49 protein-coding genes, 2 pseudogenes and 1 other annotated feature (2 of these 52 only partly in view) are annotated in these 57,671 nt (G+C 51.5%); of the genes and pseudogenes, 46 read left to right on the top strand and 5 right to left on the bottom strand.

The genetic code is table 11. The features are described from left to right. From rsmH to ileS, 29 genes and pseudogenes are all read left to right on the top strand, one after another. Positions 1–690 carry the 3' portion of a 16S rRNA (cytosine(1402)-N(4))-methyltransferase RsmH gene (gene rsmH, locus C8J48_RS08945; RefSeq protein WP_107726044.1) on the top strand. 258 nt of this gene lie to the left of the window's left edge, so only the last 690 of its 948 coding nucleotides appear in the window; its start codon lies off the left edge, out of view; its stop codon occupies positions 688–690. Beyond that, entirely contained in the window at positions 691–1,092 is a 402-nt protein-coding gene (locus C8J48_RS08940; protein ID WP_107726042.1) for a hypothetical protein, read from the top strand. It abuts the gene before it with no gap. Positions 1,093–1,104: 12 nt separating this feature from the next. Continuing rightward, positions 1,105–3,237: a penicillin-binding transpeptidase domain-containing protein gene (locus tag C8J48_RS08935; RefSeq protein WP_146160467.1), complete on the top strand. Its 2,133-nt coding sequence runs from the start codon at positions 1,105–1,107 to the stop codon at positions 3,235–3,237. Positions 3,238–3,243: 6 nt separating this feature from the next. Further along, positions 3,244–3,669: a VOC family protein gene (locus tag C8J48_RS08930; RefSeq protein ID WP_245891102.1), complete on the top strand. Its 426-nt coding sequence runs from the start codon at positions 3,244–3,246 to the stop codon at positions 3,667–3,669. Positions 3,670–4,102: 433 nt separating this feature from the next. Then, complete coding sequence (locus C8J48_RS08925) at positions 4,103–6,034, top strand: stage V sporulation protein D (protein WP_107726036.1); 1,932 nt, start codon at positions 4,103–4,105, stop codon at positions 6,032–6,034. A 179-nt stretch (positions 6,035–6,213) separates the two neighbouring features. Next, positions 6,214–7,692 (top strand): UDP-N-acetylmuramoyl-L-alanyl-D-glutamate--2,6-diaminopimelate ligase, encoded by a 1,479-nt coding sequence (locus tag C8J48_RS08920; protein WP_107726034.1) that lies wholly within the window; start codon positions 6,214–6,216, stop codon positions 7,690–7,692. Positions 7,693–7,703: 11 nt separating this feature from the next. After that, positions 7,704–9,104, top strand: a complete 1,401-nt coding sequence (locus C8J48_RS08915; RefSeq protein ID WP_107726032.1) for a UDP-N-acetylmuramoyl-tripeptide--D-alanyl-D-alanine ligase — start codon at positions 7,704–7,706, stop codon at positions 9,102–9,104. Next, positions 9,094–10,098 (top strand): phospho-N-acetylmuramoyl-pentapeptide-transferase, encoded by a 1,005-nt coding sequence (mraY, locus tag C8J48_RS08910; RefSeq protein WP_107726030.1) that lies wholly within the window; start codon positions 9,094–9,096, stop codon positions 10,096–10,098. The genes C8J48_RS08915 and mraY overlap by 11 nt, the downstream gene beginning before the upstream one ends. A gap of 2 nt (positions 10,099–10,100) precedes the next feature. Further along, positions 10,101–11,465 (top strand): UDP-N-acetylmuramoyl-L-alanine--D-glutamate ligase, encoded by a 1,365-nt coding sequence (murD, locus tag C8J48_RS08905; RefSeq protein ID WP_425430477.1) that lies wholly within the window; start codon positions 10,101–10,103, stop codon positions 11,463–11,465. 48 nt (positions 11,466–11,513) lie between these two features. Next, positions 11,514–12,614, top strand: coding sequence for a stage V sporulation protein E (spoVE, locus tag C8J48_RS08900; protein WP_107726026.1), 1,101 nt, complete (start codon positions 11,514–11,516; stop codon positions 12,612–12,614). Positions 12,615–12,646: 32 nt separating this feature from the next. Next, a complete protein-coding gene (gene murG, locus C8J48_RS08895) occupies positions 12,647–13,759 on the top strand; it encodes an undecaprenyldiphospho-muramoylpentapeptide beta-N-acetylglucosaminyltransferase (protein ID WP_107726023.1) in 1,113 nt (370 codons plus the stop codon). A gap of 120 nt (positions 13,760–13,879) precedes the next feature. Beyond that, a complete protein-coding gene (murB, locus tag C8J48_RS08890; RefSeq protein ID WP_107726021.1) occupies positions 13,880–14,788 on the top strand; it encodes a UDP-N-acetylmuramate dehydrogenase in 909 nt (302 codons plus the stop codon). A gap of 14 nt (positions 14,789–14,802) precedes the next feature. Further along, positions 14,803–16,074 (top strand): UDP-N-acetylglucosamine 1-carboxyvinyltransferase, encoded by a 1,272-nt coding sequence (murA, locus tag C8J48_RS08885; protein ID WP_107726019.1) that lies wholly within the window; start codon positions 14,803–14,805, stop codon positions 16,072–16,074. A 120-nt stretch (positions 16,075–16,194) separates the two neighbouring features. Continuing rightward, positions 16,195–16,914 (top strand): cell division protein FtsQ/DivIB, encoded by a 720-nt coding sequence (locus C8J48_RS08880; protein WP_107726016.1) that lies wholly within the window; start codon positions 16,195–16,197, stop codon positions 16,912–16,914. A gap of 171 nt (positions 16,915–17,085) precedes the next feature. Next, positions 17,086–18,321 (top strand): cell division protein FtsA, encoded by a 1,236-nt coding sequence (gene ftsA / locus C8J48_RS08875; protein ID WP_107726014.1) that lies wholly within the window; start codon positions 17,086–17,088, stop codon positions 18,319–18,321. Positions 18,322–18,359: 38 nt separating this feature from the next. Then, complete coding sequence (gene ftsZ, locus C8J48_RS08870) at positions 18,360–19,469, top strand: cell division protein FtsZ (RefSeq protein WP_107726012.1); 1,110 nt, start codon at positions 18,360–18,362, stop codon at positions 19,467–19,469. Positions 19,470–19,640: 171 nt separating this feature from the next. Beyond that, a pseudogene (locus C8J48_RS08865) lies at positions 19,641–20,479 on the top strand (aldehyde dehydrogenase family protein); the annotation flags it as partial. 227 nt (positions 20,480–20,706) lie between these two features. Beyond that, a complete protein-coding gene (gene spoIIGA / locus C8J48_RS08860) occupies positions 20,707–21,615 on the top strand; it encodes a sigma-E processing peptidase SpoIIGA (RefSeq protein ID WP_107726010.1) in 909 nt (302 codons plus the stop codon). Between the two features lie 31 nt (positions 21,616–21,646). Beyond that, entirely contained in the window at positions 21,647–22,369 is a 723-nt protein-coding gene (gene sigE, locus C8J48_RS08855; protein WP_107726008.1) for an RNA polymerase sporulation sigma factor SigE, read from the top strand. 105 nt (positions 22,370–22,474) lie between these two features. After that, entirely contained in the window at positions 22,475–23,248 is a 774-nt protein-coding gene (gene sigG / locus C8J48_RS08850; protein WP_107726006.1) for an RNA polymerase sporulation sigma factor SigG, read from the top strand. A gap of 139 nt (positions 23,249–23,387) precedes the next feature. Next, a complete protein-coding gene (locus C8J48_RS08845; RefSeq protein ID WP_107726003.1) occupies positions 23,388–23,693 on the top strand; it encodes a YlmC/YmxH family sporulation protein in 306 nt (101 codons plus the stop codon). 60 nt (positions 23,694–23,753) lie between these two features. Further along, entirely contained in the window at positions 23,754–24,590 is an 837-nt protein-coding gene (gene pgeF, locus C8J48_RS08840; RefSeq protein WP_107726001.1) for a peptidoglycan editing factor PgeF, read from the top strand. Further along, positions 24,587–25,276: a YggS family pyridoxal phosphate-dependent enzyme gene (locus C8J48_RS08835; protein ID WP_342748235.1), complete on the top strand. Its 690-nt coding sequence runs from the start codon at positions 24,587–24,589 to the stop codon at positions 25,274–25,276. Before pgeF ends, C8J48_RS08835 begins: the two co-directional genes overlap by 4 nt. 74 nt (positions 25,277–25,350) lie before the next feature. After that, complete coding sequence (locus C8J48_RS08830; RefSeq protein WP_342748250.1) at positions 25,351–25,758, top strand: cell division protein SepF; 408 nt, start codon at positions 25,351–25,353, stop codon at positions 25,756–25,758. A gap of 4 nt (positions 25,759–25,762) precedes the next feature. After that, positions 25,763–26,038, top strand: a complete 276-nt coding sequence (locus tag C8J48_RS08825; protein WP_107725996.1) for a YggT family protein — start codon at positions 25,763–25,765, stop codon at positions 26,036–26,038. A 1-nt stretch (position 26,039) separates the two neighbouring features. After that, positions 26,040–26,816: a YlmH family RNA-binding protein gene (locus tag C8J48_RS08820; RefSeq protein ID WP_107725994.1), complete on the top strand. Its 777-nt coding sequence runs from the start codon at positions 26,040–26,042 to the stop codon at positions 26,814–26,816. A 144-nt stretch (positions 26,817–26,960) separates the two neighbouring features. Continuing rightward, positions 26,961–27,131 (top strand): annotated as a pseudogene (locus C8J48_RS08815) (DivIVA domain-containing protein); the annotation flags it as partial. A gap of 24 nt (positions 27,132–27,155) precedes the next feature. Further along, complete coding sequence (locus tag C8J48_RS08810; RefSeq protein WP_107727666.1) at positions 27,156–27,821, top strand: DivIVA domain-containing protein; 666 nt, start codon at positions 27,156–27,158, stop codon at positions 27,819–27,821. A gap of 218 nt (positions 27,822–28,039) precedes the next feature. Continuing rightward, positions 28,040–28,269 (top strand) — a binding site (T-box leader). Positions 28,270–28,308: 39 nt separating this feature from the next. Beyond that, on the top strand, positions 28,309–31,065 hold the full coding sequence (gene ileS / locus C8J48_RS08800; RefSeq protein WP_107727665.1) for an isoleucine--tRNA ligase: 2,757 nt from the start codon (positions 28,309–28,311) through the stop codon (positions 31,063–31,065). A 237-nt stretch (positions 31,066–31,302) separates the two neighbouring features. Here ileS and C8J48_RS08795 read toward each other — a convergent pair whose 3' ends face one another. Both C8J48_RS08795 and C8J48_RS18730 read right to left on the bottom strand, forming a co-directional pair. Next, positions 31,303–32,697: an MATE family efflux transporter gene (locus tag C8J48_RS08795; RefSeq protein ID WP_107725990.1), complete on the bottom strand. Its 1,395-nt coding sequence runs from the start codon at positions 32,695–32,697 to the stop codon at positions 31,303–31,305. 459 nt (positions 32,698–33,156) lie between these two features. Further along, positions 33,157–33,324, bottom strand: coding sequence for a hypothetical protein (locus C8J48_RS18730; RefSeq protein ID WP_170105313.1), 168 nt, complete (start codon positions 33,322–33,324; stop codon positions 33,157–33,159). A 387-nt stretch (positions 33,325–33,711) separates the two neighbouring features. Between C8J48_RS18730 and C8J48_RS08785 the strand changes: the two genes are divergently transcribed. The 11 genes from C8J48_RS08785 (at position 33,712) to pyrE (ending at position 46,477) form a co-directional block, all read left to right on the top strand. Next, positions 33,712–34,428 (top strand): TraR/DksA C4-type zinc finger protein, encoded by a 717-nt coding sequence (locus C8J48_RS08785; RefSeq protein ID WP_107725985.1) that lies wholly within the window; start codon positions 33,712–33,714, stop codon positions 34,426–34,428. A gap of 86 nt (positions 34,429–34,514) precedes the next feature. After that, positions 34,515–35,006, top strand: coding sequence for a signal peptidase II (gene lspA / locus C8J48_RS08780; protein WP_107725983.1), 492 nt, complete (start codon positions 34,515–34,517; stop codon positions 35,004–35,006). Between the two features lie 5 nt (positions 35,007–35,011). Then, on the top strand, positions 35,012–35,926 hold the full coding sequence (locus C8J48_RS08775; RefSeq protein ID WP_107727664.1) for an RluA family pseudouridine synthase: 915 nt from the start codon (positions 35,012–35,014) through the stop codon (positions 35,924–35,926). A gap of 176 nt (positions 35,927–36,102) precedes the next feature. Beyond that, the gene (pyrR, locus tag C8J48_RS08770) at positions 36,103–36,633 is read left to right on the top strand and encodes a bifunctional pyr operon transcriptional regulator/uracil phosphoribosyltransferase PyrR (RefSeq protein ID WP_107725981.1); all 531 of its coding nucleotides are present in this window, start codon (positions 36,103–36,105) and stop codon (positions 36,631–36,633) included. A gap of 135 nt (positions 36,634–36,768) precedes the next feature. Next, positions 36,769–38,133, top strand: coding sequence for a uracil permease (gene uraA / locus C8J48_RS08765; protein ID WP_107725979.1), 1,365 nt, complete (start codon positions 36,769–36,771; stop codon positions 38,131–38,133). 456 nt (positions 38,134–38,589) lie between these two features. Further along, positions 38,590–39,516 carry an aspartate carbamoyltransferase catalytic subunit gene (locus C8J48_RS08760; RefSeq protein WP_107725977.1) on the top strand — a complete coding sequence of 309 codons (927 nt, stop codon included), beginning with the start codon at positions 38,590–38,592 and terminating at the stop codon, positions 39,514–39,516. Beyond that, positions 39,513–40,799 (top strand): dihydroorotase, encoded by a 1,287-nt coding sequence (locus C8J48_RS08755; protein WP_425430453.1) that lies wholly within the window; start codon positions 39,513–39,515, stop codon positions 40,797–40,799. The genes C8J48_RS08760 and C8J48_RS08755 overlap by 4 nt, the downstream gene beginning before the upstream one ends. A gap of 40 nt (positions 40,800–40,839) precedes the next feature. After that, on the top strand, positions 40,840–41,940 hold the full coding sequence (gene carA / locus C8J48_RS08750; RefSeq protein WP_107725972.1) for a glutamine-hydrolyzing carbamoyl-phosphate synthase small subunit: 1,101 nt from the start codon (positions 40,840–40,842) through the stop codon (positions 41,938–41,940). Further along, positions 41,933–45,154: a carbamoyl-phosphate synthase large subunit gene (gene carB, locus C8J48_RS08745; protein ID WP_107725970.1), complete on the top strand. Its 3,222-nt coding sequence runs from the start codon at positions 41,933–41,935 to the stop codon at positions 45,152–45,154. The genes carA and carB overlap by 8 nt, the downstream gene beginning before the upstream one ends. Then, the gene (gene pyrF / locus C8J48_RS08740) at positions 45,151–45,894 is read left to right on the top strand and encodes an orotidine-5'-phosphate decarboxylase (protein WP_107725967.1); all 744 of its coding nucleotides are present in this window, start codon (positions 45,151–45,153) and stop codon (positions 45,892–45,894) included. Before carB ends, pyrF begins: the two co-directional genes overlap by 4 nt. 1 nt (position 45,895) lies before the next feature. Next, entirely contained in the window at positions 45,896–46,477 is a 582-nt protein-coding gene (gene pyrE / locus C8J48_RS08735) for an orotate phosphoribosyltransferase (protein ID WP_107725965.1), read from the top strand. A 311-nt stretch (positions 46,478–46,788) separates the two neighbouring features. On the opposite strand, the gene C8J48_RS08730 is transcribed toward pyrE, so the two are convergent. The 3 genes from C8J48_RS08730 to amyS all read right to left on the bottom strand — a co-directional run bounded on the left by C8J48_RS08730 (position 46,789) and on the right by amyS (position 50,281). Beyond that, positions 46,789–47,412 carry a LysE/ArgO family amino acid transporter gene (locus C8J48_RS08730; RefSeq protein ID WP_107725963.1) on the bottom strand — a complete coding sequence of 208 codons (624 nt, stop codon included), beginning with the start codon at positions 47,410–47,412 and terminating at the stop codon, positions 46,789–46,791. Positions 47,413–47,505: 93 nt separating this feature from the next. After that, complete coding sequence (locus C8J48_RS08725; protein WP_170105311.1) at positions 47,506–48,348, bottom strand: SDR family NAD(P)-dependent oxidoreductase; 843 nt, start codon at positions 48,346–48,348, stop codon at positions 47,506–47,508. A gap of 412 nt (positions 48,349–48,760) precedes the next feature. After that, positions 48,761–50,281, bottom strand: a complete 1,521-nt coding sequence (gene amyS / locus C8J48_RS08720) for an alpha-amylase (RefSeq protein ID WP_245891199.1) — start codon at positions 50,279–50,281, stop codon at positions 48,761–48,763. Positions 50,282–50,727: 446 nt separating this feature from the next. Between amyS and C8J48_RS08715 the strand changes: the two genes are divergently transcribed. From C8J48_RS08715 to C8J48_RS08690, 6 genes are all read left to right on the top strand, one after another. Beyond that, positions 50,728–51,753, top strand: a complete 1,026-nt coding sequence (locus C8J48_RS08715; RefSeq protein ID WP_107727663.1) for a LacI family DNA-binding transcriptional regulator — start codon at positions 50,728–50,730, stop codon at positions 51,751–51,753. A gap of 145 nt (positions 51,754–51,898) precedes the next feature. Further along, positions 51,899–53,980, top strand: coding sequence for an amylo-alpha-1,6-glucosidase (locus tag C8J48_RS08710; protein ID WP_245891198.1), 2,082 nt, complete (start codon positions 51,899–51,901; stop codon positions 53,978–53,980). Positions 53,981–54,231: 251 nt separating this feature from the next. Further along, a complete protein-coding gene (locus tag C8J48_RS08705) occupies positions 54,232–55,461 on the top strand; it encodes an ABC transporter substrate-binding protein (protein ID WP_107725957.1) in 1,230 nt (409 codons plus the stop codon). 57 nt (positions 55,462–55,518) lie between these two features. Beyond that, on the top strand, positions 55,519–56,460 hold the full coding sequence (locus C8J48_RS08700; RefSeq protein ID WP_107725955.1) for a carbohydrate ABC transporter permease: 942 nt from the start codon (positions 55,519–55,521) through the stop codon (positions 56,458–56,460). Positions 56,461–56,473: 13 nt separating this feature from the next. Next, positions 56,474–57,292, top strand: a complete 819-nt coding sequence (locus tag C8J48_RS08695) for a carbohydrate ABC transporter permease (protein WP_107725953.1) — start codon at positions 56,474–56,476, stop codon at positions 57,290–57,292. 203 nt (positions 57,293–57,495) lie between these two features. Then, a protein-coding gene (locus C8J48_RS08690; protein ID WP_107725951.1) for a helix-turn-helix domain-containing protein crosses the window boundary here: on the top strand, positions 57,496–57,671 show its beginning. The gene runs 1,147 nt beyond the window's last position; 176 of the gene's 1,323 nt are visible here — the first part of the coding sequence; it begins with the start codon at positions 57,496–57,498; the stop codon falls past the right edge of the window.

The raw sequence follows: 57,671 nt of genomic DNA, 5'->3' as shown, positions 1-57,671 counted from the left end.
GATGAATTGGGCCTGGAGCGGGTGGACGGTATCTTGTTTGACCTGGGGGTTTCCTCTCCGCAGCTGGATGAAGGGGAGCGAGGATTTAGCTACCATTATGACGCCCCTCTGGATATGCGAATGGATCAAGAGGCACCCCTGACGGCCCAGGAGATCGTCAATGAGTGGACAGCGCAGGAAATCGCACATATTCTCTCCCGTTACGGGGAGGAACGGTTTGCGAGACGAATTGCCCAACGGATCGTAGAAGCTCGCAGCCAGCAGGAGATACAAACGACCCGGGAATTGGCTGAAATTATTAAGGAGGCCATTCCAGCCGCTGCAAGGCGGACCGGTCCCCATCCGGCCAGAAGAAGTTTTCAGGGGATTCGGATTGCGGTCAACGATGAATTAAATGCTTTTGAAGAGGCGCTGGCTCAGTCATTGGAACGATTGCGTCCAGGTGGACGGGTGAGTGTGATCACCTTCCACTCCCTGGAGGACCGAATCGCCAAGCGCATGTTCCAGGAGCAAGCGCGCGGGTGTATTTGCCCGCCGGACTTCCCCGTTTGCACTTGCGGGCATAAGCCGCTCATCCGCATTATTACAAAGAAACCTGTGCAACCGTCACCCATGGAAGTGGAACGGAATCCTCGTGCCCGGTCGGCGAAGTTGCGCGTTGCGGAAAAGTGTGAGGAGGGTCAAGAATAAATGAGAGAATACCGGGGAAACACTTCGGTCGCTTATCACTTGGAACAACCCCATATCCCCCAAATCGAACGAAAACCCCAACAACAGGGGTTTCCAGCAGGTGAGAAACTGTTATACCTCAGCAGTGTCATCGTTTGCGTTGTGATCGCTTCCTTCGTTTTATCCAGTCACGTCATGTTGACCGAGATCAACTTGGATGTTCAGAAGCTGGAGCGGGAGGCGGCAGAATTGGCTGAATCCAATCGGCAGCTATCCAATGAGAAGATGGACCTGGAGAGCGGGGAACGGATCCGTCAATTTGCCGAGGAACGGGGAATGATGTTTACACCGAAGCACCAAGGCCCTTCCAGTGACAACAGAGAAGCTTCAACCCGTTCATCCCGGGATGACGATCGTGGTTGAGGAGGGAATGGCTTGACTAGTAATAGACAAAACCGATTGCGATCACTGCTGGTGGGGATGGTAGCTGTTCTCCTCCTGTTGGCGGTGATCGTTCGTTTATTTTGGATTCAGGCCGTGGACGCATCCTTCTTAAGAGAGCGAGCGGAGATGACCTGGGAAAAACAAGCGATGATTCAACCACATCGGGGTACGGTGCTGGATCGAAACGGAGAGGTGATGGTGAATGAGCGGGATGCGTACATCATCGCTGTCGATTTAAGCCGGTTACAAAATCCCAAAAAGGCGGCTAAACAACTTTCTCCCATCTTGGACATCTCTGAGGAGCGATTGCTCCAACGCCTCACCAAGAAAGATGTGAAGCATGTGGAGCTTCGTCATACCGGCAACTACAAGGTGTCGAGAGAGGTTCGCGATCAGGTGATGAAGCTTGGGTTGGATGGAGTTTACCCCATTCAGACCACCACTCGCCAGTATCTGGAGAATTCGCTAGCCGCACATGTATTGGGCTTTGTCAATGTGGAAGGGGAAGCCACCAGTGGTGTAGAACAGCGCTATGACAATGTGTTATCGGGGAAAATGGGCTCCATCCGCTTTCAAAAGGACGCAAACGGCAATAAAACGCCTCATTCCGCTGAATCGTTTCAGCCGCCGGAACATGGAAAAGACTTAGTACTCACTCTGGACAGCCAAGTGCAATATCACATGGAGAAGATTTTGGAGCAAACGGTAAACCGTTACCAGGCAAAAGGAGCGACAGCGATCGCTGCCGATCCGCAGACGGGGGAAATCTTGGCCATGGCCAGTCTGCCCCGGTTTAATCCGGCTCAATACGATTCCACTTGGAAGTCGGGTGAGAACGATGTAAATATGGCGGTAAGCGCCCAGTATGAACCGGGTTCCACCTTTAAAATCGTGACATTGGCCGCTACCATTGAAGAAGGCTTGTTCGATTCCGGCGAGACGTTTCAGTCTGGTACAGTTGAAGTAGGAAACCGAACCATTCGCGATTGGAACGGACAAGGATGGGGAGAGATCTCCTTTGCGGAAGGGGTGCAGCTGTCCAGCAATGTTGCCTTTGTACGGCTGGGAGAGCGGTTAGGCCAAGATCGACTGGTTCGTTATATCGATCGCTTCGGCTTCGGTAAAATCACGGAGCGAAGCGGCCAAGCTACCGGGATTGATTTACCGGCGGAAGCGAAAGGAATCTTTTACGGTCATGAGCCTTTACACCCCACTGAACTGGCCACCAGCGCTTTTGGCCAAGGGATTGCGGTCACCCCGATTCAGCAGGTGATGGCGGTGTCAGCCGTCGCCAATGATGGCAAGTTGATCCGTCCGCATGTGGTAAAAGAGATTCGCGATCCCAATACGCAAAAAACGGTGAAAAAAATGGATCCGGACGTGATCCGCGAACAAGTGATTTCGCCTAAAACAGCGAAAGAAGTACGGTTGCTACTGCAGGGAGTCGTCACGGATGGAACGGGGAAAGAGGCGCAGATGGAGGGGTATACCGTTGCCGGAAAAACCGGTACCGCTCAAAAACCTCGTGAGGATGGCAAAGGATACATACCAGGTCGCTATATTGTTTCTTTTATTGGATTTGCGCCGGTAGACAACCCGCGTGTTGTCGTCTATGTGGCGGTAGATGAACCGAAAGAGGGGCAAGGGGGGACGGTTGCCGCCCCCGCCGCCCGTGACATGATGAAAGAAGCGCTACAGGAGATGGGGGTTGCACCAAACGGTGAGGAAGTAGATCCCGCCGACACCAAAAAGCCGAATACTCCTGCGGCTAAAACCATGGACGACTGGAGCGGTCGTCCAGTGGATGAAGCATTGACGAAACTGCGGGAAGAAGGGTGGACTCCCCGGATGTTGGGTGGAGGCAAGCAAGTATTGCGACAATATCCGGTTCCCGGTCAGCGGGGAGTGGAAGGGGATGTGTTTCTGATTACCGAAGATCCCCCGGCTTTAGGCATGCCTGATCTAACCGGGATGCCGCTACGAGAAGCGCTGGAACTGTGCCGGGTGTTGGACTTGGAAGCGAAGACTGAAGGAGAGGGATATGTTCGCTCCCAATCCATCCCCGCAGGGGAACGGATCATGGATCACGTGCATGTTGAGCTAAAGCTGCAACCCTCGGAGTGACCTCCGGTGGTTTCAAAACTGTATAGTAAAGACAAAGGAATGGGATCAATGAAAGTGGATCGTCTCGATCATTTGGTTTTAACTGTGAAAGAGATTACTGCAACATGTGAATTTTATAACCGTGTTTTGGGGATGGAAGTGATTACCTTTGGCGAGGGGAGAAAAGCGCTACAATTTGGGAAGCAAAAAATCAATCTGCATGAAGCGGGAAAAGAATTTGAACCAAAAGCCAAACACCCGATCCCCGGCTCTGCCGATCTTTGTTTGATCACAGAGGTAAGTTTGGATGATGTCATCGGTCACTTGGTGAGCTGTCAGATTCCGATTGAAGATGGTCCCGTCAGCCGCACAGGTGCAATGGGTCCGATTACGTCCATCTATATCAGAGATCCTGATGAAAATCTCATTGAGATTGCAAACGAGATAAAATGAAAAAAGTGGGTTGATGACGCGTGTACGGTTTCTTCCTCATGCTCTAGAAATCAAGAGCAGGCTCGCGGAGGTGCCCCCTCGTTGGCTTCTCAATTTTCTCTTTAGCACCGATCTCTCCGGTGCTGATTTTTTTTATATGAAAGTGACCCAAGATGAGATTGTGCTTTAATGCAAAGCGAGACTTGGGAACGAAGTGGAGACTTGAAGCGAGACCCGTGCTGAGAAGTGCGTGGGATCAAGACTCTCATGGGATGATCCGTCTTATTGAGACATACCTCCCATGACATGCCACATGAGGTTGGTGACAAACTCTGTGATGGAAGTCGGGATTCGGGCCGTTTTGTTATCAATCTGCCCTCGTTCTATCCTTTTTTCCATATGAATAGGGTTGTCTATAGGAGTGGAAAAGAAGGAGTACGGGAGGGAGAAGGGTGTGCGCTCATCCAGTCATCTAGTGCGAAAGCGATTGTTTATCGCATTGTTGGTCGGGGTTGTACTGTTTGGGGGATTGCTGTTTCGGTTGGGGTATGTACAATTGGTGCAGGGAAAATGGTTGAGTAGCCAAGCGGAAGACCTGTGGAATCGAGATATCCCGTTTGAAGGGAAGCGGGGAAGGATTCTGGATCGCGACGGGGAAGCGCTGGCTTACAATGTAAGCGCCCCTTCGGTTTTGGCCATTCCCGCCCAAATCAAAGATCCGGCGGAGACAGCACGGCAGTTGGCCCGTATTTTGTTGGCGCCGGAGAAGAAAATCTATGAACAGATTACCAAGCGCCAGTTGATTGCCCGCATCACACCGGAAGGGAGAAAGATTTCGGAAGAGCGGGCCCAAGCCATTCAGGGGTTACGCCTGCCGGGAATTGTAGTGGCGGAGGACAACAAGCGCCATTATCCCATGGGAAACATGGCTGCGCATCTATTGGGATTTGCCGGGATCGACAATCAGGGGTTGGCGGGATTGGAATTGGTGTATGACCAACAGTTGAAAGGATCCCGTGGACATGTCTCCTTTAGTGCCAACGCCAAAGGGGAGCGTCTTCCCGGAAGCAAAGAGCAATTTACTCCTCCCCAGGATGGATTGGATTTACAATTAACTTTAGATCGAGAGGTTCAAGCCGTCATTGAGCGGGAGATGGATCAGGCGATGGTCCAGCATCAACCAGAGAGAATCTTGGCGATCGCCATGAATCCTAAGACGGGCGAAATATTAGGCATGGGCAGCCGTCCCACTTATCGGCCTGATCAATACCAAGACGCTGATCCCGAAGTATACAACCGCAACCTGCCGATCTGGCGAACCTATGAACCGGGATCTACCTTTAAAATCATTACCTTGGCGGCTGCATTGGAAGAACAGAAAGTGAATCTGAATGAAGGCTTTCATGATCCCGGCTATGTGAAAGTAGCGGGGGCTCGTCTTCGTTGTTGGAAACACGGGGGGCATGGTTCACAAACCTATTTGGAAGTGGTGGAAAACTCGTGCAACCCCGGTTTTGTCAATCTGGGACAGCGGCTGGGGGAAGAGAAACTCTTTTCTTATATAAAAAAATTTGGTTTCGGTGAAAAGACGGGGATTGATTTAAACGGGGAGGCCAAGGGGATTCTGTTTACACCGGAGCAAGCGGGGCCGGTGGAGGTAGCGACAACGGCGTTTGGCCAAGGGGTATCCGTTACGCCGATTCAACAGGTAACAGCAGTAGCGGCTGCGGTCAATGGCGGAAAGCTGATGACGCCTCATCTGCAAAAAGCGTGGGTGGATCCGGAAACCGGGGAAACCATCGAGGAGACGAAGCCTGAGGTGAAACGCCAGGTGATCTCGGAAGAGGCATCGAAAGAAGTGCGCCGCTCCTTGGAAAGCGTTGTAGCCAAGGGAACCGGCCGCAAAGCGTTTATCGACGGTTATCGGGTTGGGGGAAAAACCGGTACGGCGCAAAAAGTGGGACCGGATGGACGGTACCTGCAAAACAATCATATCGTTTCCTTCATCGGTTTTGCCCCTGCTGACGATCCTGAATTGGTGGTATATGTAGCGGTGGATAATCCTAAAGGGGTTCAGTTTGGCGGAGTGGTTGCGGCCCCTATCGTTCGCGGTATTTTATATGACAGTCTACGGCATCTGGGTGTGGAAAAGCGGGATGATCAAATTCCCCAGGAAAAAACACCGTTAACCACTAAGATTGTCGACGTTCCTGATCTAATCGGGGAGAGGATTGCGGATATTCGCAACAGTTTACACGATATGCCCCTGGAAGTGAGAGGGGAAGGAAGCGTCGTCATCAACCAGGTGCCAAAGCCGGGGGATCGGGTGAAAGAGGGAACATCGATCCGTCTCTATCTGGGTGATAAAATTACAAAAGCAGAATGAACCTCCCTCAAGCAATTTGTCATTCCTTCTCCACTATAGAAGTGGAAGACTTCTGATGCAAAAAAGGTTAAAATAAGGATTGATAATCCCATCAATGCCAGGCATAAATCCTGGCATTTCTCGTGTCATCCTACATTTTTGCTAGTGTATGGATGAGACGGATTTGAAGGAGTGGCTCTATGGATCTGGAGACATTGACCCGTCCATTGGTAGTAAAAAAAGTGAGTGGGAATCTGAATACCAAAATTGTCGGGTTGACTGCTGATTCGCGCGAAGTGAAACCTGGCACTTGTTTTATCGCCTTGCGCGGGCATACCGTGGATGGCCATCGTTTTATTCCGCAGGCGTTGGAACGGGGAGCCGTGGCGATTGTGACGGAAGAGGACATTGATGTGGATGCGGCTGTCATCCGTGTTCCCGATACTCGCCGTGCATCGGCGGTATTGGCGGCAACTTTTTTTCGTCATCCGTCGAAGGAGTTAAAGGTGATCGGGATTACCGGTACCAACGGCAAAACGACCACTGCCCATCTGATCCGGCGCATTTTGCAGGATGCCGGTAAAATGACAGGGTTGATTGGAACGATCGATATGAAGATCGGGGAAGAGCGCTTCCCCGTCAAAAATACGACACCGGATGTTCTGGAGTTGCAACGAAGCTTTCGTCGCATGCTGGATGCGGGGTGCAGCCATGCGGTAATTGAGGTTTCCTCCCATGCACTGCATCAGGGACGCACATGGGGCGTTCGCTTCAAGACAGGGGCGTTTACCAACCTCACCCAGGATCACCTTGATTATCATCCGGATATGGATCATTATCGAGCGGCGAAAGGGCTGCTGTTTACCCAATTGGGCAATCACATCGCCGACCGCTGGGAAGAGCAGCCCTTAGCGATGCTCAATGTGGATGATGAAGCGAGCGGCTACTATAAGGAGATTACACCGGCGCAAGTGCTTACATATGGCATCGAGCGTCCGGCAGATGTACAGGCACGCGATATCGAGATGGATGCTGGCGGTACCCGTTTTATCTTGGATACGCCTGTAGGGGAGACCGCTGTCCAGCTGAAACTGATGGGCAAGTTTAGTGTTTACAACGCCTTGGCGGCGGCTGCGGTCAGCTTAGGAGAAGGCGTTTCCCTGGAAACGATTCGTCGTTCGCTGGAGAGCATTGAGGGAGTAGATGGTCGCCTGGAGCCTGTTGATGCTGGTCAAGGGTTTACGGTGTTGGTCGATTATGCCCACACACCGGACAGTTTGCAAAATGTATTGACGACTGTAAGGGAGTTTGCACAAGGCTCTGTGATCTGTGTTGTTGGTTGCGGTGGTGATCGCGATCGCAGCAAGCGGCCCATTATGGCTGAGATTGCTGCCCGTTTAAGTGACCGGGTGGTGATCACCAGTGACAACCCGCGCACAGAAGATCCCGATCGGATTATTGCCGATATGTTGGTAGGTGTAAAGGCGTTTCCACAAGAGCGGGTAGATGTGGTGCGTGACCGGAAAGAGGCGATCGACCGTGCTGTAGAAGCGGCACAACCGGGAGATGTAGTCCTAATCGCGGGCAAAGGGCATGAAACGTATCAGGAAATCGACGGAGTCCGTTATGATTTTGACGATCGCCTGGTGGCAATAGACGCGATACAACGAAAGCGATAAAGGAGCGTACGATGCGGCGAACACTTTCCGAACTCACAAAGATGTCCCAAGGTGAATGGGTAGGATCCATTGATAACGGTACAATGGTAACAGGTGTATCTACCGATACTCGTACATTGAAACCGGGTCAGCTCTATGTCCCGCTCAGTGGAGAGCAGTTTGACGGCCATGATTTCTTGGCGCAAGCGGTCGCAAACGGAGCGGTTGCTTCCCTGTGGGAGCGTTCGCGCCCGCTGCCGGAGACCACGATTCCGTTGATTCAGGTGGATGATCCATTACAGACGTTGCAGCGATTGGCCTCAGCTTATCGACAGCAGTTGGATGTGACGGTGGTGGCAGTCACCGGCAGCAACGGAAAAACAACGACCAAAGATTTATTGGGATCGGTCCTGGAAACGCGTTATCGCGTGCACCGGACTCGCGGTAATCTAAACAATCATATCGGGGTACCGCTGACGTTATTGTCAATGGCGGAGGAGACTGAAGTCGCCGTGGTGGAGATGGGGATGAATCATGCGGGGGAGATTGCACTCCTCTCACAGATTGCACGCCCCGATATCGCGGTGGTGACCAATGTGGGCGATGCTCATTTGGAATTTTTGGGAAGTCGCGCCGGGATTGCCGACGCCAAGCTGGAAATTCGGGAAGGGTTGAGCGAAGACGGCATTCTTGTCTATGACGGAGATGAACCGCTTTTGCAAGCGCGCTTACGTCAGGAGCAGCACCTGCGATTGGTTTCAATCGGTTTTGATGAAGGCAATGCAGTTCAAATCCAAGCGCTGAAGTTACATGGAGACGAAGGGATACGGTTTCAATCTTCCAGCAGCGATTATCACTTTCATCTGTCTCTGCCAGGGCGCCATAATGCGATGAATGGGATGATGGCCATCACTGTTGGAAAGCTGTTAAATCTCTCCGATGCGGAGATTCAACGGGGCCTGGAGCAGGCGAAAGTTTCCGGAATGAGATTAGAACGGCTCGTTGCCTCTAATGGTATGGCGATCATCAATGATGCGTACAATGCCAGCCCACGGGCGATGAAGGCAGCGATCGACCTGTTGGTGGCGCTGCCCAACCAGCGTAAGAAATGGGTGCTCCTGGCCGATATGTTAGAGTTGGGGGCGGAAGAAGAAGTGTATCATCGGCAAATTGGAGCCTACGCTGTAGAAAAAGGGGTAGACAAAATCTTCACGATGGGACAGCGAGGCCGCTGGATTGCGGCGGGAGCTGCGGCGGTAGCGACGGAAACGAGGGTGATCCACTGTGAAACGGCAGCAGAGGTTGCCGCAACGTTGTTGCAGGAGGGAGATGCATCGGTCACCCTGTTGGTAAAAGCTTCTCGCGGTGCCCGCTTGGAAGCGGTTGTACAGCAACTTGTCGAAGGGGAGAAGGCAAAAAGCGATGGATATTAGAATGATCATGGTTCCGCTTGGCGTGGCGTTCGGGTTGGGCGTGCTGTTGGGGCCGTTGGTAATTCCCGTCTTGCGGCGCTTGAAGTTTGGTCAGGCCATTCGTGAAGAGGGGCCGAAAGCGCACCAAAAAAAGGCGGGAACACCGACGATGGGCGGTTCCATCTTTATGGTGGTGCTGGTGTTGACGGCGATTCCCGTAAGCAATATCTTTGATCAAGATGGCCATCTGTCTGATCTGTTTTTTCTGCTGTTTGCCACCCTCGGCTACGGGATCCTGGGCTTTATGGATGATTACATTAAAGTCGTCATGAAACGCAATCTGGGATTGACCGCTAAGCAAAAGTTGTTAGGACAGTTGTTTATCGGCTTGGTACTTTTCTGGGTGCTGATGGAGGTGCGGGTGGTTCGCGGTTTGTATGAATCGATCTCCACCATCACAATTCCCGGCACGCAATTTAGTATTGAGTTAAACTGGTTATACCTGCCGCTATTGGTTTTAATCATGATCGCCACTTCCAACGCCGTCAACCTGACGGACGGATTGGATGGTTTGGTGGCGGGAACTGCAGCCATCGCTTATGGTGCGTATGCCATTATTGGATTAGTGCAGAGTAACTATATGGTGGTAATTTTTTCTGCATCTATGGTGGGGGCATTGCTTGGATTTTTGGTGTTTAATGCTCATCCAGCCAAAGTGTTTATGGGCGATACCGGCTCATTGGCGCTGGGCGGCGGGCTGGCGGCGTTGGCGGTGATTACGAAAACCGAGCTGTTGCTGCTGATTATCGGAATCGTCTTTGTGATTGAAACCTTGTCCGTGATGATTCAAGTCAGCTCTTTTAAGTTAAGAGGAAAACGCATCTTTCGGATGAGTCCACTTCACCATCATTTTGAACTGGTGGGCTGGTCGGAATGGCGCGTGGTGACTACTTTCTGGTTGATTGGATTCCTCGCTGCCGCATTGGGAATCTACCTGGAGGTGTTCCTACGGTGAAGCTGAGGGATCAAACGAGTTGGGAAGATCGGCATGTGGTGGTGCTGGGTTTAGCCAGGAGTGGGGTGGCGGTGGCGAAGCTGTTGCATCGCTTAGGAGCACAGGTGACGGTAAACGATCGCAAGCCTCGTTCTGAAAGTCCGGAAGCGGCGGAATTGGAGGCATTGGGCATTCCCGTTATCTGTGGCGGCCATCCTGCTGACCTGATTGGAGCGGAAGTGGATATGCTGGTGAAAAACCCCGGCATCCCCTATCATGCACCACCGATTGTACAGGCCATGGAAATCGGTGTTCCAGTGGTGACCGAAGTGGAGGTAGCCTCTCTTGTAACCGCGGCCCCCATCATCGGTATCACCGGCTCCAACGGAAAGACGACGACCACGTCCCTGGTGGGGCGGATGCTGGTTGCAGGGGAGATCCCTGCCCGAGTGGCAGGCAATATTGGACAAGCCTTAGCCGAGGTCGCCCCCGATATGAAAGCGGATCAGTGGCTGGTGGCGGAATTGAGCAGTTTTCAACTAAAAGGGACCAACGTATTCCGCCCCCGCATTGGCGTATTGCTCAATATCACCCCTGCACACCTCGATTATCATAGGGGAATGGAGGATTATATCGCTTCCAAGCAAAAGCTGTTCACCAACCAGCAGGAACGTGATATAGCCGTGCTCAATTGGGATTCAGCTGTCTGCCGTACCCTCGGGGAGCGTTTGCAGCAGCAGGTGCTTTGGTTTAGCCGCTTTGAGCCGGTGCCTGTCGGCTGGTATATTCGAGACGGAATGATCATCCATCGCGATACGGATGGAAATGAAAACAAAGTTCTGCCAATATCACAGGTAAAGTTACCCGGTGTCCATTTGGAGAATGGATTAGCCGCTGCCGCGACTGCTTTTGCCGCAGGCTGCCCGCTTACCGCGATTGTCCATGAACTGACAACCTTTACCGGTGTAGAACATCGCTTAGAGTTTGTAGCAGAGAAAAACGGGGTCCGTTGGTATAACGATTCTAAAGCGACCAATCCCCAGGCGGCGACGGCGGCATTGGAATCCTTTGAGTCTCCTGTGGTTCTAATCGCCGGCGGTTTGGATCGCGGCATCGACTTTCAGGAGTTGATACCCATTTTTCGGAAGCGGATCACCGGCCTTGTCTCTTTTGGACAAACCGCCACCATCTTGACGGAGCGGGCGCGAGAGGCGGGAGTCGCCCATCTGCGGCAGGCAGCCGATGTGACGGAAGCAGTCCGGTTGGCGGCGGAGATGGCAGTGCCGGGAGATGTCGCTCTCTTATCGCCGGCCTGTGCCAGTTGGGATCAATATCCCTCCTTTGAGGAACGGGGACGCATGTTCAAAGAAGCCGTGCATACTCTTTAAACAGGGCTTGCCAGGCTCGCCCCAATCCTTTGCTCGAGGTGAGGGTATATGCCTCAAACGCGGAACGCACCGGATCTGGTCATAATCGTGGTCATTTTTCTGTTGCTCACTCTAGGCGTGGTGATGGTGTACAGTGCGAGTGCCGCTTACTCCCTCCATAAATTTGGGGACAGCTTTTTCTATGCAAAGCGGCAGATGCTGTTTGCCGCGTTAGGCGTCTTTTTGATGTTGGTTGTTTCCCGACTGGATCCACAATTGTTTCAACGTTGGGCCAAACCGGGATTGTTGATCTGTTTTATACTGTTGGTAGCGGTGTTGATTCCCGGAGTCGGAATGACGCGTAACGGTGCTCAGAGCTGGTTGGGCATCGGCGCTTTCAGTATACAGCCATCGGAATTTTCCAAGATGGGCATTATTCTATTTTTATCCTGGTATCTTACACAGAATGCACACCGTGTCTCCTCTTTTAGCAAGGGTCTTTTAACCCCTCTCGCCATTGCCGGTACAGTGTTTGCCTTGATCATGATGCAACCGGATTTAGGCACCGGTACGGTGATGATGGGAACGGCCGTCGTTATGATCTATGCGGCGGGGGCGCGCTTAAAGCATTTACTGGGTCTTTCACTGGTGGGCGTGCTCGGTTTTGTGGGGCTGGTGTTGGCGGCTCCATACCGCATTCAACGGATTACTGCTTTTTTAAATCCGTGGCAAGATCCTTTAGGTGCCGGCTATCAACTGATTCAATCGCTGTATGCGATCGGACCCGGGGGATTGATGGGGTTGGGCTTGGGCATGAGCCGACAAAAACATCTATATCTGCCGGAGCCACATACCGATTTTATCTTTTCTATCCTGGCGGAAGAGTTGGGTTTTATCGGAGCCGGGACGGCTATCATTTTGTTCGGTATACTGGCATGGAGGGGGCTGCGGGTAGCGATCACCGCACCGGATCTGTTTTCCAGCTTGGTGGCCGCCGGTGTCACTGGGATGATTGTCATTCAGGCGGTGATCAATATCGGAGTGGTGACGGGAGCATTTCCGGTAACGGGGATCACCCTTCCCTTTCTCAGTTATGGTGGTTCTTCTCTAACCTTAACCTTGGTGGCTGTAGGACTGTTGTTAAATCTGTCCCGCTTCAGCCGACAATAAAAATCGAAAAATATATGGAAACGGGTGGTACCATGAAAAAGATACTTCTTTCCGGCGGAGGGACGGGGGGGCACATTTACCCGGCCCTGGCAATCGTAGAGGCAGTCCGTCGCCGTTTTCCCGATATTGAAGTGGGCTATGTCGGTACCAAGAACGGATTGGAAGCGAAAATCGTGCCCAAGGCGGGCGAGATCCGGTTTTTTGATGTGGAGATCCAAGGGTTTAAACGAAAGATCAGTCTCGATAATTTGCATACGATGACCAAATTTATAAAAGCCGTTCGGGATTGCAAGGAGACAATCCGCTCATTCCAACCGGATGTGGTGGTGGGTACCGGCGGTTATGTAGCGGGGCCGACGTTGTATGCAGCAGCCAAATTGGAGGTTCCCACTTTCATTCTGGAACCGGATGTGTTGCCGGGGTTGACCACCCGCTTCCTCACGCGTTATGTCGATCGAGTAGCGGTCAGCCTGAGTGGGGCGGAAAAATATCTCCCCAAGGCGAAACAGTTGATCCATACCGGAAATCCTCGTGGTACGGAAGCGGTTTACGCCGATGCTGCAAAAGGACGAGCTTCTCTCGGTTTGGAAGGATCGGACAAGCCAATTGTGCTGATCGCCGGTGGGAGCCGTGGTGCTCAGCCGATCAATGAAGCGGTTGTAGCGATGCTTTCGCAGGTGCGAGCCGCACAGGAGCTTCAGTTTGTGTTTGTCACCGGGGAAGTGCATTATGATACAGTAGCTGCTAAAGTAAACGAAGAGCCGGTGGATAATCTGATCGTCAAACCGTTTATCTATAACATGCCGGAAGTATTGGCAGCTGCCTCCTTGATGGTGGGACGATCGGGGGCTTCTTTCCTGGCGGAATTGACCGCTTTGGGGATCCCGGCGATTCTCGTTCCTTCCCCTTATGTTACCAATAACCACCAAGAGGTAAATGCCCGCTGGTTGGAAGAGCAGGGAGCCGCTCGTATGATTTTGGAGCGGGAACTGACGGGAGAGAGCCTGTGGGCAGCGATTGAATCGATTATGAAAGACTCGGAATGCCACCGTAATATGAGTGAAGCGTCAAAGCAACAGGGGCGGCCCGATGCGGCGGAGGTGATTGTCGATGAACTGGTTCAGCTGTCAGCGCAAAAGGTGTGAGGTTGCCCTTGATCACCATATTGGATCCGCGTCACACAATCAGGGCATAGGCATAGGATATCGTATGCCGCGCCTGGATGCCATCCGTGTGCTGAGTGTTTGTGAAAGGAGGTCCCGCCCGTGAAAGCGATCACCCAAGAATTGATAGATGCTCAAATAGAAGATGTTCGACTCCATGAACCACTTTCGCGCCATACGACTTGGAAAGTGGGCGGACCCGCCGATATCCTGGTGATTCCCCGAGACAAAGATGAGCTAAAACGGACGATAGAGGTTTTGCACCGCCGAAATATTCCTTGGCGGGCGATCGGCCGCGGCTCCAATCTGTTGGTTCGGGATGGCGGCATTCGCGGTGTCGTCATCAAACTGGGGAACGGATTGGATTATTATCGGGTGGATGGAGATCGGGTGATTGCGGGTGGTGGACTCTCTTTCGTCAAATTGTCGGTCCTCATCGCTAAACGGGGTTTAACAGGTCTTGAGTTTGCCGGAGGAATTCCAGGAACTGTGGGTGGTGCTGTTTTTATGAATGCCGGTGCCCACGGATCGGAAATTTCTCGGGTATTGGAGTCGGCTGAGGTATTGCTGGAAGAGGGACGATGGATTCGCCTGACCAATCGGGAACTCAATTTTTCCTATCGGCATTCCATCTTGCAGTCTTCTGTACGCGGCATCGTCACGGAAGCGGTCTTTCAGTTAAAAGAGGGCAACCGCGAACAGGTAGCTGCATCCATGGCTCAGTTTAAGGATCGGCGCCGTCAAACACAGCCCCTTCAGCACCCTTGTGCGGGAAGTGTTTTTCGCAATCCCGGAGGTGATCATTCCGGTCGCCTTATCGAAGCCGCTGGTCTAAAAGGTTATCGGATCGGTGATGCTGAAGTCTCCACTCAACACGCGAACTTTATCATTAATCGCGGGCAAGCGACGGCAAACGATGTTCTCACCCTGATAGAGCACATCATCCGAACGATTGAGAAAGAATACGGCGTCACCCTGGTGCCGGAAGTTCAGGTGGTGGGCGAAGGGTAGACGGAGGTGGAACATTGGAGCAGTTTGTCATCAAGGGCGGAAAATCTCTGTACGGAACCGTTCGTGTCCAGGGTGCGAAAAACTCGGCCCTTCCCATCCTGGCGGCTACGCTGTTGGTGGAAGGGATCCATGAGATCCGGGATGTGCCGCACCTGTCGGACATCGCCGTAATGAATGAAATCCTGAAATCCCTCGGTGTCAAGATGCGATGGGATGGGAACACCGTCAAGCTGGAAACCTCCACGCTGAAATCTTCCCGGATTCCCGAAATCCTGATGCGTCAGATGCGTTCGTCCATTTTCTTGATGGGACCACTGTTATCCCGGCTAGGGGAGGTCTCCATTACGCGCCCGGGTGGCTGTGCTATCGGAGCGCGACCGATTGACCTTCATCTTCAGGGGTTGGAAGCGCTTGGAGCTATGGTGGAGGATGACGGTGAGTCGATCCGCTGCACGGCACCCCAGTTGAGGGGAGCGCGAATCCACTTAGCTCTTCCCAGTGTGGGAGCGACTGAAAACATCATGATGGCGGCGGTATGTGCGCAAGGGGAGACCGTGATTCAAAACGCTGCTCGTGAACCTGAAATCATGGATCTGCAACGCTTTCTCAATTTGATGGGAGCCGACGTGAATGGGGCGGGTTCGGATACCATCACGATCCGAGGTGTAGACAGGCTGCATTCCGTTTCCTACGAAGTGATACCGGATCGGATCGTAGCGGGTACGTTGGCCGTGGCAGCGGCTGTGACGGGTGGAGAGGTCCTGCTGACTCATGTTATGCCTGATCACATGACATCCACTATCAAGCTGTTGCGGCGGGCAGGCGTTCAACTGAAATTAGAGGGAGACGCTCTCTGGGTTCGCGGAAACGGACGGTTATCCGGGGTGGGGGAAGTCATGACGGAACCGTATCCCGGCTTTCCCACCGATATGCAGCCGCAAATGATGACACTTCTATCGATGACGAGCGGGAAGAGTATGATTCAGGAAGGAATTTTTGACGGTCGTTTTAAACATGTGCATGAATTGAGACGCATGGGTGCTCAGTTAACGGTCAAGGAGAATCGGGTTGAGATCGAAGGGGTGCCCCACCTCCAAGGGACGGTTGTGGAAGCGACGGATCTAAGAGCGGGTGCTGCCCTGGTGATCGCCGGTTTGGCGGCGGATGGAACGACTCATGTTCGTGGTCTTACCCATATCGACCGCGGCTATGAACGGTTAGAACAAATCCTGCTCCAACTGGGCGGTCAAATTCAGCGTCACCCGGGAAAACGAGCGTTTGCGTGAAAAAACAGCGACACATTGGTGCGCTGTTTTTTATTGACAGGGTGGACCCGAGAACCCTATGTTTGTGGTAACATAAAAAAAGGTTCATTTCATGGTGTTTCGACCGAAAGGAGTGTCGCCATGGAAGAGCGGATGCGTCCCTTACCTTCATCCACCCGTTCCCGTAAGCCTCCTTCAGTGACGGCGATTCTGTCCATTCTGCTCTTTTTTACAGGGGTATTGATTCTGCTGTTTTTAAAATCCCCCTTGGGAGAGATCCGGGATGTACAGATCAAGGGGAACCATATGGTAACGGAAGAAGAGCTCTTACAACTGGCCCGACTAAACGAGGGGAGCTCTTATTTTCATTGGGATGGTGAGGAGGCGGAAGAACGGATAGCCGCTCTGTCCGAGGTAAAGGAGGCGGCGATAACCAAGGTCTTTCCTGGAACAGTGGTGATCGAGGTGAAGGAATCGGAGCGGGTTGCGTTTTGGATGGATGGTTCCGACGCTTATCCAGTTTTGGCAAATGGAAAAGTGTTGACCAACCGTACTTGGTCCGATTCGCTGGACAAGCCCCTTTTGAAAGGATGGAAAAAAGGGGAGGAGATCGATCCCGCCCTTGCCCGCGGATTGGCCGATCTTCCAAAGCGAATCCAAATGGACCTGTCCGAGATTCGCCCAGGTGAAGACGCTACATATCCGGATCTGGTCCAAGTCTATACGCGCAACAATCATACCGTGCGCGTGCGCATCCAAGATTTTACCGAGAAAATCCCCTATTATTCCATGTTTCGCGATCGCCCACCGGGTACGTTAAATCTGTTGGAAAGCACATGGTTTGATCCGGAAAAAAAGTAAAAAAACACCGTTTTCTCACCATAGAAAAAGTTGAGTGGGAAAAAGGGGAAATCTCCCTTCATGTTGAATAGTTGTGATACAAGCGGAATCTCCCTTCGCTTCTCCCCTCTTTTAAAAAATGAAGATTTCCACCACCGTTGAACGATTCTCGGGCAAGGAGGTGCCCAGGATTTGAGCAGTGGAGAGTTCATTGTCAGCTTAGACATCGGAACATCCAAGGTACGAGTGATCGTCGCCGAGGTGACAAAAGAGAGTACGCAAATTGTCGGCGTCGGATCGGCGGTCGCCAAGGGGACGAAGAAAGGGGCCATCATTGACATCGACCAAGCCGTTCAATCGATCCGGGAAGCAATTGACCATGCGGAACGAATGGTTGGCATAGAAATTTCCAAAGTGTTTGTCGGTATTACCGGTAACCATGTTTCGCTCCAGCCCAGTCACGGAGTGGTGGCGGTTTCCAGCGAGAACCGGGAAATCGGAAGGCAGGATATCGAGCGGGTCATGCAGGCGGCCCGCGTGATTGCGTTGCCTCCGGAGCGGGCGATTATCGAAGTCGTGCCGAAACAATTCGTGGTGGATGGCCTCAGTGATGTACAAGATCCCCACGGGATGGTGGGTGTTCGTCTGGAAGTGGAAGCCATCATTGTAACGGGATCGAAAACGATTATTCACAATGTCCTCCGATGTGTGGAGAAGGCTTCATTATCTGTGGCAGGAATCCTGCTACTTCCCCTCGCAGCCAGCGAAATTTGTCTGTCGGCTGATGAAAAAAATATGGGAGTCGTCCTGGCGGACGTCGGGGGTGGGGCTACTTCCATTGCCGTTTTTGAGCAGGGTCAGTTGGCAGCGACGGCCGTGTTGCCCATCGGTGGTGAATACATTACCAACGATATTGCCATCGGCCTAAGAACCCATTCGGAAGCAGCGGAAAAGGTAAAGCGAAAATACGGCGTCGCCACGGTAAAAGAAGCTTCCGGAGACATTTCGTTTCCGGTACCCACCATCGGTAGCAATCGAGAAAATACGATCAACCAGGAAGAGTTGGCGATGATTATTGAGCCACGGATCGCGGAGATTTTTCAGCTGATCCGTGAACAGGTGGAGGAGATGGGGTATGATGGGGACCCTGCCGGCGGTTATGTTCTGACGGGAGGTGTATTGTCCACCCCACACATTTTGCGCGTCGCACAAAGCGAATTGGGGCAGGCGGTGCGGGTGGTCTCCCCTGAACATATCGGCGTGCAAGACCCTTCTTTCACCAGCGGCGTGGGTATGATCCACTATATTCAAAAACGGTGGATGCTTCGTCAGGGGGAATCGGAAGAAGGGCATCATCGATCCCCCAAAAAGAAACGGGGCCCCTCTACACTGGAACGCATGAAAAACTGGTTCAGTGAATTTATCTGAACCATCGATTGAAACTTTCGTTATTGGAGGGACGTTTGATGTTGGAGTTTGATATGGAAGTAGAACAAATAGCCCAAATTAAGGTCATCGGAGTGGGTGGCGGTGGTAGTAACGCCGTGAACCGCATGATTGAGGGTGGAGTACAAGGGGTAGAGTTTATCGCCGCCAATACGGACGCCCAGGCTCTCAACCGCTCCCACGCTCCGATCAAACTCCAGATCGGGGAAAAATTAACCCGAGGGCTCGGGGCTGGCGCCAATCCCTCCGTTGGGAAAAAAGCGGCTGAAGAGAGCTTGGATAACATCGAAAATGTGCTCAAGGGAGCGGACATGGTGTTTGTTACCGCCGGAATGGGCGGCGGGACAGGTACTGGTGCCGCTCCGGAGATTGCGGCGGTCGCTCGTGAGCAAGGAGCCCTTACCGTCGGTGTGGTGACCCGTCCCTTCACATTTGAAGGGCGGAAACGCTCGTTACAGGCGGATCAAGGAATCGCAGAGTTAAAAGAGAAGGTGGACACCTTAATTGTGATTCCCAATGATCGCCTGTTGGAGATCGTGGATAAAAACACCCCCATGTTGGAAGCGTTCCGGGAGGCGGATAATGTCTTGCGCCAAGGTGTTCAGGGTATTTCAGACTTAATCGCCGTGCCCGGCTTGATCAACCTGGATTTTGCTGACGTCAAAACGATTATGACGGAGCGCGGCTCCGCCCTGATGGGTATTGGCATGGCGACAGGGGAATCTCGTGCGACGGAAGCAGCCAAAAAAGCGATCTGCAGCCCACTCCTGGAAACCTCCATCGATGGCGCGCGCGGCGTCCTGATGAACATCACCGGCGGTACCAACCTCAGTCTATATGAGGTTAATGAAGCCGCAGACATTGTTGCTTCCGCTTCCGATCCGGAAGTGAACATGATTTTTGGTGCGGTGATCAATGAAGAACTAAAGGATGAAATCATGGTGACGGTCATCGCTACCGGCTTTGATGGCAAGGAACAGGAGCAGGCAAAGGGGAAACCTCAGTTTGCTTTTGAGGAAAAAAAGGAATCGACCCATCATAGCCAAGTAGTGGACATCGTTCGGCCCAACGTCAAAGAAGACGGCGGCTTGGAGATCCCTACTTTCCTGCGCCATCGCCGCAAGAAGTAACGGTGGTACCAAACCGTGATTGATTTCGTCAAAAAAGCTCAGCAGTCCGACATGGACTCTGAGCTTTTGTATGTATCAATATAAGCTTATTTGATTGGGCGGCGGGAATGTGATTGACAGATCGGCTTTTCCGGTTGATCGATGCATACAGAAAGGAGCAATCAACGTGAAAACCTCACCGGAACCGATGCGGCCGCGATTGGCGATGTGCTGTTACAAGATGAACGGGTACGAAAGATCACCTTTACCGGTTCTACGGAAGTAGGCAAGATCTTAATGAGAAAAGCGGCGGACACAGTGAAGCGGGTCAGCCTTGAACTGGGAGGGCATGCACCGTTTTTGGTGTTTGAGGATGCCGATTTAAAAGCGGCAGCTCGCGAGGTGATCGCCAGCAAATTTCGCAATGCTGGTCAAACCTTGTCTGTACCAACCGCGTCTATGTGCATTATCGTGTAAAAGAAGAATTTGCCGCGATTCTGGCTCGGATGGCGGCCGCTTTACAGGTGGGTGACGGGTTAACGGAAGGCGTGCAGATTGGACCTTTGATCGATGAACAAGCGATGAAAAAGGTGGAGCGACATGTGCAGGATGCGGTAGTAAAAGGCGCTCGCATCGCCACCGACGGTAAGCGGATCGCTGGAGAACGAACGGGGAACTTTTATGAACCGACGGTATTGGTCGATACCCATGCCGAAATGTTGGTGGAACATGAAGAAACCTTTGGCCCGGTCCTTCCAATCCACGCTTTTGCATCGGAAGAAGAAGCATTGAACAAAGCGAACGATTCACGCTACGGCTTAGCCGCCTATGTGTATACCCGCGATTTGGCTCGTGCTATCCGAGTCTCCGAAAAGCTGGAGTATGGTATCGTCGGTGTTAATGACGGAGTACCTTCTACCGTGCAGGCGCCTTTCGGCGGTGTAAAAGAGAGCGGCCTAGGCCGCGAAGGCGGCCGTCATGGGATCGAGGAGTATTTGGAGCTAAAGTATATCTCGGTAAAACTGGATTGAGGTAGAACCAACCTAGTGGTATTGATGATGTTGACTGCTGATGAAGGGAAGATGGAAATCGAGACCCGGGCCCACACTATCATTAATCTGAGAACCAACCGTTTGGGTTAGTTCTTTTTTTCATCGATTTTTGACAAAAAAAGTCCTGCACAAGCAGCAAGTTTAGACAGACATTGAAAATTGATTGAGATATACTGGGGACACCTTGACGGGAAAGGGACCTAAAAATGGTAGTATATGCCGATATGGTCTTTTTGCTCAACCTATGTATCGACGGGCTGATCCTGTGGTTGACCGCGGCCATCCGGCGCCAGCGAACGCCTTTTTGGCGGATCGCGGCGGCAGCGGTGATTGGGGCGATTTATGCGGTCTGGCACTTGTGGCAACCGTTGACGTTAGCCTATACATTTGGCGGGAAACTGCTTGTGTCCATTCTCATGGTCACAGTGGCGATGGGGTTCCGGGCTCCGTTGGCATTTTTGCGGAATCTGGGTACCTTTTACTTGATCTCCTTTGTCACCGGTGGAGGAATGTTCGCTCTCCACTACTTGTTGGGTGCCGGTTTGGAAACCGGTGGTGGTCTATTTATCAGTTACGCCTCCGGTTGGGGTTCGCCCGTTTCGTGGGTGTTTGTGTTGGCTGCATTTCCTTTCGTCTGGTTTTATACGCGGGTATCGTTTCGATCGTTGCAGGATCGTCAAGTGATGCACGAATACTTAACCACGGTAGCGATTACGGTTGCGGGAGTACGGTTGGAATTTGTCGGTCTGATCGATACAGGCAATCAACTTCGCGATCCCATCAGTCGCACTCCGGTGATGATGGTGGAAATCGGTCGACTGGCGAATGTGTTACCTCCTGAGGTGATTCAGATGGCCAAAAGCAAAGATTGGAATACGCTCGGAGAGGGGTTGCCACCAGCTTGGCTGACGCGGGTACGGTTGGTTCCCTACCGTGGAGCGGCTGGTGACGGCGGCATGCTGTTGGCCTTTAAACCGGATCGGGTGGATGTGCATCAAAAAGGGACATGGGTGGAGTCGGGGCAGGTGTTGATCGGATTGGATACTGGCAGGTTGTCCTCGGATGGTAGTTATCAAGCGATTCTTCATCCAGCGGCGATGCAGGTGGCGGGATGAGGATCAATCTGATAAGAGGAGGTAACGAGCCATGGTAGTCAAGTGGAAATTGGCACTGCAACTGCTCTGGTATCGGATTTTGATCCAGATCGGACTAAAAGGGGAAGAGATCTATTACATCGGCGGGAGTGAAGCGTTGCCTCCCCCACTAACGCGGGAGGAAGAAGCACACCTTTTGGATAAACTCCCCAACGGTGATACCGCTGTGCGGGCGATGTTGATTGAGCGGAATCTACGCTTGGTCGTCTATATTGCTCGAAAGTTTGAAAATACGGGCATAAACATCGAAGATCTCGTCTCCATCGGAACGATCGGGTTGATCAAGGCGGTCAACACCTTTGATCCTACAAAGAAGATAAAGTTGGCTACTTACGCCTCTCGCTGTATCGAGAATGAAATCTTGATGTTTTTGCGCCGCAACAACAAGATACGTTCCGAAGTTTCCTTTGATGAACCGCTCAACATGGACTGGGATGGCAATGAGTTGCTTTTGTCCGATGTGATGGGAACGGAGAACGATACAATCTACCGCAACATCGAGGATCAGGTGGATCGCAAAATCCTACGCACCGCTTTACTGAAATTATCGGAGCGAGAGCGGAAGATTATGGAGCTCCGCTTTGGTCTCAACGGCGGCGAAGAAAAGACACAAAAAGATGTGGCGGATCTGTTGGGAATCTCTCAATCCTATATCTCCCGCCTGGAAAAACGAATTATCAAACGACTTCGCAAAGAATTTAATAAAATGGTTTAAGTGACGGGCTGCCGGTTTCGGCAGCTTGTTGCTTTTTTGATTAAGATTATAATTTCACCTCCAAAGGAGATACTTGACAGTAACGTATCCGTAGGAGGGGAATCCATGGCGCGAAACAAAGTGGAAATATGCGGAGTGGACACATCAAAATTGCCGGTCCTCAAAAATGAGGAAATGCGCGCCCTATTCCGCTCCCTGCAGGAAGAAGGGGATCGCTCCGCCAGAGAGAAGCTGGTAAACGGAAACCTGCGTCTGGTGTTAAGTGTGATCCAACGCTTCAACAACCGCGGGGAAAATGTGGACGACCTGTTCCAAGTGGGTTGCATCGGCTTGATGAAAGCGATCGATAATTTCGATCTGAGCCAAAACGTGAAGTTCTCCACTTATGCAGTACCGATGATTATCGGCGAAATTCGCCGCTATCTTCGGGACAACAATCCGATTCGGGTATCCCGGTCCTTGCGCGACATCGCCTATAAAGCGTTGCAGGTGAGAGATACACTCACTTATCGCCACTCGCGCGAACCCACCATTAACGAAATTTCAGAGGCGTTAAGTGTATCAAAAGAGGAAGTGGTTTTCGCGCTGGATGCGATTCAAGATCCTGTTTCTCTGTTTGAACCGATATTTCAGGATGGAGGCGATCCCATTTACGTCATGGATCAACTGTCCGATGACAAAGATGTGAGCTGGGTGGAGGAGATCGCCCTCCGGGAAGCGATGGGCAAGCTGAACAACAGGGAAAAAATGATCTTATCCATGCGTTTCTTTGAAGGGAAAACGCAGATGGAGGTGGCGGACGAGATTGGAATTTCCCAAGCGCAAGTTTCCCGACTGGAGAAAGCAGCGATCCAGCAGATGAACAAGTTTATCGAATAGGAATTCCCCTGCCGCACCGTTGGGTGTGGCTTTTTTTCGTTTTGCTGCTTTGGACTGTCCTCTTTTTTTGACAAGCTGAAATGAATGGAGGAAGTTCTCCATATAAATGAAGCAATCATAAAAAATTGAGGTGGTCCTCATGATTAAAATCTCGGATTTACAAGCGAAAGATGTCGTCAATGTTGGCGACGGACGGAAATTGGGGCAAATTCATGATTTGGATATCGATTTGCGATCCGGGCGCATTCGGGCACTGATGGTGCCGGGGGAAACGCGCCTGTTCGGATTGTGGACCGGAGGAAAGGAGTGGGTGATTTCATGGAATCAAATCGTGAAGATCGGTTCTGATGTCATTTTGGTGAGACTGGACTCCGCCCGCCATTCATCAGAACAGGACAGCGAGCCGCAACCGTTGTTAATCCAACCGCCGAATGAAGGATCATAATGGACAAATCCCTTGTCTCCCCATGGGGCTGTGGTAAACTGATAAACGGGAGGGAAGACGATGGAACCCTTTCAGTTTCAAACCGATGCATCTGTCCCTTTTTTCACAGTGGCTCCCTGGGAACGGGAGTTTTCGCATGTGGTGGCAGGGATGAGCGCACGGGACAGCGAATCTTTAAAGATACCCAACAGTTGTAATTACGCCCTTCATGTGGGAGAAAATCCCCAGAACGCCATTGCTGATCGACAGCAATTGATGGAAACGTTGCAGTTGCCTTTTGCCGCTTGGACTTGTGCCGAGCAGGTGCATGGTGTCCACATCCAAGAGGTGAAGGCCGGGGACCGGGGCAGAGGACGGGAATCCCGCCAGTCAGCATTGGCGGAGACGGACGGGTTGATCACCCGAGAGCCGGACATCTTGCTCGCCTCCTTTTATGCGGATTGTGTGCCACTCCTGTTTTACAGCCCTGATATTGATGCCGTAGGTGTGGCCCATGCCGGCTGGCGAGGAACCGTCGGCAAAATTGGTCCATTGATGGTTTGTCAGCTGGTACGAATGGGAGCGGAGCGGGATCGAATTCGGGCAGCGATCGCCCCTTCTATCGGTGGTTGTTGCTATGAAGTGGATGAGCGGGTGGCTGCTCCGGTAAGGGAAGTTTTGCGGGATCAGGCGGATATGGTGTTAAAACCGGCAACCTTGGGTAAATGGATGTTAGATTTACGTGAGGTGAACCGACGCTTGTTGTTGGCGGAGGGATTGCAAAAAGAGAATGTGGCAGTAACCGGATGGTGTACCAGTTGTCACCCGGAGTATTTCCATTCCCACCGGCGCGATCGAAGGAGAACGGGACGGATGGTGGCTTTTATCGGGATAAGAAAGGGTGAGCGACTGGGATGATAACAATCCAGCAGCAGTGGGATCAAGTACAGCGACAGATCCGGGAAGCATGCCGTCGTTCGGACCGAGATCCCCAAGATGTCAACATCATCGCGGTAACCAAATATGTAGATCAGGAACGGACACGGGAAGCGTTGGATACCGGATTGGTCCATATTGGCGAGAGTCGGGCACAAGAGGCGGTCCCCAAGTGGGAAGCTTTGGGGGATCGCGGGGTCTGGCATTTTATCGGGCGTTTGCAGCGGAATAAGGTAAGACAGGTGGCGGGTCGCTTTCAATACCTGCATTCCCTGGATCGGTTTTCTCTCGCTGAGGAAGTGAACAAACGAGCTGGAGAAGCGGAAACGCCCATGCATTGTTTTATCCAGGTGAATGTTTCCGGCGAGGCCAATAAACAGGGAGTCGTACCGCAAGAGTTGCCAGAGTTTGCCCGGGAAATTGTGCAACTCCCATTTATCCGAGTGGTGGGGCTGATGACGATGGCCCCACTGACGGAGAAGCCCGAAGAGACACGACCGGTGTTCCGGGAATTAAAATCGTTGCAGGCACGACTGCGGAGTTTGGATGATCTGCGTTTGGACATGCCCCACCTATCGATGGGGATGTCCCGTGACTATTCCATCGCCGTTGAAGAGGGAGCCACTTTTCTCCGTTTGGGTTCCGTGTTGGTGGGGCGGCAAGATTAAACGAATCGGTGCATCCAATGGAGTGAACTGCTGCACATGATGGTGATGATAAGGAGGTGGTTGGTTTGCGATTAATGGATCGCATGATGGGTTTCTTCGGAATCAATGAAGAGGAAGAGCAGTACCGGGATTATACACAGGAACCTGCCGAACCTTCTTCCGCAGGGGGGCGGCGGAAAGTAGTCTCGCTGCATACCCAGAAAAACATTCGTGTCGTACTCGCTGAGCCCCGCTCTTATGATGAGGCTCAGGATATTGCCGATAACTTGAAAAACCACCGTCCGATCATCGTCAACCTGCAGCGGGTCCCCAAAGAGCATGCGGTTCGGATAGTCGATTTTCTCAGCGGTACAGTCTACGCTCTTAATGGGACCATCCAAAAATTAGGATCTCACATTTTTATGTGTACCCCCGCCAATGTCGATATTCAAGGATCGATCAGCGATTTGTTAGCAGATGATGCGAATGATATTTTGAGGTGAAGCAATGCAAAGCATAGTGTTGGATGTCACAGTGATGCTGGTCAATATATACCGCTTTATGATTTTTGGATATATCCTCCTCTCTTGGTTCCCAAACGGGAGGGATTCTCCGATCGCCACGGTACTGGGCCGATTGGTTGAACCGTATCTGTCAATCTTTCGCAGCTTTATTCCGCCATTGGGGATGATTGATATTTCTCCGATTGTTGCGCTGATCGCCCTTCACTTTATTCAAAGTGGGCTCATATTTGTGATTACCCTGTTGTTCGGGATGTTCTGAAGTGGCCAAGGAAGAATGGTTTCACCATTTCCGACCGGAAGAAAAGGTGTTGGCGGAGCGGGTGCTGGATTGGAGTATATTGGCGGAAGAGCGGTACCAGTCTGTGCTCACCCCTTTCCTTAATCCGCGGGAACAACGGGTAGCACAGATGTTGATCAATCGTCACTCCGATTTAGCGATAACGACAGATGGCGGATATGAGGGAGCGGAGCGTCAGCGGATGCGAATCAATCCGCCCTATGTGGAAGATGCGGATCACGGCTTAATCTACCTGGATTTAGAGCCAGCAGAGCGTGATCGTGACCTACGCCATCCTGACGTGTTGGGGTCTCTTCTGGGTTTAGGTTTAAAACGGGACAAGCTGGGGGATATTCTTCCCTTACAGGGTAGATGCCAAGTGATTGTGGCTGTGGAGCTGGGCGACTTTATCGTTTCCCAATTGCAACGGATCGGTCGTCATTCCGTTACGGTCAACAGGATCGACCGTGGGGAGCTAACGATTCCCACCATCTCTACCGAAACGGCATCGGTATCGGTGGCTTCCTTACGCCTGGATGCGGTGTTGGCGGAAGGTTTCCGCCTTTCCCGTTCCCGGGCGTCAGCCATCATTAAAAATGGACAGGCACAAATCAACTGGAAATCGACAGAAAACCCCGCTGAAACCGTGGCAGAGGGAGATATGATTTCCCTGCGAGGATTCGGAAGAATTCAGGTGTGGGAAAAATTGGGTGTTTCCAAAAAAGGGCGTTTCTTGTTAAATTTGATTCGATACTTGTAGGAAGAGAACATCGTTTCGTTTTGCTTCGCCACTTTATGCTTTCCGCTCTTGAGCGGTTTGAAACAGCAGTAGCCATGTGGAAGGAATTTTGCTACCATTGTAGAATAAAGATGGCGAAGCCAATCCTTTGAGGAGGTGTCAATCTTGCCGCTTAGTCCTTTGGATATACACAACAAAGAATTTAAACGCTCGTTTCGCGGCTATGATGTAGATGAAGTGAACGACTTCCTCGATCAGATTATCAAGGATTTTGAATTCCTGATTCGAGAGAAACAACAACTGGAACAACAGGTTGAGGAGTTGCAGCAAGAACTGGAGCAAGCGCTGGAAGAGCAGGAGATGGCGCCGGTGCATCATGAACCGCCCCAACCGCAACAACCGCAACCACAACATACCGCCCCACAACCGCCGGCTGTTCAGCAACGTTACCAAGCTCCAGAACCTCCGGCCCCGGTTCAGAATGCCCCCGCTCCCCTCTCATCCGCTACACTCTCTTCGATGGAGCAGAGCATTCACAAATCGATTCGTGTGGCGCAGGAAGTTGCGGAAGAGGTGCGCTTAAACGCTAAGAAAGAAGCGGAATTGATCGTTCAGGAAGCGGAGAAAAATGCGGATCGGATTATTAATGAAGCGCTGCAAAAAGCGCGTGCCATTCACAGTGAGCTGTTGGATCTGAAGCAAAAAGCGACAGTGTACCGTGCCCGTTTCCGCACATTGGTTCAGTCCCATCTGGATATCTTGGACAACTCCGATTGGGAATCCCTCGAAGAACTGGAAGAAGGGCTGGAAGAAGTGGGGGAACAGCTGGAGCAATACAGTGAGCAAGATTCGCAACAACTGGCAATGGAAGGCCGTTCTCACCAACAGGATTACAGTCATACGGACAGTTATAACACGCACGCGTCTATGGATGATAGTGAGGCTTCTTATATGGAAGAAGAGGACGAGCCTCGCCGGGAATTGCGTCGTACTTCCCGTAAAATGAAGCGGAAAGCGATGTTCTAATCCTCTTGCACGTATGTGACAGTTTGTCAATGGCTAGACTGAAAGGCAAACCAAAAGGCAGTAGGTCTGGTCTAGTTATAGTGACAAAGCGCTATTTTACCGTGGGGTTTACGGTTCGCTTAGGAACTCACTGGACTACTGGAGATCACCCAAGCGACCGAAGGAAGTCCCTGTGGGAAATCCCCTGCGTATGCAGGGAGAGTGGTAAAAGCAAACATGTGTAGGCAAGGATCGGGAGAGTAGACAGAGTAGCATTGGTTCAGCGAACCGGGGAAGGTGGGAGCCCGGTCCAAGCACCTGTCGAAGATCACCCGGGAGCTGTTTTCCTGAAACGTGAAAGGAGTAGGGAGAACCGCGTCATTCCCGTTACGAATGAAAAGTGGGCTCTTTACGCATTCAGCGTAGAGGCTTATCAGGGTGGTACCGCGGGTAACTTCTCGTCCCTTTGGGATAGAGGAGTTTTTTTATGATGGAAGGAGTAGGGGATATGGATTATAAAAAAACACTCAACCTGCCGCAGACCGACTTTCCCATGCGGGGGAACCTCCCCAACCGGGAACCGGAGATGCAAAAATGGTGGGAAGAGGTACAAATCTATGAACAGGTATTGGAACGACGACAAGGACAACCAAAATTTATCCTCCACGATGGCCCTCCGTACGCCAACGGCGATATCCATATTGGTCACGCGTTGAATAAAATCTTAAAAGATTTTATCGTCCGTTTTCGCTCGCTGCAAGGATATGATGCTCCCTATATTCCAGGATGGGATACACACGGTCTGCCAATTGAGCATGCCGTTACCACCAAAAAGAAAGTAGATCGCAAAAAAATGGACCCTGTTGAATTCCGTCGGCATTGTGAGGATTACGCTTGGTCCTTTATCGATAAACAACGGGAACAGTTTAAGCGCTTGGGTGTACGGGGTGATTGGGAGAACCCATATGTAACATTGAAACCGAAATATGAAGCGGAGCAAGTGCGCGTCTTTGGTGAGATGGTGAAGAAGGGACACATCTATCGCGGGTATCGATCCATCTATTGGTCCCCGTCGTCAGAGTCAGCACTTGCCGATGCTGAAATCGAGTATATGGATAAACGATCCCCTTCCATCTATGTCAAATTCCCGGTAAAGGATGGAAACGGAATCCTGCCGCAAGATGCTTTTGTCGTTATCTGGACGACGACTCCTTGGACGATTCCGGCGAACTTGGCCATTGCAATCCATGCCGATTTTACCTACACCTTGGTCAAAACCGGTGGGCAGCAGTGGTTGATGGCGGAGGAATTGGTCGATTCCGTGATGAAATTGGCAGGAATCGAGGAGTATCAAAAAGGAGAGACCTTTAAAGGCTCGCAACTATCCGATGTGATCTGTCGCCATCCTTTCTATGACCGAGAAAGTCCCCTTGTTCTGGGAGACCACGTCACCTTGGATGCCGGTACTGGTTGTGTACACACGGCACCGGGCCATGGAGCGGAAGACTTTGAACTGGGCAAGAAATATAACTTAGGGGTTTTATGCCCGGTTGACGAAAAAGGAAAAATGACGGCTGAGGCTCCTGGCTTTGAAGGACTTTTCTATGAAGAGGCCAATAAAGCGATTACCGCTAAATTGGATGAAACCGGTTATCTGTTGAAGCTAACCTTTCTCACTCACCAATACCCCCATGACTGGCGCACAAAAAAGCCGGTTATTTACCGGGCGACAGAGCAATGGTTTGCCTCAATTGACGGCTTTCGCCAACAATTGCTAGAGGCGATCCGCGAGGTGAAGTGGATTCCTGCCTGGGGAGAAGTGCGTCTACACAATATGGTTGCGGATCGAGGAGATTGGTGTATTTCCCGGCAACGGGTGTGGGGAGTGCCGTTGCCCATCTTCTATTGTGAAAAATGTAGCCATCCTCATATCACCGATGAATCGATTGACCATATTGCCGCTATTTTTGCCGCGGAGGGCTCCTCCGCTTGGTTTGCCAAAGATGTGGAGCAACTTCTCCATCCGGGAGCGACCTGTGCCGAATGCGGCAACCAGACCTTCCGCAAAGAGACAGATATCATGGATGTCTGGTTTGATTCCGGCAGCAGCCATGCCGCTGTACTGCAACAACGCGAAGAAACGGCATGGCCGGCGGATATCTACCTGGAAGGTTCCGATCAGTACCGGGGCTGGTTCAATTCTTCTCTATCTACTGCTGTCGCTACTACAGGAAAGCCACCATACAAAGGTGTGCTGTCCCATGGGTTTACCTTGGACGGGGAAGGGCGCAAAATGTCCAAATCAATCGGCAATGTCATTGACCCGCTTAAGGTGATGAAAACCTATGGCGCCGATATTTTACGGTTGTGGGTGGCATCGGTGGATTATCAGGCGGATGTGCGGGTATCCGATGATATTTTGAAACAGATCGCCGAGGTATACCGTAAAATCCGCAACACCTTCCGCTTTCTGCTGGGTAATCTCAGCGATTTTGATCCAGTAGTGGATCGGGTACCATTGGAGCAATTGGATGAGATCGACCGCTATGCCTTAATTCGATTGCAGCGGTTGGTGGAACAGGTTACCCCTGCCTATGAAAACTACGAATTCCACACTGTTTATGCGGCGGTTCATCATTTTTGCACGGTATTCCTAAGCCAGTTCTATCTGGATGTGTTGAAGGATCGGCTGTATGTTTCAGCAGAGGCAGACCCCAAACGCCGTTCTTCACAAACGGTGATGCTGGAGATTTTGCATGCGTTGGTACGGATGCTAAACCCGATTATCCCTCACACCACTGAAGAAGTGTGGAAATATGTCCCGGGGGCAGACGATATCAGTGTGCAGCTGACGGATTTCCCTGAGGTGAAAGTAGAGTATCTGGATCAGGAGCTGGAGCAGAAGTGGGATCAGTTGTTACAACTGCGGGACGTGGTGCTTAAAGGCCTGGAGGAAGCCCGTGCACAAAAAGTTATCGGTAACTCATTGGGTGCCGCAGTTGAGTTGGTACCATCCGAAGAGCAGCACCAGTTGCTGAAGGACGTTTCCAACCTGGAAGAACTGTTTATCGTCTCCGCTGTCCGGCTGTTGCCGCCACAAGGTGACGGCGATCAACTTCAGGTAAACGTAAAACCGGCAGAAGGCGACAAATGCCAGCGTTGCTGGATGATCACCCCCACCGTCGGACAAAATGAAAGCCACCCCGATCTATGTGAACGCTGTGTTTCGATTGTACAGGAGCATGGAGATGGTGATCGTGCATAAAGGAATCCCCTTAAAGTGCAGTAGTGTGTCCATCTAAGGGTGTACGGCATTTGCAAAAAACCTCCATTCCGGTATGTAGGAATGGAGGTTTTTTAGGTGACTAATAAGCTTATAAGCAGAAACGTGTTGCATTCTGGTAAACTGAGATGCTCAATAATGCCAGCGATCCTGCGGACTCACGACTTTTCAATTGTGCTTGTGACGGCATAAGTCCGAACCGATGAGTCGATTATCACCTCAAAGAACGTTTTGACTACGACAGGTGGAAGGCTGTTCGTGTCCAGCTTGATTGGAATACTTCCGCTGAACCAGTATCAACCGTGCCCATAAACCGATGGCACCCACACCCAGTCCACTGATTAAACCCATCCAATAGCCAAAGGGTCCAAAGGCGGTATAGTTGGCTAAGAGGATACCAACCGGGATTCCAAACACCCAAAACGAGATCAAGGTTAAAAAGAGGGTCCAATTGACATCTTTATACCCTCGCAGCACTCCTTGAATCGGAGTGACCAGGGCATCGGACAACTGAAAGAAGATCGCATACAGCAAAAATTGTTGTGTCATGGTTCGCACCGCTTGTTCGGTTGAATACAATGCTGCCGCTTCCGCTCGAAACACCCACAGCAATACAGCAGACAAGAGGGAGAAGGCGACAGCGGTACCGATTCCCATAATGCTGTACTGTTTGGCGTCTTGCAGTCGGTTGGCACCGACCTCAAAGCCGACCAAAATGGTAAGTGCGGTGCCGATGCCCATGGGGACCATATACATCCACGAAGCGAAGTTGATGGCCGCTTGGTGTGCCGCGATTGTGATGGTATCAAAGGCGCTCATAAACAGGGTGACAACAGCAAAAATACTGGTTTCAAAAAAGATGGCACAACCGACCGGCACCCCGATTGTCAACATTTCTTTCCAGTGCGCAAGGGAAATACGAGGTCGCTGCTGAAAAATGGCGAAAGCGGAGAAGGGCTGCCAACGGATGACGATGAACAATGCGATCGCCGCGATAAACCAATAGGTGAGAGCGGTGGCTACACCTGCCCCGATTCCTCCCAACCGCGGCATTCCCCATTGGCCAAATATGAACACATAGTTGAACAGGGCGTTAAAAGGAAGTGCCACCAGGATGATAAACATGGAGATGCGGGTTTGTCCCAATGCATCGATAAAATAGCGTAAGACGTTATAGAGAAACAAGGGAACGATCCCAAAGGCCAGGGCGATCAGATAGCCTTTGGCGACGCGGTAAACTTCTTCTTCCAATTGCATTAGGCTTAGCACTGGGTCGGCCACAAGCACCCCGACACCTAGAATGACCAAAGCGATGATGACAGCGAGATAAATTCCCTGGAATACAGTAGAAGGGATCTCTTTCTGGCGGTTCGCACCCACCAGTTGGGAGACGATTGGTGTAATACTCATCAATATGCCGGCGATTCCGGTGTAAAAAGGAAGCCAGAGGCTGGTGGCGATGGCGACGCCGGCCAAATCGGACGCTCCTGCGTTTCCCGCCATAATCGTATCGATGAATTTCATCGCAAATAATCCGACTTGGGTGATTAACATTGGGGTGAGTACAGTTAAAAATTGTTTCCATTTCCCTTTGATTGTGGTGGTTGCTTGCATGATGTCCGACCCTTTCGTTTGACGAAAAATTCTTCATCAGTAGGATTCTATCACCAGTTTAAGGTATTGGCATCCTTTTTTTAGATGCCATTTTTTATACGACATTTTAGTGTTTGGGGCCGGCGGAGCATACGCTCAAGCCCCTTACGTATTCGGTGGAAGAGCGAAGGGCGGAAATGACGGGGTTCACGCAGGTAAGCCTCCAGGGTACGCTTTCGCTCTTTTTGGTATTGCTCCAGAAAATAGGGGTGCTGATTCATTGAAAAAACCTCCTAGAACTAAAAGTAGAAATACGCAGGGGTTGACAGATCCTCCAGAGAGGATGGATCACCGTTTAAGGGTGTAAAAAACACCGCAGGCCGAATACCGGTCTGCGGTGTTGGTTTGCTCATCCGTAAAAGGCAGCAAAAAACCGCAGGCCGGATACGACCTGCGGTGCTGTTACCACATCAAGGTGGATTAAGAGAGCGTTGCTCCCCTGCACGAAGGTCGCCGATCGGGACAGCTGAAAATGGACAGACCACTCCCGCCAAATCCGTTTGCCAATGTCATTGGGGCATTGCCTTTGATAAAAGCGCCAACAGACATACCAATCCCCTGTTGAGTGAAATCCAATTGCATTAACATAACGACGACCTCCTTTCACAGAAATGTCATGAATTTCAAAGGCAGTTTTAATTCTACTCTGCTTTGATGTCGGTGTCAATGAGTTTTCGCTGTGTTATATGTAATAATTGGAAAATGGATTTAGGTACTACTCTGTACAACATCTTAAGAACAGATTCGGGATGAAATGAACGAGAAAACAAAACAAGCGCTTAAGCGGGCGCTGAATGAGCTTTACTTTGACAGACTTGATTTTCAGGAGGAGGTAAGTCTACTTCAATAACATTTTTAGGATTGGGACAGCCTATGGTTATTCGATTTTCCGTTACTGGAGGAGGTTGGTGTAAGCGGTGACGATACACTGATTAAATCCAGTGGGGAGTGAGTAAGACAGAGGGGGAATAAAGGATGTTGACACAAGAGCAACAGGCAAAATTAAAACAACACCTGCTGGAAGAAAAGAAGCGCCTCGAAAAAAAGCTGACAGATAACCACCACTTTGGTTTGGAAACCGGGATGAACGATTCCATCGGGGAATTGTCCGGTTATGATAATCATCCCGCCGATGTGGGAACAGAGTTGTATGAACGTGGAAAAGATATCGCGTTAAATGAAGAGAGTGAAGTTCAATTGGAAGAAGTGGAGATGGCGCTGTTGCGCATGGAGGAAGGTCATTATGGGATTTGTGCTGTCTGTGGAATGGAGATTCCCTATGAACGACTAGAAGCGGTACCGGAGACAGCCTACTGTATCGAGCATCAGCGAGAACGCGATATCTCCAACCGGCGTCCGGCGGAGGAGGATGTGACACGTCCACCGTTTGGACGCGATTTCTTAGAGGGGAAAGAGCATAAGCGCGTATCTTGGGATGGAGAAGATGCATGGCAGGATGTAGAACGATACGGAACATCCAACCCTCCCGATTTTCAGCGTGACGGCGAGAATTACAATGAATTGGGAGTAGAACCCGATGAACGGCGGGGCTATGTCGATGATGTGGAAGCGGTGGCACTGGCGGATTTGGATGGACGGCCGACGGAGCAAACCGCTGCGATTAACCGCGGGGAAGCATCCCGACGCTTAGAGGAGGATGAAGAGGAGAAACGGGCGCCGGAGCGGGATTGAAGTTGTTAACGATACCCTCCTATGCTACAATAAAATTCTGGAAGAGGAAGGTTGTTCGATTGTCTGCGACGGAGGGGAGGACAACATTGCGCTATTTTTTTATCACCGCCGTTGTGCTGTTATTGGATCAGATTAGCAAGTGGTTCATCCTGCACCGGATGAGTTTATATGAGTCGATTCCTTTGTGGGATGGCGTTTTTTATATCACCTCCCACCGCAACAGAGGTGCGGCTTTTGGGATTCTGCAGGATCAGCAGTGGTTGTTTATTACGGTGACGTCAATCGTTATCGTCGGGATTATTGTTTATTTGATCCGGTTGAAGGGGCGGGAGCCGTTGATGGGATGGTCCCTGGCACTGATTTTATCCGGGGCGATCGGCAATTTGATCGATCGAGTGCGAATGGGTGAAGTGGTGGACTTTCTCGATTTTCGCCTCATTAACTATCCGATCTTCAATGTGGCTGACTCCGCCATTGTAATCGGTGTGGGGATTATGATCTGGATCACGTTACGAAATCCTCAAGCGGAAACGGAAGAGCAGGATGCGGTCGTAGGCGAAGCGGGGGAGCGCTCTTGAGTACGGTGCAAAATGATCGTTTTGTTGTTACTTCCGATACCGCCGGCCAACGACTCGATAAGTTTGTAGCTGACCGAAAATCCGACTGGTCCCGTACAGCCGTCCAATCCTGGATCCGCCAACAGAGAATCCGGGTGGACGGCTCTGTTGTAAAAGGGAATCACCGCCTGCAAGCAGGGGAGACGGTGGAGGTGGATGTACCTCCACCGGTGGAGATGACGGTGGATGCGGAAGCGATCCCGTTGGATATTGTGTATGAGGATGCCGATGTTGTGGTGGTAAACAAACCGCGTGGGATGGTGGTCCACCCAGCTCCGGGCAACCCCTCCGGCACATTGGTTAATGCGTTGTTGGCTCACTGTGATGATTTATCGGGGATTGGCGGAGTATATCGTCCGGGAATCGTCCATCGCATCGATAAGGATACCTCTGGTTTGATCATGGTCGCCAAAAACGATATGGCGCACCAATCTTTGACCGCCCAGTTGAAGGATCATCAGGTGGAACGGCGCTATATCGCTCTGGTGCATGGAAATGTTTCTCACGATCAGGGGCAGATTGAGGCTCCGATCGGGCGCGATCCCCGCTTGCGTCAACGGATGGCAGTAGAGCATAAAAACGGTAAATCTGCGATCACTCATTTTAAAGTGCTGGAGCGGTTTCCCAGGGCGACCCAGATCGCCTGTCGCCTGGAAACCGGGCGTACCCACCAAATCCGGGTGCATATGAAATATATTGGTCATCCGTTAGTGGGCGATCCTTTATACAGCAACCAATCGCATCGCTTCTCCATTCAAGGTCAAGCCTTGCATGCGGAAACGCTTGGTTTTATCCATCCTCGTTCCGGGGAGAAAATTCGGTTGACAGCGCCATTGCCGCAGGATATGCAGAAGTTGACTGCACAATTGCGTCATTCATAAATACGGTTGACAAAAGCGCGGTTCTGGTCCATAATGATTGCAACTGAATCAGACCTTTTAAACCAGTCCAGAGAGGCTGGCAAGGGTACGTGCCGTTGGCATCAATGAGGAAGACGTGTGCGCTTCTTGCCTTTCTGTGGGCAGGAGGCGTTTTTTCATGAGAGGGGGAAAACAGCATGCAAAAAACGATTTTGGATGAAGCGGCCATTCGACGAGCTTTAACCCGGATCGCCCATGAAATTATCGAACGGAATAAGGGAGTAGAAGATACGGTTTTGATCGGGATTCGCACCCGCGGCATCTTTTTGGCGGAACGCTTGGCCGAGCGCATTCGCCGTATCGAAGGACAGGATGTGCCGGTGGGGGAATTGGATATCACCTTATACCGCGACGATCTGACGGAAAAAGCGGAGGAGCCTGAGGTAAAAACGACACAGCTGCCGGTGGATATCCACGGTCAGACGGTGATCCTTGTCGATGATGTGCTCTATACCGGCCGCACGGTCCGGGCGGCTATGGATGCAATCATCGATCAGGGACGTCCACACATGATTCAGTTGGCAGTGTTGGTGGACAGAGGCCATCGCGAACTGCCGATACGGGCGGATTATGTGGGGAAAAATGTTCCCACTTCTAAGAGCGAGATCATTCAGGTGAAGGTGGAGGAGCATGACTCCGCCGACCATGTATGGATAAAAAGCGAGTAATAGGAACCCTTTAAAGACGGTCCCGTGAGACCGGCAAGGGAACGCCAAGCAAGCGCATGCCTTCATAGGGGTGCGCCCAGGCCTCTCTGCCGGTAAAGGTGGAGAGGTTTTTTTATGGGAAGAGGAGGCGTGATGATGGCAAAAAACCAGATTGTCTTAGATGTTCATGAAAAACCACAAGCGATGAAATGGATCGCTCTCAGTATTCAACATTTGTTTGCGATGTTTGGTGCGACCATCCTGGTGCCGCTGTTGACCGGATTGCAGCCGGCGATGGCGCTGTTGGCTAGCGGGATCGGCACACTGGCTTATCTAATCATTACCAGGGGGAAAGTGCCTGCATACCTCGGTTCCTCTTTTGCTTTTATCGTACCGATTATTACGGTTTCCCAAATCGAAGGTGTGGGCGCTGCACTCTTTGGCTGTTTATTGGCTGGGGTGCTGTATGGAGTTGTTGCTCTGGTCATTGTGCGCTTTGGCTCGGATTGGCTTCATTATCTGTTGCCACCGGTTGTCATCGGCTCCGTCGTGATTGTGATCGGGTTGGCTCTGGCGGCGACTGCCATCGATATGGCCAGCACGCAACAGGTGACACAACCGTTGCCGGATACGGTAGAAGAGTTTCAAGCCCTTCCGGGAACAGTGGAACAGGTGAATGAAGCCGCCGGTACGGTAACAGTCAAAACATACTCGCTTAAACACTTTAGTATCGCCTTGGCCACACTGGCCTTTGCCGTTATCGCCAGCCTGTTTTTCCGCGGCTTTCTCAACCTGATACCGATTCTTGTCGGCATTGTCGGCGGGTATGGGGTAGCAGTAATGGCAGGATTGGTCGATTTTACGCCGGTTCAGGAAGCGGCATGGTTGGCGTTACCCACCTTTACGACACCGACGGTATCATGGACGGCAGCGCTGGTGATTGTGCCGGTCGCCTTGGTTTCTTTGACGGAGCATATCGGCCATCTCATGGTGACAAGCAACATCATGAACCGGGATCTGGCCAAAGATCCAGGCCTACACCGCTCCATCTTAGGTGACGGTGTTGCCACTTCGCTGGCAGCCATGATCGGTGCTCCCCCCAATACCACCTATGGTGAAAATATCGGCGTGATGGCGATGACCCGCATCTTTAGCGTCTATGTTATCGGCGGGGCAGCGGTGGTGGCGATCCTCTTCTCCTTTGTCGGCAAGTTATCCGCACTGATTTCAACAATTCCGCCGGCGGTGATCGGCGGGGTTTCGATTCTATTGTTTGGAGTGATCGCATCGGCGGGTTTACGCATGATGGTGGAACACCAAATTGACTTTGGTGATAAGCGCAATTTGGTGATTGCAGCGGTAGTATTGGTGATTGGGGTAGGCGGTGCTGCCCTCAAGTTTAATGGCATCCATTTGGAGCTGGAAGGAATGGCACTGGCCACCGTGATTGGAATTGTGCTCAACCTGATTTTGCCCGCCAACCGGGATGCTGAGCAGGAAGTGATGGAACAGGTTGCTTAATAAATGATAAATGAAGATCAAACCCAGTCTGTTGAGCATTTGAATAATGGAAGGGATTTTTGAAAGCGAAGTGCCTTTGCTGTGCTGCTTAGCGGTAGCCGCCGAGGGTGGGAAAAAGCGGGCAAGTTGTTTGAGCGACAGCGAGTTTTGCAGCTCTCGCTGGTGGCTGGAGCGGACAGCTCCCCCTTCTTTGCAAACAGCAAGAGCACGCAGATTCAATAATCCCTCCGCCTATATCCGAAACATGGCTATAACAGGCTTAAATCAAAATAGTTCCTTTAACAGCCGGTCCCGTGAGGCCGGGAAGGAAACGAACCGCTGAAAGTGATTTTTGGCGGATCATCGGCATGTGAATCCTCGTCATCTCGGCTGTTTGACGACGGACGAGCCGCTGCCTTCTTCACTCCTTCCCCGCAAACGGGAAGGAGTTTCTTTTAATCGGAGGGAGGAGAAGTCATGTTGAAAACAAAAGTGGGTCGCCGTCATTTGATCGATACGGATGAACTGACAGTGGAAGAGATGGAAACGCTCTTTGGACGCGCTGCTTACTGGCGCGATCATCCGGAAGCCTGGTTTCAGACGGGAAAAGGGCGCTTTGTCGCCAATTGGTTTTTAGAGCCCAGCACCCGTACCCGCGTCTCCTTTGAAGTGGCGGAAAAACGGCTGGGAATGGAGACGATTGATCTCGACGGAGAAACCTCCAGCACGGTAAAGGGAGAATCTTTCTATGACACCTTGCGCACCTTGTCTGCGATCGGGGCGGAGGTGGTGGTGGTGCGCCATGCGGGGGTCGGTACACTGGCGGAGATGGCTTGGGAGAACCCAGGGGTCTCTCTGGTCAATGCTGGTGAAGGGAATGGTGGCCACCCGACACAAGCCCTCCTCGATCTGTTTACCATGCAGGAACACTTTCGGGAGTTAAAAGGGCTGACCGTAGCCATTATCGGCGATATTCGCCATAGTCGGGTGGCACGCTCCAATTACTGGGCGCTAAAAGCATTTGGAGCCCGAATCATCCTGGCAGGGCCGGAATCGATGCGGAACCCCTCCCTGGAAGAGAATGCCCCTTATCTACCGGTGGATGAGGCGATCCAACAAGCGGATGTGGTGATGATGTTACGGGTACAACTGGAACGGCATCGTGAAACTCTATTTTCATCTCCGGACGTCTATCGCCATGCATATGGCTTGACACCGGAACGGCTGGAGGCGATGCAGCCTCATGCCGTTATGATGCACCCGGCTCCCGTCAATCGCGGTGTAGAGATTGCAGATGAGTTGGTGGAACATCCACGCTCCAAGATTTTTGAACAGATGGCCAACGGGGTTTGGATTCGGATGGCGGTACTGGAACGAGCGATAGAAGGAGGAAGATGGCGATGACCCTATTAAAAAATGGAAAAGTGATCGGGAATGGAGGGAAACTTTCTCCTGCCGATATTCGGATTCGGGACGGGAAAATCATAGCGATTGCTTCGCAATTGGAAGTGGACCCTGGTGAAGAAGTGATTGATGTAAAAGGAAAACTGATCATTTCTGGTTTGATCGATCTTCATATCCATCTGCGTGAACCGGGTTTTGAGCAAAAAGAGACGATTGCCACCGGTACCCGTGCAGCCGCCAGAGGTGGATATACCGTTGTCGCCTGTATGCCCAACACCGCTCCCGTTACCGACAGCCCGGAAGTGGTGGAACGCATCCTGGCCAGCAACCGTGCCGGCGGCAGCGGTGTGCGAGTACTGCCGATCGCGGCCATTACCACAGGGCTAGCTGGGGATCGCCTAACAGATATGGCGGCGTTAAAAGAAGCGGGAGCGTTTGCGGTTTCCGATGATGGGGTCGGTGTACAAAGTCCGCGTATGATGAAGGCGGCGATGCGGGAAGCCGCTCGGTTGGGGTTGCCGTTGGTGGCTCACTGCGAGGAAGAGGATCTGCTTATCCCTGGTGCCTGTGTCCATGAAGGGGAATTTGCTCGCAAACACAACTTGCCTGGAATCCCGCCGGAAGCGGAAGCGATCCATGTGGGACGGGATATCTTATTGGCGGAGGATACCGGAGTTCATTATCATGTTTGCCATGTCAGTGCAGAGTCGTCGGTGTGGCTGATCCGGGAAGCGAAGGCACGAGGGCAGCGGGTGACGGCAGAGGTAAGCCCTCATCATCTGCTGTTGTGTGATACCGACATTCCCGGACCAGACCCCGCTTATAAAATGAACCCTCCCCTGCGCAGTGCCCGGGATCGGCAGGTGCTGCTGGAGGCGTTAAAAGACGGCACCATCGATTTTATCGCGACGGATCATGCCCCACATACAACAGAAGAAAAAGAGCGCCCCATCACGGAAGCTCCCTTTGGCATTGTTGGATTAGAGACTGCTTTTCCGCTGCTTTATACCCACCTGGTACAAAATGGTGAGTTAACGCTGGCAGAATTGGTGGATAAAATGACCCGCATTCCCGCAGATTGCTTCAATTTGCCCTGGGGGGTGCTAAAAGAGGGCGCCGTCGCGGATATCGCAGTGATCGACCTGGAGCAAGAAAGGGAAATCGACCCCAAAACCTTTCTCTCCAAAGGGAAGAACACTCCTTTTTCCGGCTGGAAGGTACAGGGCTGGCCGGTGATGACCCTAGTGGAAGGGCGTGTGATTTGGCGGGAAGATCAGGATTGAAAAGCTAAAAGAGAAGAAATCAATCGGAGGAGGGAGAGCCATGCGCGCAAAATTGTTGTTGGAAGACGGAAGCAAATGGGAAGGCATTTCTTTTGGAGCCGAAGGGGAATCGATGGGGGAAGTTGTTTTTAACACTGGTATGACGGGTTATCAGGAGGTACTGACCGATCCCTCTTATTGCGGTCAGATAGTGACCATGACGTATCCCTTGATCGGAAACTACGGCATCAACCGCCATGATATTGAATCCCGTCGCCCGTTTGTACACGGATTTATCGTGCGGGAGCAGGCGGAAGCGCCCAGCCATTGGCGCAGTGAACGCAGTATCGGCCATTGGTTGAAAGAGTACGAACTCTTAGGCTTGGCTGGGATTGATACCCGCCAACTGACTCGTCGCATCCGTGTCCACGGCACGATGAAAGGAATTCTCTCCACCAAGGAGGAGTCGTGGGATGCCTTGGCTGAACGCCTGGATCGGCAAGCGCTGATGCAGGATCAAGTCGCCCGTGTCAGTACCCAGAGCATTCATACCGCTCCCAGTTACGGGCCGCGTGTAGTGCTGATGGACTTTGGCGCCAAATACGGATTGCAACGGGAGTTGGCCCGACGTGGTTGCGATGTGGTGGTGGTTCCCCATCACACCACCGCAGAAGAGATTGAGCGTCTACGCCCAGATGGAATTCTGCTTTCCAATGGACCAGGAGATCCCAAGGATGTTCCTCATGCTATCCGCACGGTGGCATCGCTGTTGGGGCGGTACCCGTTGTTTGGAATTTGTCTGGGGCATCAATTGTTTGCCCTTGCTTGTGGAGCGGATACGGAAAAGATGAAATTTGGTCATCGCGGCAGCAACCATCCGGTAAAAGAGCTAGCCAGCGGTCGTACCTGGATCACCTCTCAGAATCACGGCTATGCTGTTCGCAACGAATCGCTTACGGGAACACCGCTGAAGCTAACCCATGTCGCGTTGAATGACGGCACCTGTGAAGGTTTGGAACATCAAGAGTTACAAGCTTTCTCTGTGCAGTTTCATCCGGAGGCTGCTCCCGGTCCCCATGATTCCGAGTCGCTGTTTGATCGGTTTGTAGCGGGATTACAACCTGATTCATCCCTGCGAGAAGGAGGAAACATCCATGCCTAAAGATCCATCGCTAAAAAAAATATTAGTGATCGGCTCTGGTCCCATTGTGATCGGTCAAGCGGCGGAATTTGACTATGCTGGTACCCAAGCCTGCCAATCACTGCAGGAAGAGGGCATCGAGGTGGTGTTGATCAACAGCAACCCCGCCACTATTATGACGGATACCGATATAGCAGATCAGGTTTATATTGAACCGATGACACCGGAGTTTGTCACCCAGGTGATCCGCAAAGAGCGTCCGGATGGGCTGCTTCCCACTTTAGGCGGGCAAACCGGCCTCAACCTGGCGGTAAAGCTGGCTCAATCTGGTGTGTTGGAGCGGGAAGGGGTACGCCTGTTGGGTACGGAGCTGGAGGCGATCACCTGCGCAGAAGACCGGGATCGCTTCCGCAGCCTGATGCAAGAGATCGAAGAGCCGGTACCGGAGAGTGCGATTGTCCATTCCATCGAGGAAGCGGTTGATTTCTCCCGCGTCGCCGGTTTTCCCCTGATTGTACGTCCCGCTTATACCCTGGGCGGAAGTGGTGGCGGCATCGCCTCAACAGAAGAAGAGCTGCGGGAAATCGTCGACAACGGCATTCGCTATAGCCCTATCGGTCAATGTCTGATTGAAGAAAGCATCGCCGGATGGAAAGAAGTGGAGTATGAGGTGATGCGAGATGCGGCGGATAATGCCATCGTCGTCTGTAATATGGAAAACTTTGACCCGGTTGGGGTGCATACTGGTGACAGCATTGTGTTTGCCCCAACGCAAACCTTATCGGATCGGGATCATCAGATGCTACGCAGTTCTGCTCTCAAAATTATCCGCTCCCTCGATATTCGCGGTGGCTGCAATGTTCAGTTTGCCCTCGATACTAACAGCTTCCAATACCATGTGATTGAAGTTAATCCGCGGGTGAGCCGCTCGAGTGCTCTTGCCTCCAAAGCGACAGGTTATCCCATCGCCCGGATTGCGGCTAAAATTGCCATCGGTTATACCTTGGACGAATTGACCAACCCGGTTACTGGTCAAACATCCGCCTGTTTTGAACCGACCCTGGATTATGTGGTCAGCAAGATTCCGCGCTGGCCTTTTGATAAATTTACTACGGCAAACCGCAAACTGGGAACACAGATGAAGGCTACCGGGGAAGTGATGGCGATTGGGCGTACCTTGGAGGAGTCACTGTTAAAAGCGGTCCGCTCCCTTGAATTAGGCTTGGATCATGTGCAACTGCCTGAGGCGGAAACAATGACCCGTGATGAGCTGCAACAACGGTTACACGTTCCCGACGATGAACGTCTCTTCCTAGTGGCGGAGTGGCTGCGTCGGGGCGAATCGTTGCAGGAGTTACAGCAATTGACCCAGATCGATCCCTTTTTCCTAAGTAAGCTGGAAAACATCATCCGACTGGAGCGGGAACTGGCTGCTGCACAATCGCTGACGAAAGATCGTTTGTATCAAGCAAAGCGAGCCGGTTTTACCGATGCGGCCATCGCCCGTATCACGGATAGGGTGGAACAGGATGTAACCCGCCTACGCAAGGATTGGTCAATCCGACCCGTCTACAAAATCGTCGATACTTGTGCGGCGGAATTTGAGGCGGCTACTCCTTACTACTACTCCACTTATGAAGAAGAAGACGAAGGAAAGGCCGGGAAAAAGCCGACGGTATTGGTGTTAGGGTCCGGCCCCATTCGTATCGGCCAAGGGGTGGAGTTTGATTACGCTACAGTGCATGCGATCCGGGCAATCCGGGAAGCGGGACTAGAAGCGGTGATTATCAACAATAATCCGGAGACGGTTTCAACGGACTATAACATTTCCGATCGCCTTTATTTTGAGCCCTTGACGACGGAAGATGTGTTACACGTGATTGAGAAAGAGAAGCCGATGGGTGTGATTGTCCAGTTTGGCGGGCAGACCTCGCTTAATCTGGCTCGGGATTTAAAGGAAGTGGGCATTCCCATCTTAGGCACGCCGCTGGAGGAAATTGACCGGGCGGAGGATCGGGAGAAATTTGAACGCTTACTGCAACAACTCCATATTCCGCAGCCGCCGGGAGTGGCGGTTACGTCGGTGGAAGAAGCGGTGGATGCTGCCCAGGAGTTAGGTTTTCCAGTGTTGGTTCGCCCCTCTTATGTGTTGGGGGGAAGGGCGATGGAGATCGTCTACAGCGTAGAGGAGCTACGCTCTTATATGGATGCCGCTGTCAAGGTGAATCCGCGCCACCCCGTTCTGATCGATCGTTATCTGCGTGGGCGTGAGATCGAGGTGGACGCGATCGCCGATGGCAAAGAGGTGCTGGTACCTGGAATTATGGAGCATATTGAGCGAGCCGGGGTTCATTCCGGTGATTCCATCGCCGTCTATCCGCCGCAAACGGTAACAGCGGAACAAAAACAGCGGCTGGTGACGATGACGGCAGAAATCGCCCGTGCCCTTAACACCAAAGGATTGATCAATATCCAGTATGTCTTGCACAAAGGTGAAATCTACGTGCTGGAGGTGAATCCTCGTGCCTCCCGTACCGTTCCTTTCCTCAGTAAGGTGACTGGGGTTCCGATGGCACAAATCGCTACCCGTATCATGCTGGGAGAAAGTTTGGCCGACCAGAAATATCCCCACGGGTTATGGCCGGAAAATGGCGATGTAGCCGTCAAAGCGCCGGTCTTCTCCTTTGCCAAACTACGTCGGGTTGATGTGACACTGGGACCGGAGATGAAATCGACAGGAGAAGTGATGGGACGTGATCGCGATTATGCTCGTGCCGTCTATAAAGGCTTACTGGCGGCGGGGGTATCGTTGCCGCGTTTTGGCACGGTGGTAACCACGATCAGCGATAAAGAAAAAGAAGAAGCGCTGCCCTTGATCCATCAATTTCATCGCTTAGGCTATCAGATCGTTGCCACTACGGGAACAGCGGATCTGTTGGAGTCGGAAGGAATCCCGGTTACCCGGGTAAACAAACTAAAAGAAGGCTCTCCTCATATCCTGGATTGGATTCGCCAAGGAAAAGCGGATCTGGTAGTCAATACCTGGACTCGAGGAAAGACGCCGGAACGGGACGGCTTCCGTATTCGGCGAGAAGCGGTGGAGCATGGCATCGCTTGCTTAACTTCCCTTGACACAGTAGAAGCCCTCCTAACTACACTGGCGTCGATTTATCTGACGGCGGAGCCGATCGGTCGCCCGCTACAAACGACGGATGCGCAAGAGGTATTGGTATGACAAGCATCGGTTCAACGGAGGCGGAACGGATTTGGATCGCCTTGGATTTTGCCAGTGAGGAGGAAGCGGAGCGATTTTTGCAAAGGTGGCCGCAAGAGGTGCGACCGGCGGTAAAGGTGGGAATGCAGCTCTTTTACGCTGCTGGTCCCCGCTGGGTGGCTCAGTTGGTGCAAGCGGGATATCCCGTCTTCTTGGATTTAAAATTGCATGATATTCCCCATACGGTGGCCAGAGCGACCGAATCGCTGGCCCATCTGGGGGTCCGCTGCACCACATTGCATGCCACCGGTGGACGAGCCATGATGGAAGCGGCGCGAGAAGCGGTGGATCGCGCTTCAAGCGAGCGTCCGATGGCGCTGCTGGCGGTGACACAGTTGACCAGCACTGATCGGCGTCGCATGAACAGCGAGATTGGGATACCCGGTAGTGTGCGGGATTCGGTGGCTAAGCTGGCACAGTTGGCCATTCAGGCGCGAATGGATGGCGTGGTCTGTTCCGGTGAAGAGGCGGGCTGGATTAAAACGGAGGTAACCACGGAGTTGTTGACAGTGGTGCCCGGTATCCGTTTGCCAGGGGACGATCCTGGGGATCAGCGGCGGGTGATGACCCCGGAGGCTGCGTGGCGAGATGGGGCGGATCAGTTGGTGGTGGGACGTTCCATCACCCAGGCCAGCGATCCAGTGGCGGTATATCAACGCATACAAGAACAATGGATTCAACTGCAAAAGGAGGAGCGATAAGATGCAATCATGGACGCTGGAGGCAGCGATTCAACGTACCGGTGTGCTGAAAGAAGGACATTTCCTGTTGTCCTCAGGGCGCCATAGCGCCCAGTATATGCAGTGTGCACAATTGCTGCAACACCCCGCAGAATCAGAGGAAGCCGGGCGTGCCTTGGCCGCTTTGTTTGCGGATATGCCGGTGGATGTTGTGGTAGGGCCGGCCCTCGGTGGAGTGATTATTGCTCATGAGACAGCACGGGCCTTAGGAGTACGGTGTCTGTTTGCCGAGCGCAAGGAGGGGCGCATGACTTTGCGTCGCGGTTTTACGGTTCAGCCGGGGGAAAAAGTGTTGGCGATTGAAGATGTGGTGACCACTGGTGGCTCTGTCGGCGAAGTGGTTAAGCTGTTGGAGGAGATGGGTACTGAAGTGGTCGCCATCGGCACGATCGTGGATCGCAGCGGTGGAACAGCCGCTTTTCGCCAACCGTATCGCGCCTTGATGAGTCATACCATCGACAGCTATAAAGCGGAAGAGTGTCCGTTATGCCGCAAAGGAATCCCGGTGGTAAAGCCGGGAAGCCGGGAGTCGATCAAGTCATAAATCTTACGCGTTGAAATGGAAAAGCCGGACAGGGAATAGGCTCCCGTGTCCGGTTTTTTATGATTTTGGTTGGTTGATATGCAAACACGTTTCTTTCCCCTGATTGCTACTTGTTTATCCGTTTGAATAAAAAGGCCGATTGTCTTTTACCTGAAAGGAATCCTGAAAAATGTCTAACCTGATGGGGGTTATCTTACGACCAACGCCTTTCCACTTCTCAATGGGAAGGATCTCTCGTATTTCCTAAAAGGGTTGTTTTCCATCCCACAATCGATTCAGTGGTAAAGCCCGCTTCTGACATTACCCATGGTTCAACCGTTTATCTGCTGTAATAAGCTCCATCCGATATAAACGGCTACCCCCCAGATGATCAAGGCGGAAACACGGTTGAGCCGTCGCAGCCAGCGGCCGGAGCGGTCCCGTTTTTTGAGCCAGCGTCCGGCGAGGATCAGTCCAAGAAACCACAACCAAGAGACAATGATGCAAGCGAGGGTAAAGGCCCCTTTTTCCATCCCATCGTAATGGAGTGAGCTGGTTCCGATCACCCCGACGGTATCCAAGATGGCATGGGGGTTGAGCAGGGAGACGGAGGCGGCGAAGCCGATTTGTTTTTGTGGAGAGAGAGGGGTGGCTGCCGTTTCATCGGTGGCTGGGGTGCTGTTCCACACCGACCAGCCCATATAGAGTAAAAACAGAAATCCGATCCCGAAGATGGTCATTTGCAGCCAAGCGAATGACAGCACCAACAGCGAGATGCCCAACACCGCCAACAGGATAAGAAGCGTGTCACAGAGAGAGGCGGTTAATAATGCGGGCAGCGCCCGCCATACCGTCGCTTGATTGGCGCCTTGGTTAAATATGAATACATTTTGCGCTCCTAAAGGCAAGATCAGTCCAAAAGCAAGAATGACTCCGTGTATCGTTGCTTCAAGCAAAAAGGTGCCTCCTTTTTCGCGTGTCCCTGTTGATTGATTGGATGATCAGCGGCGAATGGATTTGTCGTTGCTTTTAGATCTGGTGATAAAGGATTATTTACCTGCCATCTTCTGAATCCCCGCCTCTATCCATCCCCAGGGGAGTCGCTTCAACCCTGCCAAGGTACGGATGCCGCGACCACGGGCATATCGCAATTTGGGACGTCTGGAGCGGGCGATGTGCCGAATCGTATCCGCCACCTCCTGGGGGTCTCCCGCTTTTTTCTCTAAGCGTTCCATAAACCCTTGATAAGGGTAAAGTTCAGTGCGATAGGAAGAATCTTCGCGTTGATGGGTGACCCGTTTATGGACAATGGCTGTCCGGTAATAACCCGGTTCCACCAAGCTGACATAAATGTTAAAAGGGAGCAGTTCCAAGCGAAGGGACTCACTGTATCCTTCCAGGGCGAACTTAGAGGCGCTATAAGCACCTGTGAGCGGGAATCCGATTAAACCGGCTCCGCTGCTGACATGGATGATTTTACCCGACTGTTGTTGACGCATATGGGGTAGAACCGCTTGTACCATAGTGACGGTTCCCAACAGATTGGTATCAAACAATTCACGCCAAGCGGTAAGCGGTGTTTCTTCTACCGGCCCTAACACCGCACAGCCCGCATTGTTAACCAAGATATCGATTTGACCGTGGTCCTTCACAACCCCCTCCACAACGGTATGGACGCGTTCTTCCTCCCGCACATCCAGGGCCTTGATCTCAATGCGCTCCCATACATCCAGACTTTTCGCCTCTTCGGTCAGGGCTCGTCCCTTATCCGGCTCACGCATCGTGGCAATGACATGAAAGCCCGCACGGGCCAGTGTAAGCGCGGTATAGAAGCCGATACCGCTGGAAGAACCAGTGATCAGGGCAACGGGTGGCTTTTTTATTTTAATCACTCCTTTAGACCCCGTTCTCGTACTTGTTAAAGATTTGTCACAGATTCCTTTTTATATAACCCATCGGCAGTAATTTTGCAATAGTGACTCAAAAAATAGCAATATTACTTATGGAGGGTATTTGTGTCTCCCCAATAATGTGGAGACAGTGGCTTTGTTTATTGAGGATGGTACTATTGCCCCTTCAGAGTACAGGTAAGTAGAGCAAACACAGGTAAAAGATAGAATAAAGGCCACCAGTAGAAGAAAGAAGACCAAAAACCTTCTACTCACGAGGAAAGGATTGAACGCTTAATCCCAATTGCACAAACGGTGATGGAACGGATGAAGGATCTTTAAAGAGAATGAGGTCCTTAGCATTGAGCTAAAGACCGCATTCAATACGGTAGCCTTTTTGAGAGGCTATATATCGTTATTCTTGTACATATACCGATACCGACCCGCCGTTAACGGGAAATTCACCCCAACCGTCGCTGTTGATGGTTACACGGTCGGAACGGTTGCCGGTTAGATCCACCCAGGTTTGGCCGGCGCGAGATTTGCCGATATACATCCATTTAGAGCCACCGGAGCCGTCGGTTAAAATGGTGGCAAGGCCGGATTTGGGATGATCCGCATCGCCTTCCCGCGTCCATCCGATGATATCAGGATGATCGAAGTAATCGTGCTGTGGCCCATAGGCATAGGTTTTGCGGGCTTCCAATAACGGATCGATCGACGCGTTCATCGCTGGGATCTCCCCGTCCCCCGTGCCAAAGTAATCCCCATAGAATACGCTGGGGTAGCCGGATTCGCGGGTAAGGATCAAGGCGTAAGCCTGAGGTTTAAACCATTCTTCTACGGTGGATTCCAGTGATTCACGGGGTTGAGTATCATGGTTGTCGACAAAGGTAACGGCATGGACGGGATGAGCTTTAACCAAGGTTCCATCCAATATCCGACGCATATCATACTGACCGCCAGCATTGGAAGCGTCATAAAGGTTGTAGTGAAGGGGCACATCAAACAAAGAGAGGGACCAGCCAGTTTTGTTTAGGTAATTCTCAAGGGCGCCTACATTGTTGGCCCAATATTCACCCACCGCAAATAATTCTTTGCCGGTGGAGGAGCGAACATCTCGCAACCACTCAGCGATATAGGCGAATTGAATATGTTTGACGGCATCGAGGCGAAATCCATCCAATTGTGCTGTGTTGGCAAACCAGGTTCCCCAATCTTTGAGCTCCTGACGTACTTCGGGATGGTCCATGTCCACATCGGCTCCCAACAGGTAATCGTAGTTGCCATTTTCAGTGTCCACTTCCCAATCCCAACCCTTGCCGTCACCGCGGAATTGATAGATGGCGTTTCGTTCTTGTGATTGGTCCCAATCGACGCCGTCAAAATGGTACCAGCGCCATTTAAAATCGGAGTAGGTGTTGTCACGCCCGGGAAAATCAAACCGTGTCCATGCTTCAATGGTGGTATCTCCCCCAATTTCCTGATTGCGATTGCCGCCGTTTACCTCGACGGCGGTTACGGTTTCTGTCTCATCGGCTCCTAATTTATGATTGAGTACGACATCGGCGTATACTTGGATGTTCTGGTTGTGCAGTTGACTGATCGCGGCTTGTAGTTGGTCCTTGGTTCCATACTTGGTGCGAACCGTCCCCTTTTGATTAAACTCACCCAGATCGTATAAATCATAGGCAGAGTAGCCGACATCGTTTTGTTGCATCCCTTTGTAAGCGGGGGGAATCCAGACGGCGGTAATCCCTTTTTCTCTGAGTGCCGCCGCATCTTGACCTAAACGATTCCAGTGGTTACCGTCATTGGCGAGGTGCCATTCAAAGTATTGAAATAAGGTACCATTTGTGGCGGTATGCTGTGCTTGCGTCGGTTGAACCGGAGTCAATAAAGTTAAGAACAAGGAGAGGATCAGCAGAGCGACCATGATGACCGGGGAGAGACGCTTTAAGCGAAACATGGAATTCACTCCTTTGTAGAGAATGAAGCGGGCCAGTTAAAAAGACATTTTTGGGAAAGCGTTTTCATAGAGGGGCAAAAAAATCAACCAAACGCGCATCAATCGGTTTGTGCAACCGGTTTCATTATATCAGATTTTTGTGAAGGATAACCATTTTTTACCCGAAAGGATTGAGGGAAAAGTGTGCGACAGACGCGATTGGAGGAGTATGAATAAATTTTAACGGCTACTGTAGTGATATTAAGCGTATTTTGAAGGATACATGATACTGATAAGAGTGGGCTCCACAAATTTGTTCAGGGGTAAAACTAAGCCAATGAAACGGCTTCCATTTGTTGTGAAAGCGTTTCCTATTGACAAGAGTCGATTGATTGGATACGATTTTTACGAAAACGTTTTCGGAGGTTGTCAATATGGCTGTAACCATTAAAGATATCGCAAAAGCGGCAGGTGTGTCGGTAACAACTGTATCCCGTGCTTTGAACGGTTATCGGGACATCCATCCCAACACCCGGAAACGTGTACTGAAAATTGCGCAAGAGTTAAATTATCGTCCCAGTGGAATTGCTCGCAGTTTAGTGATGAAGCGGTCGCAAACCATTGGTTTGATCGTCTCCGAGATGACGCACTCCCGGATGGGGCATCATTTTTTGTTTGATGTGATTTGTGGAGTCAATGATCAGGCAACGACGTTGGGGTACGACCTGATCTTGGCGACGACCAGCCCCCATGAACAACAAGTGGTACCGTATATGGAGTTGTGTCATCGGCGTCAATTAGACGGCGTCATCCTGTTAGGCGTGCGGACTCATGATCCATATTTGCAAGAAGTGTTGCAATCTTCCATCCCTTGTGTCTTGATCGATGTACCGGTTTCAGGGGAGCGATGCAGTCATGTCACCCTCGATAACCGCGAAGGTGCACACCAAGCAGTGGCCCATCTGATCCGCGATGGCCATCGACATATCGGCTTTATCAACGGTCACCGTGAAGCTTTTGTCAGTGAGGAACGATTACAAGGATACCGTCTTGCGTTGAAGGAAGCGGGATTGACGGGTGAGGAGCGAGTCTTTTACGGAGATTTCGACGAGGCTTCCGGCAGTGAAGGAGCCCGGCGTCTGTTGGCAGAGCATCCAGATCTGACTGCTCTCTTTTGTGCCAGCGACCTGATGGCGATTGGAGCGATGCGGGAGCTGAAAGCGATGGGGAAAAAGGTGCCACAGGATATTAGTGTGATCGGATTCGACGATATCGATCTTGCCCATTATGTCACACCTGCCCTGAGCACGGTACACCAACCCCGCTATCAGTTTGGCACACAAGCAGTAGATGTAATCGTCAATTTGTTAAAGGGAGAAAAGGAGGAGCCGGTTGTGTTGGCTCCGGAGCTGCTGATACGGGAAAGCAGCGGCTCGATGCCAGTTTTGGAAAAGCGTTGAGATTTAAAGATTAAAGCGTGGTATTTCAGGGGAGTGAGCGACCCCTTGATCTCCTGCGCAGGGTTATAGACGGCAATTGAGCGTAAAACTGAAAACGTTTCCGTTAACGTTTTCGGAAAAAGTGGAGGGAACCATTTTGACACAAGTGATCAAAGAAGGAAATCTCTTTTTATACAGTGATCCATGGGGAAACTTACCGCAAGAAAATTCACAAGGATTCGGTTTGTATTATCGTGATACCCGCTTTTTAAGCCGCCTGGAGTGGAAATTGGACGGTGTTGGAATCGTTAATCTTCATGGGAAGGCGGATGGTCCTGAAAGCGTTTACCGGTATACCAACGAGGAAGTAAAACGGAACGAAGACGTCGTTTTTTGGCGGGAATCGCTGGAGATTGAGCGACGATGTTGGCTTTATGGCGGGGTGCTGTATGAAAGCTTCCGTTTTCACAACCTGGACCGTCAAACGTTGGATACGCAGTTGGAATTAATCCTGGATGCCGATTTTGCCGATATGTTTGTCGTTCGTGGCTTTCAACACGGCAAGTTAGGTGAGAAAAAGCCGCTTCAGCTGATGGATGATGGTATTCGCTATGCTTATCACGGTGCGGATAATGTCACCCGCTCGTTGGAAGTAAAAGTAGAACCCCGAGCTCGTGTCGGTGAAGATGGAAGCCTGCTGATTCCGCTTTCGCTCGCGCCTGATGAGGAGAAGGAGGTGAGTGTTACTTACCTTTTGTCTGTCGGTGATGAAAAGATGGAAGCGATTCCGCGAAAGGAAGCTTGGCAGCTGGCCCGTCAAGGTTTGGCGGAATGGGTGGTGCAGTGTCCGGAAGTGGAGTCGGACAGCGTTGATTTTAATGCGATGGTTCGGCGCAGCTTAGCCGATATGCGGATGCTTTTGATCGATAAGGGGGATGGTGAATTCCCGGTTGCCGGACTTCCCTGGTATGCGGTTCCCTTTGGCCGGGACAGCCTGATCGCCGCTTGGCAGAGCATGGCCATCCGGCCGGAATTGGCCAAGGCTACCATTCGAACGATGGCCCGTTATCAAGGAGAGAAACTGGATGGATGGCGGGATGAAGAGCCGGGCAAGATTTTGCATGAAATCCGATACGGTGAATTGGCGGGGACAGGTCAGATACCCTTTACTCCCTATTACGGTACGGTGGATGCAACACCGCTATTTTTACTCCTGATCGGGGAGGTATACCGCTGGAGCGGGGATTTGGACTTTGTGCGGGAGCATGTAGAGCATGCAAAGAAAGCATTCGACTGGATCGATCAATACGGGGATCCCGATGAGCGGGGATATACCGTTTATCAACGGAAATCGGAAAAAGGCATCGGCAACCAAGGGTGGAAAGATTCCGCCGACTCCGTTGTCCATCGTGACCACACCTTGGCTGAGGCTCCCATCGCCCTGTCGGAAGTACAGGGTTATGTGTATCAAGCACGGCGGGTCTGGTCGACCCTCTTTCGGCAACTGGGAGAAGGGGAGTGGGCGGACAAACTGACGAAACAGGCAGATGAGTTACGAGAGCGGTTTCGACGCGACTTTTGGATGGCGGATGAATCGTTTCCGGCACTGGCACTGGATAAGGCCAATCGACAAGTGGGAACGGTTACATCCAATCCCGGCCATTGTCTGATCGGTGATCTATTGGAGCAAGAGCAAGCAGCGGCCGTCGCCCGTCGTCTGCTCTCCCCAGATCTCTTCTCCGGCTGGGGGATTCGCACCATGAGTGCTACGGCACGCTCTTATAACCCGATGAGCTACCATAACGGTTCCGTCTGGCCTCACGACAACTCCCTTATCTTGTTGGGGTTAAAAGAAGGTGGCTTCCACCGTGAAGCGGAGAAGCTGATCCAGGGGCTGATCGATACGGCGGCACAATTTCCACAGCATCGCTTGCCGGAGCTCTTTTGCGGTTACGACCGCGAGCTCGGTGAGCCGGTTCCCTATCCGGTGGCGTGCTCGCCGCAAGCGTGGGCGGCAGGAACGGCATTTGTCCTCTTGCAGGCGATGACGGGAATTAAACCGGATCCCGACCGGGGGCGAATTTATCTACAGCCATCCCTACCGCCGGAAATGTCGCGTCTGGTGGTAAATAACCTGCGCGTTGGATCGGGTCAACTCGATATCCGACTGGTCCGTTCCGACGGCGTGGTACATGTACAGGTAGAGAAAAACTCGAGTGGTTGGCCGGTGGAGTTGGGTGGTAGTTAAGATTCCACTAGGTTGAAAGCCTTGGGATAACTGGATGTTGGTGCTCTGAATGCGAAAACTCTAGGTTTGGATTGTATCCGACGGAAATGCCTCTGGGGTACGATCAGCTCATCCCATACAGCTCTACGCGATGCCACCTTTTATCCTACGATTACCAACGTAGTCTTTTAGACGAAAACGTACCGTAAATTTTTCGGTTTTACTTGATATCGCCCATTTGGGCAACCATCAAACCAAGGAGGTTTAGGCTCATGAGACGTACCCGAGTGTTTAGCATGTTGGCGCTGTTGTGTGGTCTGTCCCTGTTGGTTACCGCTTGTGGAGGAGGTTCCAACGTAGGGGATAACGGTGAGATCCGGATTGGTGCCCAGTTTTCCAGTCCGGCGGAACGCAAAATTTTGGAGGAGCAAATCAAGGAGTTTGAAAATGAGAATCCGGATATTAAGGTGAGTATTCAAGCCATTACCGATGATTATTTAAAAGAGATGCAAACCTTGATTGGAGCCAAACGGGAACCGGATGTCTTTTATCTGGAAGGCATGCCGGCACCGGATATGATTAAGCTGGGTGTGTTGGAACCCCTGAACGACTATCTGGAAAAGAGCGGTGTCGATCCCGCTGATTTTGAAGATGCTTTGATCGAAGCTTACACCGAGGATGAACAGGTATACGGTTTGCCCAAGGACTATAACACATTGGCCCTCTTCTACAACAAAAAGATGTTTAAGGAAGCGGGACTGGAACCACCTACCACTTGGGACGAGCTGCGGGAAGCGGCGAAGAAGTTGAGTAAAGACGGGAGAAAAGGGTTGGCGATCAACCCGGAACTGGCGCGCTACCAACCTTTTGTCTATCAAAACGGTGGTGCTGTGCTGGATGAAGACGGCAACGCCACCCTGGACCGAAAAGAAAATGGTGAAGCGGTGCAATTCTTTGCCGATCTCTTCTTAAAGGATAAATCTGCCGGAGTTCCCAATGATATGGGTGTGGAGTGGGCCGGTGACGCCTTTGCGGAGGAAAAAGCGGCAATGGTGTATGAAGGAGGCTGGATGATTCCGTTTATAAAAGAAAAAGCGCCTGATTTGGATTATGGCATCGTCGAATTGCCGGCAAAGGAAAAAGGGGCGGAAAACGGCAACCTGGCATTTACAGTGGCTTATGTGATGTCCAAAAACAGTAGAAACAAAGACGCCTCCTTTAAACTGATTGAATTCCTCACCAGCGACAAAGGGCAGCAGTATGTAGTGGACAGCGGATTGGCGTTGCCTTCCCGTAAAGTGATGGGAGAGAAGTTTGTCGAGCAGTACCCGGAGCGGGAGCCCTTTGTCAAAGGGGCGGCTTATGCACAACCCTTCCAATACGGTGACTATGGTAATAAATTTGCCGATGAGGCGAGTAAAGCGGCGGAATCGGTGGTTCTAGGGAAGGAAAAATCGGTAGCCAACGCGCTTAAAAAAGCCCAGCAAAATTTGGAGAAGTGATGGAGTGAGAGTAGGGAGCCATAGTGCTCCCTCCTCCCTTGAAAGGAGGCACAACACATGGCGACGACAACTTCTCCTCCTAAACAGCAAAGGCAGCGATCTCCAAAGGCAGGTAGAGGCCAGAAGTGGACCCGCGATCCGATGATGGGTTATCTGTTTACCTTGCCGGTGATCGTCTCTCTATCCGTCTTTTTGATCGGCCCCATTATTTATGCGTTTTATCTCAGTTTTCAACAGTTTACTTTTCTCAATCCCGATCTGTCCCAGTTTGTTGGATTGGACAACTATACGCGTCTATTGACGGATGAACGATTTCACACAGCCCTCAAAAACACTTCCTTCTACTCCTTGGGTGTTGTGCCGGTACAGGTAAGTCTGGCTCTATTGTTGGCCTTGATCGTTAACAGCAAAATCCGGGGGAAAACCTTCTTCCGGGTGGCTTATTTTCTGCCGACGGTCACTTCCACCGTTGCCGTCTCCGTCATGTTTTTGTTTCTGTTTAAACGGGATGGCTTGGTCAATGCCTTTCTCTCCTTATTGGGAGTGGAGGGGCGCAGTTGGATGTTGGATGTGGATTTTGCCTTGCCGTCGATTATGTTGATGGCAGTCTGGACGACGGTAGGCCAATTTATGGTGATTTATTTGGCGGGCTTACAGGATATTCCCGCGGATTTGTATGAAGCGGCGGAAGTGGATGGAGCAGGTCCATTGCGGCAGTTTTGGCATATTACGCTGCCGCTGTTAAAGCCGACCACCTTTTTTATTGTGGTGATGTCGGTGATCGGTACCTTCCAGGTGTTTGACCAGATGTATGTCATCTCCAAAGGAGCCGGGGGACCGTTGGATTCCACTTTAACCGTGGTATTGTATCTGTATAATGTAGCCTTCCAGGATTTTGAGATGGGCTATGCTTCAGCCATCGCTTTCTTCCTGTTTGCGGTCATCTTGATTCTAACCTTGATTCAACGTAATTTCTTCGGTGAAGAGACACGGATGTGAGGAGGGGCTTTCCATGTGGAATCGCTTGTTGCGACTGTTGTTTTATACGGTGGTGGTGGGATATGCGTGCCTAACACTGGGTCCCTTCCTGTGGTCGACCTTCACCTCCCTAAAAGCGACACCGGATATCAATCAATTGTGGGTACCGCTATCTGACCTTACCTTTGCCAATTATGTCAATATCGTTTTTAGCGATCAGTATCCCTTTGCCCGCTGGTTTTTAAACAGTATCGTCGTGGGGTTGATCGTCACCGTTGGCAACCTGGTTTTTAACTCCATGGCGGGCTATGCCTTGGCTCGCATCCAGTTTCCCGGCCGCACTTTGTTGTTTATGACCATTTTGGCGGTGATGATGGTTCCCGGCCAGGTGATCCTGGTACCGACTTATATTTTGCTGTCCAATCTCAACTGGATCGATTCCTATGCAGGGCTGACGGTGCCGTTTTTGGTGCAGAGCTTTGGGATCTTTTTGATGCGTCAGTTTTTCCTGTCGGTGCCGCGGGAGTTGGAAGAAGCGGCTTTCTTAGATGGGTTAAGTCGCTGGGGTACTTTTTGGCGGATTGTGATGCCGTTGGCCAAACCGGCGTTGGCGGCGCAGACGATCTTTATCTTTATGGGGAACTGGAACAGCTTTATGTGGCCCAATCTATTGACAAGCAGCGATGCGATGTATACGTTGCCTGTAGGACTCAATACCTTGTACGGGGAATATGACGCCTTCTGGAACAATATCCTGGCAGGGGCCATGTTTATGACGATCCCGGTGATTATCGTGTTTATTATCTTCCAACGGCAGTTTATTAAAGGGATTTCGACGACGGGATTAAAGTGAGTGATTAGGTGCTCCACCGTCCCGACCGTAACCAAATTGCTTTGCCAAACAACCTCCTCCATGAACAATGGGAGGAGGTTGTTTGCGCGTTTATCCTACTTCGGTGGCAGTAGGAGGAGGGGACAGGGTATCGCAGTTGTCCGAAAAGTTGTATCATAAAAGTTGAAAATCGGTTGCTAATTTAAAACGGGGAGTGGATCGTTTTGATTGAAGATCCCAAGAAGATCGGAGAAATCCTCCGGCGGGTCAGAAAGGAAAAAAACCTCCGATTAGAAGACCTCGCCGATGACCATATTTCTCCCGCCACCATCAGTAACATTGAGCGTGGTGTCGCTCATGTAAAATTGGAAAAAACGCACTATTTAATGGGGAAACTAGA

Origin of the sequence: Desmospora activa DSM 45169, from assembly GCF_003046315.1 — a bacterium.
Classification (GTDB): Bacteria; Bacillota; Bacilli; order Thermoactinomycetales; family DSM-45169; genus Desmospora; species Desmospora activa.
The sequence above is the reverse complement of the archived record's forward strand: the minus strand, read 5'-3'. Positions and strand labels throughout refer to the sequence as shown.

What these genes read in the sequence shown, in the direction of transcription:
- C8J48_RS18730 (WP_170105313.1), bottom strand. Translation starts at nt 33,324, where the DNA reads ATGTTAATGCAATTGGATTTCACTCAACAGGGGATTGGTATGTCTGTT.
- C8J48_RS08940 (WP_107726042.1), top strand. Translation starts at nt 691, where the DNA reads ATGAGAGAATACCGGGGAAACACTTCGGTCGCTTATCACTTGGAACAA.
- C8J48_RS08700 (WP_107725955.1), top strand. Translation starts at nt 55,519, where the DNA reads ATGGCGACGACAACTTCTCCTCCTAAACAGCAAAGGCAGCGATCTCCA.
- sigG (WP_107726006.1), top strand. Translation starts at nt 22,475, where the DNA reads ATGGCGCGAAACAAAGTGGAAATATGCGGAGTGGACACATCAAAATTG.
- pyrR (WP_107725981.1), top strand. Translation starts at nt 36,103, where the DNA reads ATGCAAAAAACGATTTTGGATGAAGCGGCCATTCGACGAGCTTTAACC.
- pgeF (WP_107726001.1), top strand. Translation starts at nt 23,754, where the DNA reads ATGGAACCCTTTCAGTTTCAAACCGATGCATCTGTCCCTTTTTTCACA.
- C8J48_RS08695 (WP_107725953.1), top strand. Translation starts at nt 56,474, where the DNA reads ATGTGGAATCGCTTGTTGCGACTGTTGTTTTATACGGTGGTGGTGGGA.
- C8J48_RS08825 (WP_107725996.1), top strand. Translation starts at nt 25,763, where the DNA reads ATGCAAAGCATAGTGTTGGATGTCACAGTGATGCTGGTCAATATATAC.
- C8J48_RS08755 (WP_425430453.1), top strand. Translation starts at nt 39,513, where the DNA reads ATGACCCTATTAAAAAATGGAAAAGTGATCGGGAATGGAGGGAAACTT.
- mraY (WP_107726030.1), top strand. Translation starts at nt 9,094, where the DNA reads ATGGATATTAGAATGATCATGGTTCCGCTTGGCGTGGCGTTCGGGTTG.
- amyS (WP_245891199.1), bottom strand. Translation starts at nt 50,281, where the DNA reads ATGGTCGCTCTGCTGATCCTCTCCTTGTTCTTAACTTTATTGACTCCG.
- uraA (WP_107725979.1), top strand. Translation starts at nt 36,769, where the DNA reads ATGGCAAAAAACCAGATTGTCTTAGATGTTCATGAAAAACCACAAGCG.
- ileS (WP_107727665.1), top strand. Translation starts at nt 28,309, where the DNA reads ATGGATTATAAAAAAACACTCAACCTGCCGCAGACCGACTTTCCCATG.
- sigE (WP_107726008.1), top strand. Translation starts at nt 21,647, where the DNA reads ATGGTAGTCAAGTGGAAATTGGCACTGCAACTGCTCTGGTATCGGATT.
- C8J48_RS08705 (WP_107725957.1), top strand. Translation starts at nt 54,232, where the DNA reads ATGAGACGTACCCGAGTGTTTAGCATGTTGGCGCTGTTGTGTGGTCTG.
- C8J48_RS08880 (WP_107726016.1), top strand. Translation starts at nt 16,195, where the DNA reads ATGGAAGAGCGGATGCGTCCCTTACCTTCATCCACCCGTTCCCGTAAG.
- carB (WP_107725970.1), top strand. Translation starts at nt 41,933, where the DNA reads ATGCCTAAAGATCCATCGCTAAAAAAAATATTAGTGATCGGCTCTGGT.
- ftsZ (WP_107726012.1), top strand. Translation starts at nt 18,360, where the DNA reads ATGTTGGAGTTTGATATGGAAGTAGAACAAATAGCCCAAATTAAGGTC.
- C8J48_RS08830 (WP_342748250.1), top strand. Translation starts at nt 25,351, where the DNA reads ATGGATCGCATGATGGGTTTCTTCGGAATCAATGAAGAGGAAGAGCAG.
- spoIIGA (WP_107726010.1), top strand. Translation starts at nt 20,707, where the DNA reads ATGGTAGTATATGCCGATATGGTCTTTTTGCTCAACCTATGTATCGAC.
- C8J48_RS08810 (WP_107727666.1), top strand. Translation starts at nt 27,156, where the DNA reads ATGGCGCCGGTGCATCATGAACCGCCCCAACCGCAACAACCGCAACCA.
- C8J48_RS08845 (WP_107726003.1), top strand. Translation starts at nt 23,388, where the DNA reads ATGATTAAAATCTCGGATTTACAAGCGAAAGATGTCGTCAATGTTGGC.
- murG (WP_107726023.1), top strand. Translation starts at nt 12,647, where the DNA reads ATGAAAAAGATACTTCTTTCCGGCGGAGGGACGGGGGGGCACATTTAC.
- C8J48_RS08915 (WP_107726032.1), top strand. Translation starts at nt 7,704, where the DNA reads ATGCGGCGAACACTTTCCGAACTCACAAAGATGTCCCAAGGTGAATGG.
- carA (WP_107725972.1), top strand. Translation starts at nt 40,840, where the DNA reads ATGCGCGCAAAATTGTTGTTGGAAGACGGAAGCAAATGGGAAGGCATT.
- C8J48_RS08715 (WP_107727663.1), top strand. Translation starts at nt 50,728, where the DNA reads ATGGCTGTAACCATTAAAGATATCGCAAAAGCGGCAGGTGTGTCGGTA.
- pyrE (WP_107725965.1), top strand. Translation starts at nt 45,896, where the DNA reads ATGCAATCATGGACGCTGGAGGCAGCGATTCAACGTACCGGTGTGCTG.
- C8J48_RS08835 (WP_342748235.1), top strand. Translation starts at nt 24,587, where the DNA reads ATGATAACAATCCAGCAGCAGTGGGATCAAGTACAGCGACAGATCCGG.
- C8J48_RS08920 (WP_107726034.1), top strand. Translation starts at nt 6,214, where the DNA reads ATGGATCTGGAGACATTGACCCGTCCATTGGTAGTAAAAAAAGTGAGT.
- spoVE (WP_107726026.1), top strand. Translation starts at nt 11,514, where the DNA reads ATGCCTCAAACGCGGAACGCACCGGATCTGGTCATAATCGTGGTCATT.
- pyrF (WP_107725967.1), top strand. Translation starts at nt 45,151, where the DNA reads ATGACAAGCATCGGTTCAACGGAGGCGGAACGGATTTGGATCGCCTTG.
- C8J48_RS08785 (WP_107725985.1), top strand. Translation starts at nt 33,712, where the DNA reads ATGTTGACACAAGAGCAACAGGCAAAATTAAAACAACACCTGCTGGAA.
- C8J48_RS08760 (WP_107725977.1), top strand. Translation starts at nt 38,590, where the DNA reads ATGTTGAAAACAAAAGTGGGTCGCCGTCATTTGATCGATACGGATGAA.
- C8J48_RS08795 (WP_107725990.1), bottom strand. Translation starts at nt 32,697, where the DNA reads ATGCAAGCAACCACCACAATCAAAGGGAAATGGAAACAATTTTTAACT.